The sequence below is a fragment of the Streptomyces sp. NPDC056738 genome, from assembly GCF_042790435.1.
In the GTDB taxonomy this organism is placed as follows: Bacteria; Actinomycetota; Actinomycetes; order Streptomycetales; family Streptomycetaceae; genus Streptomyces.
On sequence record NZ_JBHTZF010000005.1, the window covers coordinates 174,626 to 231,925 of the forward strand.

47 protein-coding genes (1 of these 47 running past the window's edge) are annotated in these 57,300 nt (G+C 71.8%); 25 read left to right on the forward strand and 22 right to left on the reverse strand.

All coding sequences use genetic code 11. The annotated features are described in order from the left end of the window. Nucleotides 1-117: 117 nt before the first annotated feature. Nucleotides 118-822 carry a response regulator gene (locus tag ACFRIC_RS14875; RefSeq protein ID WP_382784723.1) on the reverse strand — a complete coding sequence of 235 codons (705 nt, stop codon included), beginning with the start codon at nt 820-822 and terminating at the stop codon, nt 118-120. After that, nucleotides 819-2,084 (reverse strand): sensor histidine kinase, encoded by a 1,266-nt coding sequence (locus tag ACFRIC_RS14880; RefSeq protein WP_382785902.1) that lies wholly within the window; start codon nt 2,082-2,084, stop codon nt 819-821. Before ACFRIC_RS14880 ends, ACFRIC_RS14875 begins: the two co-directional genes overlap by 4 nt. A gap of 359 nt (nt 2,085-2,443) precedes the next feature. Between ACFRIC_RS14880 and ACFRIC_RS14885 the strand changes: the two genes are divergently transcribed. From ACFRIC_RS14885 to ACFRIC_RS14895, 3 genes are all read left to right on the forward strand, one after another. Further along, entirely contained in the window at nt 2,444-3,136 is a 693-nt protein-coding gene (locus tag ACFRIC_RS14885) for an ABC transporter ATP-binding protein (RefSeq protein WP_382784726.1), read from the forward strand. Beyond that, a complete protein-coding gene (locus ACFRIC_RS14890; RefSeq protein WP_382784730.1) occupies nt 3,133-5,547 on the forward strand; it encodes an ABC transporter permease in 2,415 nt (804 codons plus the stop codon). The genes ACFRIC_RS14885 and ACFRIC_RS14890 overlap by 4 nt, the downstream gene beginning before the upstream one ends. A gap of 283 nt (nt 5,548-5,830) precedes the next feature. After that, nucleotides 5,831-6,472, forward strand: coding sequence for a hypothetical protein (locus ACFRIC_RS14895; protein ID WP_382784732.1), 642 nt, complete (start codon nt 5,831-5,833; stop codon nt 6,470-6,472). 30 nt (nt 6,473-6,502) lie between these two features. Here the strand turns inward: ACFRIC_RS14895 and ACFRIC_RS14900 are convergent, their stop codons facing one another. The 3 genes from ACFRIC_RS14900 to ACFRIC_RS14910 form a co-directional block, all read right to left on the reverse strand. After that, nucleotides 6,503-6,886, reverse strand: a complete 384-nt coding sequence (locus ACFRIC_RS14900; protein ID WP_382784735.1) for a VOC family protein — start codon at nt 6,884-6,886, stop codon at nt 6,503-6,505. Between the two features lie 58 nt (nt 6,887-6,944). Continuing rightward, complete coding sequence (locus ACFRIC_RS14905; protein WP_382784738.1) at nt 6,945-8,159, reverse strand: glycoside hydrolase family 3 N-terminal domain-containing protein; 1,215 nt, start codon at nt 8,157-8,159, stop codon at nt 6,945-6,947. Between the two features lie 280 nt (nt 8,160-8,439). Next, on the reverse strand, nt 8,440-8,967 hold the full coding sequence (locus ACFRIC_RS14910) for a DinB family protein (RefSeq protein ID WP_382784741.1): 528 nt from the start codon (nt 8,965-8,967) through the stop codon (nt 8,440-8,442). 157 nt (nt 8,968-9,124) lie between these two features. On the opposite strand from ACFRIC_RS14910, the gene ACFRIC_RS14915 reads away from it, so the two are divergent. After that, complete coding sequence (locus ACFRIC_RS14915) at nt 9,125-9,913, forward strand: MBL fold metallo-hydrolase (RefSeq protein ID WP_382784744.1); 789 nt, start codon at nt 9,125-9,127, stop codon at nt 9,911-9,913. 327 nt (nt 9,914-10,240) lie between these two features. Continuing rightward, nucleotides 10,241-10,447 carry a hypothetical protein gene (locus tag ACFRIC_RS14920; protein ID WP_382784747.1) on the forward strand — a complete coding sequence of 69 codons (207 nt, stop codon included), beginning with the start codon at nt 10,241-10,243 and terminating at the stop codon, nt 10,445-10,447. Between the two features lie 253 nt (nt 10,448-10,700). Here ACFRIC_RS14920 and ACFRIC_RS14925 read toward each other — a convergent pair whose 3' ends face one another. After that, nucleotides 10,701-11,471, reverse strand: a complete 771-nt coding sequence (locus tag ACFRIC_RS14925; protein ID WP_382785905.1) for a polysaccharide deacetylase family protein — start codon at nt 11,469-11,471, stop codon at nt 10,701-10,703. 208 nt (nt 11,472-11,679) lie between these two features. On the opposite strand from ACFRIC_RS14925, the gene ACFRIC_RS14930 reads away from it, so the two are divergent. Together ACFRIC_RS14930 and ACFRIC_RS14935 are read left to right on the forward strand one after the other, a co-directional pair. Then, nucleotides 11,680-12,114 (forward strand): VOC family protein, encoded by a 435-nt coding sequence (locus ACFRIC_RS14930; protein ID WP_382784749.1) that lies wholly within the window; start codon nt 11,680-11,682, stop codon nt 12,112-12,114. A 293-nt stretch (nt 12,115-12,407) separates the two neighbouring features. Continuing rightward, nucleotides 12,408-15,131, forward strand: a complete 2,724-nt coding sequence (locus tag ACFRIC_RS14935) for a glycoside hydrolase family 5 protein (protein ID WP_382784752.1) — start codon at nt 12,408-12,410, stop codon at nt 15,129-15,131. Between the two features lie 34 nt (nt 15,132-15,165). Here the strand turns inward: ACFRIC_RS14935 and sigJ are convergent, their stop codons facing one another. Further along, nucleotides 15,166-16,113 (reverse strand): RNA polymerase sigma factor SigJ, encoded by a 948-nt coding sequence (gene sigJ, locus ACFRIC_RS14940; protein WP_382784755.1) that lies wholly within the window; start codon nt 16,111-16,113, stop codon nt 15,166-15,168. Between the two features lie 164 nt (nt 16,114-16,277). On the opposite strand from sigJ, the gene ACFRIC_RS14945 reads away from it, so the two are divergent. After that, entirely contained in the window at nt 16,278-16,997 is a 720-nt protein-coding gene (locus ACFRIC_RS14945; RefSeq protein ID WP_382784758.1) for an LUD domain-containing protein, read from the forward strand. 26 nt (nt 16,998-17,023) lie between these two features. Here ACFRIC_RS14945 and ACFRIC_RS14950 read toward each other — a convergent pair whose 3' ends face one another. Then, nucleotides 17,024-24,013 carry a glycoside hydrolase domain-containing protein gene (locus tag ACFRIC_RS14950; protein WP_382785908.1) on the reverse strand — a complete coding sequence of 2,330 codons (6,990 nt, stop codon included), beginning with the start codon at nt 24,011-24,013 and terminating at the stop codon, nt 17,024-17,026. A 588-nt stretch (nt 24,014-24,601) separates the two neighbouring features. Here ACFRIC_RS14950 and ltaE point away from each other — a divergent pair. After that, complete coding sequence (gene ltaE, locus ACFRIC_RS14955) at nt 24,602-25,729, forward strand: low-specificity L-threonine aldolase (RefSeq protein WP_382784760.1); 1,128 nt, start codon at nt 24,602-24,604, stop codon at nt 25,727-25,729. A 60-nt stretch (nt 25,730-25,789) separates the two neighbouring features. On the opposite strand, the gene ACFRIC_RS14960 is transcribed toward ltaE, so the two are convergent. The 3 genes from ACFRIC_RS14960 to ACFRIC_RS14970 all read right to left on the reverse strand — a co-directional run bounded on the left by ACFRIC_RS14960 (nt 25,790) and on the right by ACFRIC_RS14970 (nt 29,332). Continuing rightward, nucleotides 25,790-27,268, reverse strand: a complete 1,479-nt coding sequence (locus ACFRIC_RS14960) for a glutamate--cysteine ligase (protein WP_382784763.1) — start codon at nt 27,266-27,268, stop codon at nt 25,790-25,792. Nucleotides 27,269-27,527: 259 nt separating this feature from the next. Beyond that, complete coding sequence (locus ACFRIC_RS14965; RefSeq protein ID WP_382784766.1) at nt 27,528-28,502, reverse strand: NAD(P)-dependent alcohol dehydrogenase; 975 nt, start codon at nt 28,500-28,502, stop codon at nt 27,528-27,530. A gap of 137 nt (nt 28,503-28,639) precedes the next feature. Beyond that, nucleotides 28,640-29,332 (reverse strand): DUF4232 domain-containing protein, encoded by a 693-nt coding sequence (locus tag ACFRIC_RS14970; protein ID WP_382784768.1) that lies wholly within the window; start codon nt 29,330-29,332, stop codon nt 28,640-28,642. 373 nt (nt 29,333-29,705) lie between these two features. Between ACFRIC_RS14970 and ACFRIC_RS14975 the strand changes: the two genes are divergently transcribed. The 5 genes from ACFRIC_RS14975 (at nt 29,706) to ACFRIC_RS14995 (ending at nt 33,807) form a co-directional block, all read left to right on the forward strand. Then, a complete protein-coding gene (locus ACFRIC_RS14975) occupies nt 29,706-30,191 on the forward strand; it encodes a DUF6896 domain-containing protein (protein ID WP_382784771.1) in 486 nt (161 codons plus the stop codon). Then, nucleotides 30,175-30,645 carry a hypothetical protein gene (locus ACFRIC_RS14980; RefSeq protein ID WP_382784774.1) on the forward strand — a complete coding sequence of 157 codons (471 nt, stop codon included), beginning with the start codon at nt 30,175-30,177 and terminating at the stop codon, nt 30,643-30,645. The genes ACFRIC_RS14975 and ACFRIC_RS14980 overlap by 17 nt, the downstream gene beginning before the upstream one ends. Nucleotides 30,646-30,832: 187 nt before the next feature. Further along, on the forward strand, nt 30,833-31,267 hold the full coding sequence (locus ACFRIC_RS14985; RefSeq protein ID WP_382784777.1) for a DUF5958 family protein: 435 nt from the start codon (nt 30,833-30,835) through the stop codon (nt 31,265-31,267). Nucleotides 31,268-31,485: 218 nt separating this feature from the next. Then, nucleotides 31,486-32,016 carry a hypothetical protein gene (locus ACFRIC_RS14990; RefSeq protein ID WP_382784780.1) on the forward strand — a complete coding sequence of 177 codons (531 nt, stop codon included), beginning with the start codon at nt 31,486-31,488 and terminating at the stop codon, nt 32,014-32,016. A 216-nt stretch (nt 32,017-32,232) separates the two neighbouring features. Continuing rightward, nucleotides 32,233-33,807, forward strand: coding sequence for a serine hydrolase domain-containing protein (locus ACFRIC_RS14995; protein WP_382784782.1), 1,575 nt, complete (start codon nt 32,233-32,235; stop codon nt 33,805-33,807). Between the two features lie 22 nt (nt 33,808-33,829). Here the strand turns inward: ACFRIC_RS14995 and ACFRIC_RS15000 are convergent, their stop codons facing one another. From ACFRIC_RS15000 to ACFRIC_RS15020, 5 genes are all read right to left on the reverse strand, one after another. Then, nucleotides 33,830-34,198 carry a VOC family protein gene (locus ACFRIC_RS15000; RefSeq protein WP_382784785.1) on the reverse strand — a complete coding sequence of 123 codons (369 nt, stop codon included), beginning with the start codon at nt 34,196-34,198 and terminating at the stop codon, nt 33,830-33,832. An 86-nt stretch (nt 34,199-34,284) separates the two neighbouring features. Next, complete coding sequence (locus ACFRIC_RS15005) at nt 34,285-35,289, reverse strand: HEAT repeat domain-containing protein (RefSeq protein ID WP_382784788.1); 1,005 nt, start codon at nt 35,287-35,289, stop codon at nt 34,285-34,287. A 3-nt stretch (nt 35,290-35,292) separates the two neighbouring features. Beyond that, nucleotides 35,293-35,928 (reverse strand): HEAT repeat domain-containing protein, encoded by a 636-nt coding sequence (locus ACFRIC_RS15010; protein ID WP_382784790.1) that lies wholly within the window; start codon nt 35,926-35,928, stop codon nt 35,293-35,295. Between the two features lie 280 nt (nt 35,929-36,208). After that, entirely contained in the window at nt 36,209-36,817 is a 609-nt protein-coding gene (locus tag ACFRIC_RS15015) for a TIGR03086 family metal-binding protein (protein WP_382784793.1), read from the reverse strand. A 123-nt stretch (nt 36,818-36,940) separates the two neighbouring features. Next, a complete protein-coding gene (locus ACFRIC_RS15020; protein WP_382784795.1) occupies nt 36,941-37,579 on the reverse strand; it encodes a TetR/AcrR family transcriptional regulator in 639 nt (212 codons plus the stop codon). A 171-nt stretch (nt 37,580-37,750) separates the two neighbouring features. Between ACFRIC_RS15020 and ACFRIC_RS15025 the strand changes: the two genes are divergently transcribed. Both ACFRIC_RS15025 and ACFRIC_RS15030 read left to right on the forward strand, forming a co-directional pair. Next, on the forward strand, nt 37,751-38,323 hold the full coding sequence (locus ACFRIC_RS15025; RefSeq protein ID WP_382784797.1) for a chloramphenicol phosphotransferase CPT family protein: 573 nt from the start codon (nt 37,751-37,753) through the stop codon (nt 38,321-38,323). 8 nt (nt 38,324-38,331) lie between these two features. Next, nucleotides 38,332-39,837 carry a hypothetical protein gene (locus tag ACFRIC_RS15030; protein ID WP_382784800.1) on the forward strand — a complete coding sequence of 502 codons (1,506 nt, stop codon included), beginning with the start codon at nt 38,332-38,334 and terminating at the stop codon, nt 39,835-39,837. Here ACFRIC_RS15030 and ACFRIC_RS15035 read toward each other — a convergent pair. Further along, entirely contained in the window at nt 39,826-42,036 is a 2,211-nt protein-coding gene (locus tag ACFRIC_RS15035) for an FG-GAP repeat domain-containing protein (RefSeq protein WP_382784803.1), read from the reverse strand. The two genes, ACFRIC_RS15030 and ACFRIC_RS15035, sit on opposite strands and share 12 nt — an antisense overlap. 199 nt (nt 42,037-42,235) lie before the next feature. Between ACFRIC_RS15035 and ACFRIC_RS15040 the strand changes: the two genes are divergently transcribed. After that, complete coding sequence (locus ACFRIC_RS15040) at nt 42,236-42,736, forward strand: GNAT family N-acetyltransferase (protein ID WP_382784806.1); 501 nt, start codon at nt 42,236-42,238, stop codon at nt 42,734-42,736. A 27-nt stretch (nt 42,737-42,763) separates the two neighbouring features. Further along, complete coding sequence (locus ACFRIC_RS15045; protein ID WP_382784809.1) at nt 42,764-43,639, forward strand: PhzF family phenazine biosynthesis protein; 876 nt, start codon at nt 42,764-42,766, stop codon at nt 43,637-43,639. Nucleotides 43,640-43,837: 198 nt separating this feature from the next. Here ACFRIC_RS15045 and pntB read toward each other — a convergent pair whose 3' ends face one another. The 4 genes from pntB to ACFRIC_RS15065 all read right to left on the reverse strand — a co-directional run bounded on the left by pntB (nt 43,838) and on the right by ACFRIC_RS15065 (nt 49,442). Then, nucleotides 43,838-45,292: a Re/Si-specific NAD(P)(+) transhydrogenase subunit beta gene (pntB, locus tag ACFRIC_RS15050; protein ID WP_382784811.1), complete on the reverse strand. Its 1,455-nt coding sequence runs from the start codon at nt 45,290-45,292 to the stop codon at nt 43,838-43,840. 6 nt (nt 45,293-45,298) lie between these two features. Continuing rightward, nucleotides 45,299-46,855, reverse strand: coding sequence for a Re/Si-specific NAD(P)(+) transhydrogenase subunit alpha (locus ACFRIC_RS15055; RefSeq protein WP_382784813.1), 1,557 nt, complete (start codon nt 46,853-46,855; stop codon nt 45,299-45,301). Nucleotides 46,856-47,067: 212 nt separating this feature from the next. After that, nucleotides 47,068-48,747: a sensor histidine kinase gene (locus tag ACFRIC_RS15060; RefSeq protein ID WP_382785911.1), complete on the reverse strand. Its 1,680-nt coding sequence runs from the start codon at nt 48,745-48,747 to the stop codon at nt 47,068-47,070. A 32-nt stretch (nt 48,748-48,779) separates the two neighbouring features. Continuing rightward, nucleotides 48,780-49,442 (reverse strand): response regulator transcription factor, encoded by a 663-nt coding sequence (locus tag ACFRIC_RS15065; protein WP_382784815.1) that lies wholly within the window; start codon nt 49,440-49,442, stop codon nt 48,780-48,782. Nucleotides 49,443-49,588: 146 nt separating this feature from the next. Here ACFRIC_RS15065 and ACFRIC_RS15070 point away from each other — a divergent pair, with 146 nt between their 5' ends. From ACFRIC_RS15070 to lepB, 5 genes are all read left to right on the forward strand, one after another. Beyond that, nucleotides 49,589-50,290, forward strand: coding sequence for a PepSY domain-containing protein (locus ACFRIC_RS15070; protein ID WP_382784817.1), 702 nt, complete (start codon nt 49,589-49,591; stop codon nt 50,288-50,290). A gap of 245 nt (nt 50,291-50,535) precedes the next feature. Further along, nucleotides 50,536-52,521, forward strand: a complete 1,986-nt coding sequence (locus ACFRIC_RS15075) for a fibronectin type III domain-containing protein (protein WP_382784821.1) — start codon at nt 50,536-50,538, stop codon at nt 52,519-52,521. A gap of 204 nt (nt 52,522-52,725) precedes the next feature. After that, nucleotides 52,726-54,333, forward strand: a complete 1,608-nt coding sequence (locus ACFRIC_RS15080) for a multicopper oxidase family protein (protein WP_382784824.1) — start codon at nt 52,726-52,728, stop codon at nt 54,331-54,333. Continuing rightward, a complete protein-coding gene (locus tag ACFRIC_RS15085; RefSeq protein WP_382784826.1) occupies nt 54,317-54,820 on the forward strand; it encodes a hypothetical protein in 504 nt (167 codons plus the stop codon). The genes ACFRIC_RS15080 and ACFRIC_RS15085 overlap by 17 nt, the downstream gene beginning before the upstream one ends. 56 nt (nt 54,821-54,876) lie before the next feature. Next, entirely contained in the window at nt 54,877-55,332 is a 456-nt protein-coding gene (lepB, locus tag ACFRIC_RS15090; protein ID WP_382784829.1) for a signal peptidase I, read from the forward strand. A 143-nt stretch (nt 55,333-55,475) separates the two neighbouring features. On the opposite strand, the gene ACFRIC_RS15095 is transcribed toward lepB, so the two are convergent. Then, a complete protein-coding gene (locus ACFRIC_RS15095; RefSeq protein WP_382784831.1) occupies nt 55,476-55,856 on the reverse strand; it encodes a response regulator transcription factor in 381 nt (126 codons plus the stop codon). A 191-nt stretch (nt 55,857-56,047) separates the two neighbouring features. Between ACFRIC_RS15095 and ACFRIC_RS15100 the strand changes: the two genes are divergently transcribed. Together ACFRIC_RS15100 and ACFRIC_RS15105 are read left to right on the forward strand one after the other, a co-directional pair. Continuing rightward, complete coding sequence (locus tag ACFRIC_RS15100; RefSeq protein WP_382784833.1) at nt 56,048-56,713, forward strand: response regulator; 666 nt, start codon at nt 56,048-56,050, stop codon at nt 56,711-56,713. Next, nucleotides 56,706-57,300: the beginning of a sensor histidine kinase gene (locus ACFRIC_RS15105; RefSeq protein ID WP_382784835.1), read on the forward strand. 860 nt of this gene lie beyond the right edge of the window; the window shows 595 of its 1,455 coding nt (coding positions 1-595); the start codon lies at nt 56,706-56,708; its stop codon lies off the right edge, out of view. The genes ACFRIC_RS15100 and ACFRIC_RS15105 overlap by 8 nt, the downstream gene beginning before the upstream one ends.

The following is a 57,300-nucleotide window of genomic DNA, read 5'->3' on the forward strand; positions in this document are numbered from 1 at the left end:
CGACCCGCGACCCGCGACCCGCGACCCGCGACCCGCGACCCGCGACCCGCGACCCGCGACCCGCGACCCGCGACCCGCGACCCGCGACCCGCGACCCGCGACCGGCGACCGGCGGCCTCAGCCGGGGCCGGCCGGCCCCTGGGGTGAGATCAGCCCGCTCTCGTAGGCGAGGACGACGGCCTGCACCCGGTCCCGCAGATCGAGCTTCGACAGGATGCGGCCCACGTGCGTCTTCACCGTGGTCGGGCTCAGGAACAGACGGTCCGCGAGTTCGGCGTTGCTGAGGCCCGTCGCCAGCAGGCGCAGCACCTCCAGTTCGCGCGGGGTCAGCCCGGACAGGTCACGGTGGAGGCCGGTCCGCGGGGACTCCTCGCGCTGAGCGAAGCGCTCGATCAGCCGGCGGGTGATCGTGGGCGCGAGCAGCGCGTCGCCGGAGCGCACGAGGCGTACGGCTGCCACGAGGTGCTCGGGGGTGACGTCCTTGAGCAGGAACCCGCTCGCCCCGGCGGTGAGCGCCGCGTACACGTAGTGGTCGAGGTCGTACGTCGTGAGGATGACGACCCGGGTGCCGGGGGAGCCGTCGGCGGCTTCCAGGCCGCTGCCGAGGATGCGCCGGGTGGCCTCGATGCCGTCCATCCGCGGCATGCGGATGTCCATGAGGACGACGTCGGGACGGGTGCGTCTCACGGCGTCGACCGCCTCGGCGCCGTCCGCCGCCTCGGCCACCACCTCGATCCCGTCGGCGGCGAGGATCATCCCGAAACCGGTACGCACCAGGGCCTGGTCGTCCGCGATGACGGCGCGCAGGGCGGGCCCGTTCACACCGCCTCCCACGGGACGCGGGCCGTGACCCGGTATCCGCCGGTGGGCGTGGGCCCGGCGGTGAGCCTGCCGCCGTAGACCGCGAGCCGCTCGCGCAGCCCGATCAGCCCGCGGCCGTTGCCGTCGACCGGCGGCGAGTCCCGTACCGCCCCCGTGTCGGTGACCTCTATCTCCAGCCAGGAGCCGGCGAAGCCGATCGACACCGCGGCGCCCGCGCCCGCCGCGTGCTTGATCGTGTTGGTGAGCGCCTCCTGGACGACGCGATACGCCGTGAGCTCCACCCCGGGAGGCAGCGGTCCGGGTGGCAGCGACACGGTCAGGCCCACCGGAGTTCCGGCGGCCCGCACCCGCTCGGCGAGGGCGTCGAGCTGCCCGAGGCCGGGCTGCGGCTCCAGGCCGTCGGCGGGAGTGTCGGCGCCCGCCTCGGTGCCCGCGAGCAGGCCCATCACATGGCGGAGTTCGGCCATCGCGGCGCGGCCCCCGGCCTCCACCGCCAGCAGCGCTTCCTTGGACCGCTCCGGCGCCGCGTCCATCACCTTGCGTGCCGCGCCCGCCTGTATGACCATCACGCTGACATTGTGGGTGACGACGTCGTGGAGCTCGGCGGCGATCCGGGCGCGTTCCTCCTCCACGGCCCGGCGCATGGCCTGATCCTGGGCCTGCTGGAGGTCCGTGAAACGCTTTCGGCTGGCTTCCAGCCGCAGGCGTCCGAGCCGGACGAGGCTCGCCAGCACCCCGACGACCAGGAGCACCACGGCGGGACTCGACCAGCCGGGAAGCATGGGATCCGCGTTCCGGAAGGCGAGACCGGCCAGTACGGCCGCGACGATCAGCCCGGCCAGCGCCCGGGTCCGGTAGCGGCTGTGCGCCACCGCTCCGTACGCGGCGATGCTGCAGGTCAGCACGTTGATCCAGGAGACGCCGTCCGCCAGGGCCAGTACGGCGACCGCGATGACTCCGAACGCGAGCAGCGGGTACTTGCGCCGGGCCGCCAGCGGCAGCGCGGACAGCACGACCAGGACCCAGGGCGCGGACCTGGGCTCGGTCGCCGGTTCGAACATCGGCCCGGGTTCGGGAACGGTCGGGGGGTACGGGATCGAGTCCCGGCCCTCGGTCACGGCCCGGGAGCTGATCCGTACCGGCCCGTCCCCGGGGTAGCGCGCCGCCACGATCAGCGCGACGACGGTCAGGACGACCGCCAGCACCACGTCCAGACGCACCGCGCGCCGGGACAGCGGGGCGGGCTCGCCCTCCGGCCGCATCGCGTCGCGGAGACGCGCCCACCACGTTCCCGGCCTCAGCACGTCGCCGGCCCGCTCACGCCAGTGGCCGGCCCGCTCTCGCCACGGGCCCGCCCACGACGTGTCGTACCGCCGCCCGTACGGTTCCTCCTTCTCCATCCGCACATTGTGCGGCCCGGGAGCACGGGTCCACGTCCACCTGTGTGACCGGCACACCTGACCGCCAGGCGTACTCCTCGAGGATGACCCCGCCGCCGGGTCCTCCGCGGGGAGGGCCGTATGTCGGTGCCGCGGCCGACGCGCCGCCGTCGCGTCCGCCCGTACGTTCACCGAGCCCGCTCAGGGCACCGGCTTCCCGACCACGAAGGACGGACACACCCATGAATCACGTGATCGAACTGGAGGGCGTGGCCAAGCGGTACGGCGGCGCCGACGCCGCGGCGCTCGGACCGGTCGATCTCGGCGTGGCCGAGGGCGAGGCCCTGGCCGTGACGGGGCCGTCCGGCAGCGGCAAGTCCACCCTGCTCAACCTCGTCGCCGGTCTGGACCGGCCGAGCGAGGGGACCGTGACCGTGGCCGGGCAGCGCATCGACCGGTTGAGCGAGCACGCGCTGGCCCGGTTCCGCCGCGAACGGATCGGCATGGTCTTCCAGTTCTTCAATCTGCTCGACGACCTCACCGTCGCCGACAACATCCAGCTCCCGGCCCAGTTGACCGGCACCGCCCGCCGGGCGGCGGCGACCCGCGCCGGAGAGCTGATGGAGGTGCTCGGAATCCAGAAGCACGCCCGCGCCTACCCGGGACGGCTGTCCGGAGGAGAGCGCCAACGCGTCGCGGTGGCACGGGCCTTGGTGAACAAGCCCGCGCTGTTGCTCGCCGACGAGCCGACCGGCGCGCTGGACAGCGCGTCGGGGCAGGAGGTCCGTGAGCTGCTCGTGGACCTGCACCGCGGCGGACAGACCGTCGTCCTGGTCACGCACGACCTGGAGCTGGCCCGGGCGTGCGCGCAGCGCACGATCCATCTGGTCGACGGCAAGGTCGCGGTCGACACGCGCGCGGAGGCCGTCCGATGACCGGGTTCGGCAACGGCGCCCTCGGGCGGGTCGTGCGCTCCGGGGTCGGCAGGCGACGCGTCCAGACCCTGGTGATCGCGGTGGCCACCATGATGGCGGTGGCCTCGGCCGTGGTCGCCGGTTCGCTGATGGTCGCCACGAACGCGCCCTTCGACCACGCCTTCGCTCGGCAGCACGGGGCGCACCTCGTCGCCCAGCTCGACCCGAAACGGGCCGACGAGGCCCAACTGGCGAGCACCCGCCACCTGGAGGGGGTCACGGCGAGCGCGGGACCCTTCCCGTCCACGACGATCAACCCGATCGGCCAGGGCGGCGGACACCTGCCCGCGCTGACCCTGGTCGGACGGCCCGGTCCCGGGAGGGACGTGGACGCGCTCGACCTCAAGTCGGGCCGGTGGCCCCGCACTTCGGGTGAGATCGTGCTGTCCGCCTCGTTCCAGGGGCCGGATCTCGTACTCGGTGCGACCTTGAAGAGTTCCGACGATTCGGACGCGCGCACGCTGACCGTCGTCGGCTTCGCGCTGTCCGCGAGCGGGAGCGCCGACGTCTGGGCGACGCCCGCCCAGGTCAGGTCCCTCGCCACGGGGGAGAGCGTCCTGGCGAGCCAGATGCTCTACCGCTTCGACTCCGCGGCCACGAAGGCGCAGATCACCGCCGACCGCAAGAAGCTCGCCGCCGCTCTGCCCTCCGGCGCGCTGGTCGGCACGCAGTCGTGGCTGGACACCAAGCGTGCCGCCGATCAGGGTGCGGCGGCGACGATCCCGTTCCTGTTCGCGTTCGGTGTCCTCGGCATCGTCATGTCGGTGATCATCGTCGGCAGCGTCATCAGCGGCGCCGTCGGCACCAGTCTGCGTCGCATCGGCATCCTCAAGGCCATCGGATTCACCCCGCGCGAGGTCGTACGGGCCTATGTGGCCCAGGCGTTGATCCCCGCCGCGGCCGGCATCGCCCTCGGCGTCGTCCTCGGCAATCTGCTCGCCGTGCCGCTGCTGAACGACACCGAGTCCGTGTACGGCACCGTGTCGCTGTCGGTGGCCTGGTGGGTGGATGTCGTGGTGCCGGCCGGCGCTCTGCTCGTGGTGGCGGTCGCGGCGCTGGTGCCCGCGCTGCGGGCCGGGCGGCTGCGGACGGTGGAGGCCATCGCCGTCGGCAGGGCGCCGCGCACCACGCGCGGTCAGTGGGCGCACCGCGCGGCCGGGCGGCTCCCGCTGCCCCGGCCGGTCACGTACGGCCTCGCGAGTCCCTTCGCGCATCCTGTCCGGGCGATCGCCATGGTGCTGGCGGTGACCTTCGGGACCGTGGCGGCGACTTTCGCGGTGGGGCTGACGCAGTCCCTCAACGCGGTGGCGAGCGCGCAGGATCCCGAGAACAGCGCCGATGTCACCGCCATCAGCGGGGCAGGCGGCTCGGGTCCCGGTGGCGGTCGGGTGCAGCAGGCGCCCGCGGCCGGTTCCGGGCGTGCCCAGGCCCCCTCGGGGTCGAACCAGCGGCAGCCGTCGGCCGATCCGGAAGCGGTGCGTGCCGCGATCGCGAAGCAGTCCGGCACCGCCTCGTACTACGGCACGGCGTCGGGCGACGCCACGGTGGCCGGGATCTCCGGCACCGTCCGGGCCACCCTCTACCAGGGTGACTCCCGCGCCGGTGCCTACGAGATGATCGCGGGGCACTGGATCACCGGGCGGGGCCAGGTCGTGGTGCCCACCCACTTCCTGGAGCGGACGGGCACCAGGATCGGCGAGTCCGTGCGGGTCACCTTCCAGAAGGAGACGGTGAGCCTGCGGATCGTCGGCGAGGCCTTCGACACGTCGGACGACGGCATGCAGGTGCACGCGGACCTGGCGAGCTTCTCGAAGGCGGAGCCCGGGGTCTTCCACATCGAGGTCGAGCCGGGGGTGTCACCCGCCGAGTACGCGGGGAAGCTCGCCGCCGTGGTCGAGCCCCTGGGCGGTGCCGCCTTCGCCGAGTCCGCCCCCGAGGGGGAGAACATGATCGTCCTGCTGGAGGCGATGGCCGCGCTGCTCACCCTGATGCTGGTCTCCGTGGCGGGCCTCGGCGTTCTCAACTCCGTCGTCCTCGACACCCGCGAGCGCGTCCACGACCTCGGAGTCTGCAAGGCACTCGGCATGTCCCCCCGGCAGACCGTGAGTCTCGTGCTCGCCTCGGTGGCCGGCATCGGCGTGGTCGGCGGACTGATCGGCGTCCCGGCCGGGTTCGCGCTGCACGACTACGTCCTGCCGGTCATGGGAGAGGCCGCCGGCACCCGCCTGCCGCCGTCGGTCCTCGACGTGTACGACGGCACGCAACTGGTGCTGCTGGGCCTGGCCGGGGTGCTCGTCGCCCTCATCGGCGCCATGGCCCCCGCGGGATGGGCTGCCAAGGTCCGTACGGCCACGGCCCTGCGCACCGAGTGACCCCTCCCTCGACGCCGTACGGCCGCCCAACGAACCACGGAGGTGGGGCCGTACGGCGTCGGGGCACGAACCGCCCACGCGGGGGCCGGGTTCGGCGAGGTTGGGCCGGGTGGCGGTCGCCGGGCGGTGGACAGCGCTCCACGTTCGGCGACGGTCCCCTGGCGATGGTCGACCGAATGGCTCGGGCCCTGCCTGGGTAGACCAGTTCGGCGATGGAGGGCACGTCGACTCGGCGGGCCCGGAGTTGGTTTTTCGGCTTCCCTGAACGGGAGGACTGGCGTACGTGGAATCCCAAACCGTCGTGAGTCTGGCGTCCACGGGAATCGCGGGGCTGGCCGTCGCCGCGAGTCTGGTGACGACGCTGCTCTCCCTGCGCGCGCAGCGGGAGAACACGCGTGACGCCCTCGAAGCGCAGGAGCGACTGTCCAGCGCACAGGAGGAGGCGCTTCAGCAGCGTTCGCACGCACAGGACTTGCGCGACAGGCGAGCCGAGGCATACCTCGCCCTGATGAAGTGGGCCGACCAACTGCTCGCAGCACTGGACGAGATGGACGAGGCGACCAAGCCGTACCTGGCCGTCGAGGAGTGGAACACTGCCCCCGGTGTCGACAACCTGCTCGACCTGTACGCCTCCGATGCCGTCCACGTGCGGTACGCGGCTCTCCGCGGCAGGCTCATCGGACTCGTCGTGGGAGTCGTCGCCACGGACGGTCCGCGGCTGCCGAAGCTGGTGACCTGGACCGAGTCCGAAGGTGTGGTCGGCGACGTCGCCACCGAAACGGGGTCGGCGTGGAGCACCTGGTCCGAGCGGGACGAGGCCCGCGTCCGGTTGATGGATGAGGCGATCGCCTTGGTCGCGCGGGTCCGGGCAGAGGTGCAAGGCCGGGCCGGCAGTGGGTACTTCGTCATCTGGCGGTTGGTCTGACGGGCCCCGGGCGAACTCGGGTTGGCGGGGTTATTCTCCGTCGAGGCACAGGCAGAACGGGTGGCCGGCCGGGTCCAGGAGGACGCGGACGTTGTCCTGCGGCTGGGAATCCGACACCGTGGCGCCCAGGGCGACCGCCTCGGCTACCGCTTCGTCCAGGTCGCCGACCTGGAAGTCCAAGTGCATCATCGGGCGTTGCCGCCCGTCGACCGGGGGCCACACCGGAGCCCGGTAGCCCTCGGCCCGCTGGAACACGAGGAACGGTCCCTGCGGGGAGGCGGCGACCACGGCCGTCCCCGGTTCCTCGTGGCCGACGGGCCAGCCCAGAAGTTCGGAGTAGAACGACGCCAAGGCGCTCGGGTCCGGCGCCTCGATCGTCGTACCCCACCACATGCCACCCGTTCGCGACTTCATGACGGCAGCTTGCCCGATGACTCGGATCTTGTCGCGCACGTTCCGGAGCCGACACGGGTCAACTGCAGGTGAGCAGGCCCGCCTTCTGCTTGGCGTTCAGGATGCGATGGACGCTCTGGTTCACCTGCGTGCTGAAGGCCGAGCTCTGCGTCATGCGGCTCTGCACCGCCTTCGTCATGGCCGGGATCAGGTTCGGCTCGACCGTCAGGACCACGTCACCGCCGGCGGAGAGGAACTTGACCGCGCGGTCGCCCGGGGCCACGGCCTTCACCGCCACCGCGTTCCCGAGGTCGTCCGAGATGACCACGCCCTTGAACCCCAGGTTCTTGCGCAGCAGCGTCTGGATCACCGTCGAGGAGAACGCGGCCCGGTTCTTCGCGTCGATCTTGCTGTACGTCGCGGACGAGATCATGACGAACGGGGCCCCGGCCTGGATGCCCGACTTGAACGGCGTGATGCTCGAACTCGTGCTGGTCGTCACCGAGTCCACGACGCCCGCCGTGGTGTCCGTGTTGCCGCGCACATAGCCGAGCCCGGGGAAGTGCTTGAGCGTGGCCAGAACCCCGGACTGCAAGGAGCCCTCGAGGAACGCGTCGCTGTGCGGGGCCACGACCGCGGCGGTGTGTCCGAACTCGCGGTTGAACTTGCCGATCGGCGGATTGCCGGTGCCCAGGCTCGCGGGCACGACATCCGCGACGGGCGCGAGGTTCAGGTTCACGCCGGCCGACTTGAGTTCCTTGGCCCACCCGGCCGACGCGCTGCGCAGTTGCGTCGTCGTCCACGTGCCCTGCGTCAGCGCACTCGGGATGGTCGAGAAACCGGGGCCGGACAGCACCTGCACCTGACCGCCCTCCTGGTCGGTCGAGACCAGGAGGCCCACACGATGCCCGGCCACGGTGTCCGCCTTCGCCTGCAGGCCGTCGACGACACTCTTGGTCGCCGCCGTCCCGGCCTTGCTGCGCCCGGCGAGGAACACCGAGCCGACGTGGTACTGCTGCATGAGAGCGATCCGCTTGCTGTCCGGAGCGGACGGCGTCACGCCTCCCATGAAGAGCTGACCGACGCGCTGGGCGGTCGTCATCGCCGAGTACGTCCTGTCGGCACAAGTGGACGCGGCGAGCTTCGAGAGCGGTGTGGACGGATCGATGGTGGCGGCCCGCGAGACCTGCACACCCGCCACTCCCGCCGCGGCGAGCGACACCGCCAGCGCGGATGCGAGCCAGACACGTCGGCTGACGCCGGGGCGACGGGTGGGCGACTGGTGGGATGCCATGAAGATACTCCGAAGGTGCCTGCTGGGGACCGCTTGCATCGTGAGCGGGAAGTCAGTTGCCTGATCCAGGGTACCTCCGCGTACATCGGCTGAGTCCGGGCGTGCGGCCCCGCCTTTCGGCGGGTTCGACGCGTGCTCGCGAGTCTGCGCGGAGCCCGGTCGGCACACCTTCCCAGGACAGGCAGGCGGCGCGGTGGACAGCGCGGCGGCACATTTGTCCCTATAAGCGTAGTGGGGGTGGTGGGGGACTTCCACCGCTGCCCCGACAGGCCGGGTGGCCCTAGGCGTCGAGCACGAGATAGCCGTCGACGCGACTGAGCCGGTCCGATTCGGGGTCGGGCGGAAGGGCGTGGCCCAGACTGTCGGCCCGGACCTCGCCGATCCACTGGTCGTGCTGGTACTCGTGGTTGATGAGCGTGGTCATCAGATGGCCGGCGACGACGGTCAGTTGGGCGGGCGCGCCGACGTTCCCGGCCGCGATGTCGCCGATACGGGCATGCACGCGTTCGGCGACCGCGCCACGGAACGCGGAGAGCCGCTCGACCGTGGGCAGCGCCCCACGGAACTTCTCCGGGTTCGCCGAATCCATGATCCCGTCGAGCTCCGGATCGGGGCTGGGTTCCGCCGCGGTCAGATTGCGGATCATGAAGTGGGCGACGTGGGCCTGATGCCCGAGATGCCACCCGATGGCACTGGAATCCTCATGAGGCCGCCAGACCACCTCGTCCGGCGTGAGATCCCGCCACAGCTCGTCGGTGTAGACGCGGGCCCGGTCGTACTCGCGCAGCAGCGCGGTGAGGTCGTACATGGCACCACCTGTCGGTGTTGAGGGAGAAAGTCGGTGTTGAGCAGGAAATGGGTGCGGCAGGTACTACGGTCTCGGTGCGGGGTGCAAACCGCTAGCGGAAGGGGTTGCCGTGCTTCAGCGGGTCGCGGAGGGTGTGCTGGTTCACGAGAGTGAGTTCATGCGGACCAACGCCGTCGTCGTGCAGGGCCGCGCCGGTGTGCTGCTCATCGACGCCGGGGTGCAGGAGCACGAAATGGTCTGCCTCGCGAACGACCTGGCCGAGGCGGGACAGACCGTCGTGGCGGGGTTTTCCACGCATCCCCACTGGGACCACCTCCTCTGGCACACCGGCCTCGGCTCGGCGCCCCGCTACGGCACGGCACGCTGCGCGGCCACGGTCCGGGAGCGGCTGTCGGCCGAGGGCGCGATGGCCCGCGTGGCCACGATGATTCCGCCGGACATCGTCGAGCAGGTACCCCTGGACCTGCTCGGCCATATTTCCGGGCTGCCCGAAGGGACCGCGCGGATTCCCTGGGACGGCCCTCCCGTCCGGATCGTCGAACACGACGCGCACGCCCCCGGCCATGCGGCACTGCTGATCGAGGAACGCGGCGTTCTCGTCGCCGGCGACATGCTCTCCGACGTGCTCATCCCGATGCTCGACCTGACCGACACGGCGGACCCGATCGGGAGCTACCTCGCCGCGCTGACTCTGCTCGAGGACGTGGCGGACGACGTCGATGCGGTCGTCCCCGGCCACGGGTCCGTCGGCCGCGCCGACGAGGTCCGGGCGCGGATCGCCCAGGACCGCGCCTACGTACACGCCGTGCGCGACGCCCGGGCCCCCGACGACCCCCGGCTCGGCCCGTCCACCTACGGCAAGGACTGGCTGCCCGACGTGCACGAACGACAGTTCCTGCACCTCACGCGGAGAAGCGAGCCCGACGGGACGCCTGGCCGGCCGTGAGGCCGCTGCTTGAGCCCCCTGTGCGAACGCGTCGCCGCCACGGTGGCGATTCGGGGCCTTCGTCGGGTCCTGCCGCGTCGGTGTGGCCAGCCGCACATTCGGCGCGGTATGGGGAGGGCGGCGGAGGCTGAAAGGCCGCCTTTTCGCGGGCTGTTGGGTTCCCTGGGGGACCGCAGCAGCAGCCCCGTTCCGGGTCCGTCGAGGGCCGGGAGGCGTGCGGTGGGGGCGCCGGGGTCCGGCGCTGGAACGGAGGTGGCCGTGAGGCCCGTACACTCGGCAACCGCCTCCGTGTCCGGCGCGAGGCCCGACAGGAAGGACGCGTTGTCCGTGTTCCAGGAAGCCCCGATCTACCGCCAGCTCGTCGCCGAGCGCGGTGATGTTCCCGCGCAGGTCCGAGGTGAGGCCGAGCAGATTCGCAGGGACCTGCAGCGGGTGATGCCGCCTCTCGAGACTTCCGCTCCCGTCGCGGCCGAGGGCTCCTGGCCCGCCGCTCCCGTCGGCCTGGCCCTTCCGCCCGGGACACAGCAGCGCTGATCCGCCTACAGGGCGGGCCTGCCCTGACGCGTCGTGACCGCCCGGAAGCCGTCGGCTTCCGGGCGGCGCTGGTGACAGGGGCCCGGCCGTAGCACCTTCCGGGGGACGGTCCGCAGCACCTTCGGCGTGACGATCCGCCGCGTTCCGCGCGACGGTCTGCCGTCCGTCACCGGGCCGTCCGCGCTTCCGTGGCCGGCCCTGCCGGGAACTCACGCCTCGGACGCGCGCCGGAAGGGCCATGCCGAGCCGGCGCTCAGCGCACCGGGAAGCCGAACGTGTGCCCCTGCTCCTTCAGCCGGGGCAGGATCCGGCGCAGCGCCTCGACCGTCTGGGAGCGGTCGCCGCCCGCGTCGTGGAAGAGGAGCGTCGGCCCGTTGGGCAGCTCCCGCTCGACCGTGGCGACGACCGCGTCCGTGCCCGGCCGCTCGAAGTCCTTCGAGTCCACGTTCCAGCCCAGCGGTCGCATGCCCCGCGAAGCCGCCAGCTTGCGGCTGTAGGGGGTGAAGGCCCCGCCCGGCGCGCGGTAGTACATCGGCCGCACGCCCCCGGACGCCTTGGTGATCATGCGTTCGGCGTCGAGTATCTGCTCAGACTGGTACGCCTGCGACTTGGTGTCCATGGTGGTGTCGTGCGACACCGAGTGGTCGCACAGCCGGTGGCCGGCGGCGACCACCTTCTTCACGAGGTCGGGGTGCGCCTGCGCCTGGGTCCCCACCATGCAGAAGGTGGCCTTCACCCCGTACTCGCGCAGGACGTCGAGCACTTGAGGAGTCCATACGGGGTCGGGGCCGTCGTCGATCGTGATGTTGACGCCGCTCGCCCCCTTGTCCGAGGCGTGCGCGATCGTCACCGCCACCGGCTTGACGGCGGACTGCTGTGCCGACGCGGCCGGGCGGGGCGACGCGTCGTTCACGGCACCGGCCTGCGCGGTCCACACCGACGCACCGGCGGCCAGCACCGTCACCCCAAGTGCCGCCGCGGCCACCTTGCCGTACCAGCCCCGCTTGCTGACGTGCCGTGCCATGTCCGCCCCGCTCTCCCGCAGTTCCTCGGTCGCCCACCGACCACCTGGCAGGACGAGCGCCGGCCGCCGGGGGATGCGTCTGTTACCGATCACGGACAATTCCGGGAGGAAATGCGGACACGGCGTCGCGAGAACGGCCCGACGCCATGCCAACAGGGCCGTTCCTGCGGACAGTTCGGCCGTCGTACCGCCCTGTTACGGTGGGCCGATGTCATCCGTGAAGCAGTTCCAGGTCACTTTCGACTGTGAGCGCCCCGAGCGCGTCGCCCGCTTCTGGTGCGAGGTGCTGGGGTACGTCGTGCCGTCACCGCCGGAGGGGTTCGCCACGTGGGAGGACTACGAGGCCTCGCGGCCCCCTGAGGACCGGGGCTCGTGGTTCGCGTGCGTCGACCCCTCGGGTGTCGGCCCGAGGCTCTACTTCCAGCGCGTTCCCGAAGGCAGGGTCGTCAAGAACCGGGTGCACCTCGACGTGCGGGCCGGCACCGGCCTCGTGGGCGACGAGCGTCTGGCCGTCCTGAAGGCCGAATGCGAGCGACTGATCGCGCTCGGCGCGACCCATGTGCAGACGCTGATCGCCGACGACGAGAACGAGTCCTGCATCGCGATGCAGGACATCGAAGGCAACGAGTTCTGTCTCGACTGAACAACGGTATGGGATCGAAGCCCGCGTCGATGGCGCGGGCTTCGTGCCGTTCGTACGGGGGGCGCGCCCTCGCGGCGGGACCTCGGCTCCCAGGGAGGTGCCGGCGCCGGATCCGGTGACTCCCAGGCCGGGCGCGGGAGTTCGGATCCGAGCACGTGTGCCGTCGGAACGCACGCGTCGAGCGGTTCTGCTCCGGCGCCCGGTCCACAGCCGGTCCGAGCCTCGTGGACCCGGAGAAATTCCTGATCACAGGCCTTCCGCGCGACCTCGGGGCTGCCTTATCTTCTCCATCCATGCCCCTTGCCGATGATCAGCGCGGCGGCCGTCTGCTCGCCGGCGTCGCATCCCTCACCACCGTGGTGGTTCTCGCGGTTCTCTGTGCCGTCCTCGGCCATGCCGACGGGACCGGACTGTTCGCTCCGGAGAACTGGCCGGACGCGGGTTTCGTACCCGGCGGTGCCACGAGCCCTGCCTGGGCCACCGTGGTGTTCCTGCCCCTGCTGATCGTCGGCAGTGCGGTGGCCGTTCACCGTCTGGTGCGTGCCGCGGCTCCCGAGGCGAGGGCACGATGGGTCTTCGGCGGGGTGTGGTCGAGTCTGGTCCTGGTCGCGTTCCTGGCGAAGCTGGCCTACAGCGTGCTGCTGCTGGCGATCGCCGGACCGGGCGGGCTGCACATCTTCCCGACGGCCGGGGCGCTGCTCGCGGAGTGCGGTCTGACCGGCGCGAAGTACGCCGTGTTCGGGCCGCTGGTCGCGGGCCTGACGGCGGCGTCGTACCGGATCGGTGTGTGGCGCCTCCACCGCGAGGCCGCCCAACTCGCCAAGGCCTCCAAGGCCGACGACGTCTCCAAGGCCGTCTCCCGGACCGGCGATGCCTCCCCGGCGGGCGAGGGCGCCGAGGGTGACACAGCCGGTGAGGGCGGCGAAGGCCCCGGGAGTGGCAAGGCCGTTGAGGCCGGCGCCGGGGCCGGTGAGCGCGGCAAGCGCACCGAGCGTTCCGCAGGGGCGTCGCGTGCCGGTCTCGACCCGGTCGCCGGGTTCGCCTGGCTGCCCGCCGGTGCCGCCGTGGCGCTCCAGTCGGGGACCGGGGTGTTCGCCTGGGCCGCCGGACCGATACCCGGCGGCTTCGTGACGGCCACGCTTCTCAGCGGCGTCGCGGCGGTCTTGGCCAGCATCGGACTCTGGCGCCGAGTGGTGTCGCCCGGCCTGACCCGGGCCCGTACCGGCGTGACGCTGTGGTCGCTCGCCACCACCCTCGTCACGGCGGGTGTGCTCGGCAGCGTCCCGCTGTGGGTTCTCGACGGATGCCTGAACGGATTCGGCGGGGCACTCTTCCCGGTCGCGTCCGGCCTCGTACGCGTCGCGGGGGGCGTGACCGCGGGCGTGTGCGCCGGCGTCGTGTGCGTGCCCTGGGTCGCGGAACTGGCCTGGCGGCGCAGGACGGAGCCCTCGGCCGGCGGCGCCCTCGCCCTGGTCGTCCGATGGGCGCCACCCGTCGCCGTTGCCGCCGTGTTCGCGCTCGCCGCCGGAACCCTCGTACCGGGACCGGCCGTGGCCGCCGTCGGCACGCAGACGCAGGCCGCCGGCCGCGACCGGGACGGGCTGCTGCCGCTGACCGTGCTGCGCGAGGACGGGCAGTCCCCGGTGATCGGCGACAGCGAGGGGCGGCAGGTGCTGCTCCGCGGTGTGAACGTCAATCAGCTCATCGACTACGGACAGCCCGACCCGGCCAAGCCCACGGTGTGGCCGCTGAAGGACTCCGACTACGCCCAGATGGAACGGTACGGATTCGACGTCCAGCGCCTCGCCCTGTCCTGGTCGGCCCTGGAGCCGAAGCGGGGCGTCTTCGACGAGGCGTATCTGGCGCGGATCCGCACCGCGGTCGACCAGGCCGCCGCCCACGGCATCCACACCGTCCTCGACATGCACCAGGACACCTTCTCGAAGTACGTCAGCGCGGCTCCCGGAACGCGGTGCCGCGCCAACGCCTCACCGGAGTTCGGCAACGACGGCGCCCCGAAATGGGCGACCCGCACCGACGGCGCCAAGGCCTGCGGTTTCCTCGGACGCGACCTCTCGCCCAATGTGCAGCAGGCGTTCACCAACCTCTACGACGACACCGACGGCATCGGCACCGAGTTCGCCCGCATGTGGGGCCACCTCGCCAAGACCTTCGCGGACGATCCCGCGGTCGCCGGCTACGACCTCCTGAACGAGCCCGGCCCCGGCAACGCGCCCGGCGTGACCTCCTCGATCCTGCTCGGCCGTCTCTACCAGCAGGCGATCACCTCGATCCGGGCCGCGGAGTCGAAGGTGGCCGGTGGCTTCCACCACCTGGTGTTCTTCGAGCCCTCGATCCTGTGGTCGGGACTCGGCTTCGACACCACCCCGCCGGCCGGGTTCGCCGACGACCCGCTGCTCGTCTTCTCGCCCCACCTGTACAGCGAGTCGATCACCATGGACCAGGGCCTGGGCGTCACCCTGACCTCGATCGAGCAGGGCTACACCGCCGCCGAGCGCACCGCGCGGGCGTACGGGACACCGCTGTGGTCGGGAGAGTGGGGCTGGTTCGGTGAACCCGACGCCTTCCGCTCCCGGTTCGACCGTTTCCTGGACCGGCAGAACGCCGACGCGCTGGGCTCGGCGATCTGGGTGTGGAAGAAGGCCTGCGGCGATCCGCAGAACGACCCCGAGGCCAGCACCTCCGGCGGCGGTGTCGTGCTGTACACCTGCCCCGACGGCAAGCCGCTGGCGAGCCCGGCCTTCGAGACCACGGCGCTCTCCCAGGCCTACCCGCGCAGCGCTCCCGGCCGCCTGGGCTCCCTGCGGTCCTCGCGCACCGAGCGGGACCTGAGGCTGTCCGGCTCCGGGACGGGCACGCTGGACGTGTGGGTTCCCGGACCGGGCCGCCCCGAGGCCAAGGGCAGCGGCCTCTCCGGCATGCGGACCACGGAACGGCCCGGCGGCTGGCGCCTCACCGCGCACACCTCCGGCCGCTACACGCTCCAGGTGTCGTAGGAGCGGCCGCGGGCCGACGCGGGACCGGACGCGCTCAACCGGTGGTCCAGGGACGCAGCTTCTCGGGGTTGCGCATGACCCAGATGTGCGTGATCCGGTCGCCGACGACCTCGAACGCGAGCACCGTCACGATGACGCCGTCCTGCTGGGCCACCAGGCCCGGCTGACCGTTGACCGTACGCTCCAGGAGCGTCATGCCGTCCGGCCTCCGCTCGGCGAGCCCGGCCCAGGCGTGGGCGATCCGCTCGCCGCCCTCGATCGGGCGCAGGAAGCTCTGGGCGAGACCGCCGCCGTCGGCGATCGCCGTGGCGTCCGGGTCGAGCAGTCCGATGAGGGCGTCGATGTCCTTGGCCTCCCAGGCCTCCTTGAAGGCACTGACGACACCGGTGCTCCGGTTCGCCGGGGTGGCCGGGGCCGCGGCCGGGCGCGCGGCCCGGACACGGCGGCGGGCCGAGGAGGCGAGCTGACGGCAGGCCGCCGGCGTACGGCCGACGATCTCGGCCACCTCGGCGAACGAGTGGCAGAAGACGTCGTGCAGGACGAACGCGACCCGCTCGGCCGGGGTCATCGATTCGAGCACGACCAGGAACGCCAGACCGACCGACTCGTCCAAGGTGACCCGGTCGGCCGGGTCGACGACGGCACCGCCCGGCCGCCCGCTGATCCACTCCGTGCGCCCGGGCAGCGGTTCGGGGATCCATTCACCCACGTACGTCTCCCGCCGCGCCCGTGCCGAGCCGAGCACGTTGAGACAGACCCGACTGGCGACGGTCGTCAGCCACGCTCCGGGGGACTCGATGGCGTCCTGCTCCTGCCGGGACATGGCGTACCAGCGCGTGTACGTCTCCTGGACGGCGTCCTCGGCCTCGGTCAGGGAGCCCAGCAGCCGGTAGGCGAGATTGATCAGGTGCCGCCGCTCGCTCACGATCGCGTCCAGGCCCGGATCGGGCCGGCCCTGCCCGGGCTCGGATCGGGTGGTCATGGTGTCGACAACTCCCTCGGTCGCATCCGCTGTCACCCCTTCGACAAGACAGCGCACCGGAATGTGAGGCCGGAGCCGCACCTCACATTTCGCGGGCCTGTCCTGTCGAAGGGATGAGACCGACACACGACCCATCATTCAGCGACTGGAAGGCCGGAGACATCATGACCGCCTCGACATCAGGTTCCACGCAGACCCCGGACACCCCGGCGACCGCGCAGACCCCGGAGACACCTGCGGGCCAGGAGACCGCGGAGACGCGTGCGACCGCCGCGCCTTCGTTCACCGACCCCGTCGACGACCAGCGACTGGAGCGGGTGGCCGCCGCTCTGAAGGAGAAGAACTTCGACGTCGAGATCCTCGACGACGCCACCGCGGCGCGGGCCCGCGTCAAGGACCTGATCCCCGAGGGCGCCGCGGTGTTCACCGTGGCCAGCGAGACCCTCCGTCTGTCCGGCATCGACGAGGACATCAACGACAGCGGTCGGTACGACTCCGTCAAGGCGCGCGGAACGGCCATGGACCGCGCGACCCAGATGGCCGAGATCTGGCGGATGCTCGCCTGCCCCGACGTCGTGGTGGGCAGTGTCGCCGCGGTCACCGAGACCGGCTCCCTGGTGGCCGCGTCGGCCAGCGGAAGCCAACTGCCCGCCTACGCGGGCTCCGCGCCCCGCGTGATCCTGGTGGTCGGAGCGCAGAAGGTGGTGCCCGACCTGGAGACCGCGCTGCGCCGCGTCGACGAGTACTGCGTCCCGCTGGAGGACGAGCGCGCCCGGAAGGTCTACGGCGTGCCGAGCGCGCTCAATCGCCTGCTCGTCCTCAACGCGGAACCCCACCCGGGGCGCGCCACCGTCCTGCTGCTCCGCGAGGCCATCGGATTCTGAACCGCCGTGAGCCGACCGCCCGATGGTCAGTCGGCACGTCGTCCCGTCCTTCCCGCCGGCCTCGCGACGCCGAGGCGCTCGGCCCACTCTCTCCCCGGCGACCAGAGGCGCGTGCCGCCGGAGGGCTCTGTTCCGCTGCCACCGGGGAGCCACGGGCCGGCTCCTCCGTCGTCCCGGTCGCCGCCGTTCCCGCCGGCGACGACCGGCCGGTCGTCGCGGTCGGTGAGCCGGAACCCGACCGTGTAGGTGCGGCTGACCGAACCGTTGGCCGAGGTCACCTTGATGGTGCGGTTGACGAACCGGGAGCCGGCCGACGAGAGGACCGGCCCGCCGTCGGTGACCCGCACCCGTGCGCCGGACCGGGCCGGTACGGCGGAGACGGCCGGGATCCTCTTGTTCTTAGGCCAGTCGACGACGTACGTGGACCCGCCCGGATCGAAGCCGTCGATGGGGACGCCGCCCACCCTGATCGAGTCCGCGTCGGCGACACTCGCCTTGGTGGCGTCGGCGAAGTCGGTCACCGTGACCGAACCGTCCGCGCCCACGACGACGTGTGCCGCCATGGCGGCCGCCAGGTTGATCCGCTGCCAGCTCGCTCCGCCGTCGGCGGTGAGGTCGAGCGGGTACCCGGAGTCCGTCGCGGTCTGCTCCAGGACCTGGACGCGCTGCTCGGTGGTCAGGTCCGGGAAGGCAGTGGTCAGCAGGGCCGCCGCGTCGGCGGGTGTCCTGAGCGTCTGTCCGGGCTTCGCCACCTGGGAGAAGCCGTAGGTGAGGCGCCGGGTGTACAGGGCGACGTCCTGCGTCGTGTTCAGACCGGCGTACGGGTCGCCCGCGCAGGCCGCGAGCGTGTCGCCGTACCCCTCCTGCTCACACCGTGCGAGCAGCACGTTCTCGATCTCGGTGTGGGCCTCCAGCAGCAGCTTGCGGAAGTCGGGGTCGGCCCAGCGGTGTGCCACGGTGGCCTGTCCGGTGATGCGGCCGCCCATGACGTCCAGGGGGTAGTGGAACCCGAGGACGACGCGGTTGTCCCCGTACTCCGAGGTGCGGGCGAGGATCGACGGCGCAAGTTCCGGCAGGAGCGTGGCGAGCACGGTCCCGGCCTCGTAGCCGCCGTAGGTGTGGCCGCTCGGGTACGAGCCGCTGGTGGCGAGGCTGTTGTACGAGCCGTCCTGCGACTCGTAGACAGCACCCCCGGCACCGACGAACCCGAGCCGAACGTAAGGGCGTTGGTAGCCGTAGCGGTTCTTCGCCGCGTCGACCCCGTCGAGGCCCTTCGTGACGCGGGAGAACAGCGCGCTGGTCTTGGGCAGCCGTCCGCCGCTCAGGGCGTCGCCGTAGATCCGGCCGAGCCGGGAGCCGAGGCCGTCGGCCATCGTGACGGTGGCGCTGTGGGTCGCGTCCACCTCGGCGCGGTCCACCTCCGCCTGGGTGGCCGCGTTGTTGACGGCCACGGCGATCCTGTCGTTCTCCGCGGTCGGTGAAGTGCCGTTCGGGACCTTGGTGTTGACGGCGCGGACGCCGGTGTCCAGGTCGTCGAACCCGTTGAGCAGGTTGTCGAAGTAGTCGCTTCCGTCGCCAGTGGTCGGCCAACTGTCGGATGTGTAGGTCGCGTTCAGTGTGTCGTCCGGGAAGGGGGACGGCTCGTACACCGGGTCGGAGGCGTCCGCCGTGTCCGCCGCCGTCTTCGAGGCGGGCGCGACGGTGTCGGCGGAGGTTCCGGCCAGGGTGACCGCGGTGACGGTCGCCGTGTGTGTCTTCGCCTTGCCCGCGGCCGTGAGAAGGGTGGTCTCCGTCGTGGTGGGGACGTGCGCGGTGGTTCCGTCGTCGAGGACCACGGTGTACCCGATGACCGGGAATCCGCCGTCGCCGGCCGGCCGCCAGCTCACGCGGACCCGCTTGCCGTCGGTGACCACGCTGCTCACGGTCGGCCTCTGCGGCTTGCCGCCCCCGGTCACCACGGGGGCGGTGGCCGGGCTCGGGCGCGAGGTGCCGACGGCGTTCACCGCCCGGACCCGGGCCGTGTACGACCTGCCGACCCGCAGCCAGGTGAACGTGGTGCGCCGGCCGGCCGGGTCGTGGATCTCGACCTGGTGACCGTCGTCGAGGGTGACCTTGTAACCGGTGACCGGTGAGCCTCCGGTGTCCCCGGGGGCGGACCAGGCCACGGTCACGCTCGTGCCGGACGAGGTCGCCGACACGGCCGCGGGCACGGCGGGCACCGCCTTCGGCCTGGTGGTGAGCGCGTCCCGGGCGTGGTCGAGCCCGGCGTACCGTGCCGTGAGGGTCTCGTCGGAGGCCGCCGCGTCCGCGACCGTGGTCCGGGCCGCGGCGAGCGCCTCGGAGAACGCCGTCCACGACGCGTCCGTGTAGCGCGCGTCGTCGAGGGCCGACGCGGTCGCGACCAGTTCCTCCAGCCTCAGCCTCGGGAGCGGGATGAGTTGCCTGGCCGCGAGGGTGAGACCACGGGTCCGGGTGTCGACCTCCAGCTGGGTCACGGCGTCGGCGTCGACGAGGGTGCGCGCCGCGGCGAGTTCGCGCCGGTACACCCCGAAGTCGATCGTGTCGTAGCGCTCCGACTCGGTGGAGAGCCCGGCGTACTGGTCGATGGCCTTCCGCAGCGCGGACTTGTCCGTGACGGCGGGCGTCCCGACATGGGTGAAGGTGATCCGACCCAGGTTCGCGACGTACGGGTGCGAGGCGTCCGGGGTGGTCACCAGACGCAGATGGACGGCGTGCGGGCCGGTGACCGCCTTCGGCAGGGTCAGGCTCGTCGTCCCTCCCGATGACCAGGCGGCACCCGTGACCGGCAGGGGGACGGTCGCGTACGGCGTCCCGGGGGCGGCCGCGTCGAAGGAGTCCAGGTAGAGCTGGACGGCCGAACCGGTGCCGCAGCGGGCGGAGTTGTTGACGTAGGTGATCGTGACGGTGTTCTTCGGGGAACCGCCGAAGTCGAGGTCGCCGTAGTCGAGCCAGGCTCCGGCGTAGGTGCCGCCGAGGTCGGTGGTGGATCCCGCGCCGGTCCAGCCGACCGGCTCGCTCTTGAGCCCGCCGCCGCTGTTGGAACGGAACGCGGTGGCGTCGAACACCAAGGACGCGTCGGCCTCCTGAGTGAGCGTCAGTGAGTAGACGTTGGCGACGTAGGGCTGTGAGGCATTCTGAGTGCTGGAGACGAAGTCGGCGTACACGTCCTGGACGCCCCTGAAGAGGCCAGGATCGAGCCGTACGGTCGTGGTGGCGACGGTTCCCCAGCCCGATCCGCTGTAGTCGAGCGGGATGTCGACGCTCTTCGGGCCGTCCTTCGAACCGAGGTGCAACTCGATGCGCGAGTCCGACGCCGCGCGCGACTGCGGCTTGTCGTAGCGGACGGTGACGGTGTCGGCGCCGTCGCGGAGGTCGGTGTCCTTCCACTCGGCCCACGCGCCGTTCGTCGTGTTCTCGAAGACGCCGTTCGCGAGGTTGAGCGGGAGCGAACCGCCGCCGTTCGTGGTGCTGTTGGGCGCCGTCAGCGTGGCGAGCGTGGTCGCGGAGGACGAGGAGGCCTCGTACGGGGAGAACTGGTACCAGCCGAAGTTCGACACCCACTGCTGTCCGGACGGCGCGTGGAAGACGAACGTGACGCTCGACGCGCCCAGCAGGGCGTCCGGGTCGGTGACGGCCGCCCGCACCGTGCTGTAGTACTGCCAGCCGCCGGTACCGGGGAGCGGGACGCTCGCGACGAGGGGGCCGTCGGCGGCACCGGCGTGGACGTCGACGCTGCTCGGTTTCGCCGTCGTGGCCTGCGCGTTGGCGTAGCGGACCGAGACGCTGCGCGGCGCGACCCCGCCGAAGTCCAGCGCGGTGAACCGCTCCCAGGCGCCCTCGGTGACGCCGCCGAGGTCGCCGTCCGAGTAGTACGCCTCGCTCACGAGGCTGGGGCCCTCCTTCTGGTCGGGGGCCTCGGCCTGCAGGACGGCGTAGCCGCCCTCGTCGATGGTGAGCGCGTCGGCGGCGGACCGCAGCGCGTCGTCCGCGGCCATGAGCGTGCCCGTCGCGGAGGCGCTGTCCCCGAGGACGGTCCGCGCCCGTTCCAGCGCGGCCCGGAACACGGTCCACGAGCCGTCGGAGTAGTTGCCGGCGCGCACGAGCGAGGCCTGGTCCACGAGCGTGCCGAGCGCCTTGCGATGCACCGCGGCGGCGGAGAGGCGGAGCGGGTCGGTGGGCGATGTGCCGGTGCCGCGCACCGTCGAGGCCGGCACGCCGTGGGCGAAGGCCGCGTCCTGGAACGTGATGCCGATGCGGGCGTCGGCCCGCGTGCCGCCGCTCAGTGACAGCGTCGCCGTACGCGAGCCGTCGACGCGGAGATCCGCCGTGACCCCGCCCGGCAGGCCCGTCACGGTCGCCGCGCCCGTCCTGGTCAGGCTGGTGCCCTTGCGGGCCGCGAACTCGGCGGGGCCGGACAGGGTGAGCCTCACGCCGCCTGCGACGGTGCCGTCGGCCCGTGTCTCCACGGTGCCGGGGGCGGCGGAGACGACGGTGTCGCCCCGGCCCGCTCCCGTGCCGCCGCCACCCGTGTCACCCGCGTCGGTGTCCAGGGAGTAGGCGGGCCTCGTCTTCGCGCCCCATGGGGAGGGCTTGGAGCCCATGGTGAAGTCCAGGGTTCCGCCCGAGACGATCTGCGAGTAGTCGAGCCAAGTGTTCCCGAAACGGGCGCCGTTGAGGGTCGCGCTCTGCACGTAGTAGGCGTCGGGCGACACCCCGTCGGCCTTCACCGTGAACCGGGCGCCGTTCGCGTAGTGGATCGTCGTGGAGTCGAAGAACGGACTGCCGATCTGGAACTGGCTGGAACCGGCGGTCACTGGGAAGAGGCCCAGGGCGGCGCCGACGAACATGGTCGACATGGTGCCGGCGTCGTTGTCCATGGTCGGCAGGAAGCCCTTGGGGGAGAGCTTGTAGACCTGGGTCCTGACCGGCGGTCGGAACTCGCCGCCGGAGCTGGGGGCTTCGTTCGAGGTACCCGTCGCGATGTAGCGGTTCCAGGTCGTGCCGGTGTAGATCGCGCGCACCCATTTCTGCGTCAGGCTGGGCTCGCCGACGTAGTTGAAGAGGTACGGGGCCTGCAGGTCGATCTCGTTCGCGTTGGAGTGCAGCATGGCCGAGCCGTCGTCGGCGCCGGAGTCCTCGCCGAACATGTGCTCCACGGCGGCCCTGCCCGCCTTCGTGCCGCCCATGGCCTTGATGAGACCGCCCATGTCGTAGGCGTCGTACCAGTGGTACTGCCAGAGCGTTCCCTGGTAGAGCCCGGCCGCCTCGAACTTCTCGTGGTCGGCGCTCTGCCAGTCGCCGTTCGCGGCGCGCGGGGTGAGCAGACCGACTCCGGTGCCGTCGGCCGCGGTCCAGGCGCCGGGCCGCACGAGGTTGTCGATCGCCATGGTGGCCTGCGTGCGCAGTTTCGCCGCGTCGGTCTTCCTGCCGAGCGCGTCGGCGATGACGGAGAGCGCCCACTGGTCGTAGCCGCGCTGGACGGTCGTGCCCGGATCCCCGGTGACGTAACCCTGGCGCAGTTGCGCCCCCGTGTAGTACCCGGCGTACGACATCAGCGCGGGATAGGCCTCGTCCAGCCGGTCGAAGTCCTTGTACCCCTTGGACAGCGCGTCGGCGACGAGCACGGCCGAGCGCTCCCAGCGCACGGTGGGGACGGAGTGGGTGAGGCTGCCGAGGCTCTTGCCGGCGGTGTGCGCGTCCGCGAAGAGTTCGACGAGCGACTGCACCATGTCCCGGTAGGTGGACGGGTCGATGTACGCCTCGACCGAGTACTTGCGGAAGTCGTCCCAGGTGGACCAACCGTCGTAGTACGTGAAGCCGTTCGTCTTGTGCACGGCTCCGTCCACTCCGCGATACGTCCCGCTGGTGCTCGTCGCGTTCACCGGCAGCGCGTACATGCGGTACAGGTGCGTGTAGAACTCCTTGGTCAGTGTCGACCCGGGATCGGCCTGCGCGGAGGCCTGTACGTCGACGGCGCCGAGCGCACGGTTCCAGTCGGCCCGCGTCCGCTCGCGCGCCTGGTCGAAGGTGAGGCCGCCCACCTCGTCGAGCTGGTCGGTCGCGGCCTGTTCGGCGCTGATCGGCGACAGGGTGACGCGCAGTTCGATGTCCTTCCCCGCGGCGGGGTCGAACGCGAGGACGGCGCCGGTGTCCTTGCCGTCCCGCGCGGTGGCGTCACTCAGCCCGCCGTCGTCGCCCCAGCTCTTGAGCGAGGTCACGGGCACGTTCGTCGTGGCGTTGTAATAGAGCTGGTACGACGCGCCGTTGAACGACCCCGCGATGAGTCCGCCGATCGACGTGGTCCCGTCCGGGAGCGTCGTCGCCTTCAGGGTCGAGCGGGTGCGGCTGGTGAAGTTGTTCGCCAGGTCGAGGACGAGTTCCGGGGCCGATCCGGCGGGGAAGTCGAACCGCTCCAGCGCCGTGCGCGTCGTCGCGGTCACCTCGGCCTTGACCGTGCCGGAGTCCTGCGTCACCGACGAGGCGGTCCCGGAAACGGCTCCGAGCCCCACCCGGTACGAGCCGGGTGTCGCGCTCTCGTCGTCGTGGCTGTAGGTGTGCGCGTACGTGCCGGGGGAGGGGCGCTTGTCGTACCGGACGGACGTCGGGACGACGAGCAGGTCACCCCCGCCTCCCGAGCCGCCGACGCCGTCGAGGTCCGTGGCCGTGAACCCGGCTATGTGGTCCTCGTCGTAGTCGTATCCGGAGTGGTTCCGGCCCGGCGTGGTCATCGGGTTGACCTTGGCCAGACCGTGTGGGGCCTGGGCTCCCGGCAGATCGTTGCCGTCGTCGCCCGCGGTCGACACGAAGGGGTCGACGAGCCGCGTGTAGTCGGTGCCGCCGGACGTCCCGCCGGAGGCCGTGGACGTGACGGCGAGGGGCACCGCGACGGCCGTACCACCGACGGATGCGGCGAGGACGAGCGCCCCGGTGAGTAGGGCGGCCACTGTCGCGCGCAGTCGTCGACGGCCGCTGCGGGCGGTCCCCGGAAGGAGCACGCGGGGCACGGGGGGACGGGATCTGTTGGGCACGTGACCTCTCCAGCGTCGCTCATACGCACGCACGGTCGGGCGCGCACACGGGCCGCGCCTCGTCGAAAGACAACGTTGTCGCTTCGTGGCGCCGGGCGTGCGACCCGGAGTGAGACGGAAGTGGACCAACAGAATGGCACCCCTGCACCGGATTGCGCCCTGTCGTGTTCACGACCGCCCGCAATGAGACACGGACCAGACGTACGGAGGGCGAACGGCACGCGTACGGCGGGCACTTGGCGGGAGCCGCGAAGGCGACGACCGGGGGAGCGGCGTGAGCGGGGGAGCGGCGTGAGCGGGGGAGCGGCGTGAGCGGGGGAGCGGTGTGGGTGGCAGCGTGCGTGGCCTGGGTCGGGGGAGTGGCGTGATCGGGGGAGCGGCGTGGGTGGGAGAGCGGCCTGGCCGGGGGAGCCGCGTGATGGCCCGCCGGTCTCAGCCTTGACGGGAGGTGCGGAGGGCCGGACATCCGCCCCTCCCGGAGGGTGCTGCGGCCGGACCTCCGGGGCCTCGTCCCCCAGACACTCGAGGCGGCTCCTGGCGTGGCAGAGTATGCGTGTGCCCACCACTGATGCCGCCCGTGCCGCCGACGCCGTCGATGCCTCCCGCGCCGTGAACGCGCCCGAGGCCGCCCATGACGAGCCCGGTCACCTCATCGACCTGCGCAGCGACACCGTCACCCGGCCCACCGAGGCGATGCGCCGCGCGATGGCCGAGGCCGAGGTCGGAGACGACGTCTTCGGTGACGATCCCACGGTCAACGCGTTGCAGGAGCGGATCGCCGGGCTGCTCGGATTTGAGTCCGCGCTGTTCGTCTCCTCGGGCACGCAGAGCAACCTGTGCTCCCTGCTGACCCACTGTGGCCGCGGGGACGAGTACATCGCCGGCCAGATGTCCCACATGTACCGGTGGGAGGGCGGTGGCGCCGCCGTACTCGGAGGCATTCAGCCCCAGCCGCTGCCGCACCGGGCGGACGGGACGCTGGACCCGCTGGACATCGCGGCGGCCGTGAAGCCGGACGACGCGCACTTCGCCCGGACGCGCCTGCTCTGCCTGGAGAACACCATCGGCGGGCGGGCCGTGTCGACGGACTACCTGAAGACCACGACGCACCTGGCCCGCGAGCACGGACTCGCCACCCATCTCGACGGGGCGCGGCTGTTCAACGCCGCTGTGGCCGGCGGCGGCGATCCGTACGAGCAGGCACGGCTGATCGCCGGCCACTTCGACAGCGTGTCGGTCTGCTTCAGCAAGGGCCTGGGCGCACCGGTGGGCTCCGCGCTCCTCGGATCGCGGGAGTTCGTGGCCGAGGCCCGGCGCTGGCGCAAGGTCCTGGGCGGCGGGATGCGGCAGGCCGGTGTCCTGGCGGCCGCGGCGCTCCACGCGCTCGACCACCATGTGACGCGGCTCGCCGACGACCACGCGCACGCCGCGCTGTTCGCCGAGGGGCTGAAGGACGTGGCGGGCCTCACCATGGAGCCCAGCGGGACGAACATGGTCTTCGCGGCTTCCGCCCCTGGCGTCGAGACGGACGAGGTACGCGACCGACTGGCCCGTCGGGGTCTGCTGTGCGCGGGGTACCCGGGCCAACTGCGGTTCGTGTTCCACCTGGACGTGACACGGGCCGACACGGAACACGCGGTGCGGATCGTGCGCGAGACCATGACGGAGATGGCGAAGGGCTGATGCGCACGGGCCGAGAGGCGTGCGTCAGTCCGACGGCCCTGTGGGACCGGGGAGTTCGGGTCAGTCCACCGGCCATGTGTGCACCGGCGCGTTCAGGTGCATGTAGTCGATGTACTGCCGTGTCATGCGCCGCAGGGCCTCGTGACGGCCGCAGTGGTCCGCCGCCTCGAAGCGGTGCAGCATCTCCTTCTGCCAGACCGCCCCGTTCCGCGCGGTGACACACCGCTGCTCGATGATGCCGAGCAGCGGCTCCCGCCACGCCTCGTCCATGCCCGACTGCTCCAGGCCCTTGTGGGCGAGCGGCAGCAGCCGCCGCAGGACGAGTTCGGGCGCCGGCACCTCACCCACTCCGGGCCAGTACAGGCGGGCGTCGATCCCGTGCCGCGCCGCGGTGTGCAGGTTGTCCTCGGCGGCGGAGAAGGACATCCGCGACCACACCGGCCGGTCCTCCTCCACCAGCGCGCGGGTCAGGCCGTAGTAGAAGGCGCCGTTGGCGAGGGTGTCGGCGACCGTCGGGCCCGCGGGCAGCACGCGGTTCTCCACCCTGAGGTGCGGCCTGCCCTGGGAGACGGCGTAGACCGGACGGTTCCACCGGTAGATCGTGCCGTTGTGCAGGGTGAGTTCGGCCAGCTCCGGCGTGTCCCCGCGCTCCAGCGTCTGGGTCGGATCCTGCTCCTCGCACAGGGGCAGCAGCGCCGGGAAGTAGCGCACGTTCTCCTCGAAGAGATCGAAGACGCTGTTGATCCACCGCTCACCGAACCAGACCCGGGGCCGTACGCCCTGTGCCTTGATCTCCTGCGGCCGGGTGTCCGTCGCCTGCTCGAAGAGCGGGATACGGGTCTCGTGCGCCAGCTCCTTGCCGAACAGGAAGGGCGAGTTGGCCGCCAGCGCGACCTGGACCCCGGCGATCGCCTGCGCCGCGTTCCAGTAGTCGGCGAACTGCTCGGGAGACACCTGGAGATGGAACTGCGTACTCGTGCAGGCGGCCTCCGGCGTGATGGTCTCCGCGTACGTCCGCAGCCGGTCGACCCCGTCCACCTCGATGAGCAGATCCTCGCCGCGCGCCGCGAAGACCTGCTCGTTGATCAGCCGGTAGCGGGCGTTCTCCGACAGCGCCTCCGGTCCGACGTCCGACTCCCGCAGGGTGGGCAGGATGCCGATCATGATCAGATGGACGCCGATCGTCCTGGCGCGTTCGTCCGCGTGGTTCAGGGCGGCGCGGATCTCCTCCTCCCAGGCGTCGGGGCCACCCGCGATCAGCCGCCTGGGCGGAATGTTGATCTCCAGGTTGAACCGGCCCAGCTCCGTGTCCCAGGCGGGGTCCGCGATGGCGTCGAGCACGTCGGCGTTCCGCATCGTCGGCTCGGCCTCGGTGTCCGTCAGGTTCAGCTCGATCTCCAGGCCCACCCGGGGCCGCTCCACGTCGAACCGGGCTTCCCGGAGCATCTGTGCGAAGGCGTCGAGACATTCCTGCATCTTGATCCGGTACTGGCGCCGGTCCTCGCGGGTGAAGACCAGTGCCGGAACGTCGCGTCCCATCGGTCCTCCCGGTGGCCCCACGGATACCTGCTCCCTCCAGCGTCGCACCATGGGACGGGTCTGACCATGCGGAGCACCCTCCGGGCCATGATGGGGGTCTCCGCCGGATCTCACATAGGGTGACGAGTGTGTTCCTTGAGGTGACGGGCATCGTGATCGTCCGTCCCGCCCGAGCGGTGCCGCGGGCACGCCCCGCCGTCCGCGGCTGCGCATGGCCGCCGCCTGGAAGATCAGCGCGCGACAGGACTCCAACGCCCGGTCAGACGGTGATGACGACCTTCGAGCGTGCGTGCTCCTTTTCGAGGTACCGGATGGCCTCGGGCGCTTCGCTCAGCGGGTAGGTGCGGTCGACGGCAGGGGTGAGTTTCCCGGAGTCGGCGAGTTCTCTCAGGGTTGCCAGGTTCTCCTTGCTCGGCGCCGCCGTGAGGACGAGCAGGCGGTGGCGGGCGAAGCGGGACATCACCTGGCCCTTGATGAGGAGCCCCATCGGTCCGACGACACTCCCGCCTTCGAAGACGCCCCCGCCGGACAGGACGAGTGTCCCCTGGGGTTTCAGCGCACGGCGGAACCCGGCCAACGAGTGGTTCCCCACCAGGTCGAACACGACGTCGTACCGCCGTCCGTTCCTTGTGAAGTCCTCCTGGGTGTAGTCGATGAGGTGATCCGCGCCCAGCGACCGGACCAGGTCCGTGTTCCTCGTGCTGCATACGCCGGTCACTTCCGCGCCGAACGCCTTGGCGATCTGCACCGCGAAGGTCCCCACCCCGCCCGAGGCGCCGTTGATCAGCACCTCCTGCCCCGGCCCGATCCGACCGAGGTCGCGCAGGCCCATCAGCGCGGTGTTCCCCGCGAGCGGGAGGGCGGCCGCCTGCTCGAACGACAGCGCGGCCGGTTTCGGCTCCAGCAGGTCGTCCCGGGCACTGACGTACTCGGCGAACGCGCCGTCCACCTCGCCGAACACCTCGTCGCCGGGACGGAACCGCCGTACGGACTTGCCCACCGCTTCGACCCGGCCCGCGAAGTCCGTACCCCGGATCCTCGTCCTCGGGCGGCTCACCCCGAGCGCCAGGCGTGCCAGGTACGGATCACCCCGCATGAGGTGCCAGTCCCGGGCGTTGACCGAGGCCGCGTGGACGCGGACCAGGACGTCGTGATCGGCGACGGCCGGGGTGTCGACCTCTCTGAGTTCCAGGACGTCGGGGGAGCCGTACCGGTCCTGGGCGATCGCCTTCATCGGGCCTCCGTGGCGCACGGTGGGTTCGGTGCGTAATGGATCGGCTGACCGGACGTTCAGCCCCACCCACGATGGTAGGGAAGCGACCGCTTCGCGGGTATCGGGGCGAATCCCTAGGTGACGCCCCGGGGTACGGCTCAGCCGCCCTGGCCGGCGCTGCCGATCGGGCCGACCCTCACCGGCTCGCCGGAGCCGTCCGTGACGGGCAGGGTGGCGGCGCCTGGCCAGGCGAGGGTGACCGTCTTGGTCTCGTTCGGCGGGGTCACCAGCAGGCCCGTGATGCGGACGCCGGAGCCGCCCGTCTTGTTGAGCGGGTAGGTGACGGCGAAGGCGATCGACTGTCCGTTCTTGAGGATGCTCCGGCCGGCCGACGCACCGGTGCGCTTCGCGGACACCGTCCCCGAGTTCGTCTTCAGGTCGACGCCCGCGTAGCCGGAGATCGAGCAGTCGTGACCGCCGCCGTTCTTGAATTCCACCGCGACGTTGCCGGAGGGGTCGCCGTCGATGGTGTCGTCCTTCGCGGTGACCTCCAGCTCGTCGGTGTGGCACCTCTCGGCCTTGCCGCTCGCGTCGGTGCCGGTCCCGGCGGTCGAGCCCTTTCCGGTCGAGCCCTTTCCGGTGCCCGTCCCGCCGGTCTGATCCGAGCCGCCCGAGTCCGAACCGCTTCCCTGGTCCGAACCGTTCGAACTCGAACCGCCGGCCTGGGCCGACGCGTGGGATCCGGCGGACGGTGCGCTCTTCCCCGTACCGTCGTCCCCGTTCTGGCAGGCCGTGAGCGAGAGGCCTGCGGCGACGGCCAGGGCGGTGAAGGTGAGCTTGTGAACGCGCATCGATTCTTCCTCGGTCCGGGTCGGTGGTACCGGCTGCCCGCCGGCGGCGAGCGTTTCCGAGCACCAAGAGCGCCCCGGCCCGGCAGCCGTTCCGCCCAATCGCCGTGCAGTACATCCCTGTTACACGCCCACCCGAACCCGAAGCCCACCTCCCCGGACACACCCCGGCGCCCACCCCGCCGACGGGCCCCACGACCCCTGCCCGCGACCGTCACCCGCTGGGACGGACCTGTGACGCGACGGCACTTGACGCATGCGGAAGCGGTGGCCCGACACGGAGTCCCCGGTCGTCGTGGAACAATCGCATCCCTGATGTCGGTGCGATGGGTGACGCGATGTGTGGCTCCGGGCTGATGACCGCGGGCGGTCGCGAGTGAACCCGTCACGCGCACTGGTGGTCGGCTACGTCGACGCTCTCGGCGTCGTAGGGGAGGCCGTCCGGGCGGCGATGCCCTCGCTCGTACGACTCGCGGACATCCTCGGGCTGGTCCGGTCGCGCCAGATCGCCCGGCGCGGCGAAGCGGGCGGCTACCAGTACGCGGTGCACGGGGCAGGGTGTCGGTTCACGGCCCAGGACGGCACCGAGGTCGATGTCGACTTCGCCGCCGACGGCACGGAGATCTTCGACCTCTGGCGACTGCGCCTGTACGGGCAGAGCCTGCCCGCGCCTGTGACGTCGACCGAGCACGACCTGCGAGCGGCGGTGGAGTCGCTGAGTCCCTTGCTGACCGAAGTACGGCCGGGCTGGTTCACGGTGACCCGGCGCCCGGTTCGTCCGCTCGCGCGTCATCTCGACGACGGCCCACCGAACGGATCGATGTCCGCGCTGCGAGAGCGGGGCGATGAGCGGCATGGGTGACCTGAGGCTCGTCTGGACTTTGACGGGACATGGCTGGGCCGCGTGCACGGTGGCCGATGCGCGCGGCGAGGTCGAAACCACCGTCTCCTACATCACGACGGCACCGGAAGACCTGTTGACGGCCGTGACCCGCATGTTCGCCGGCGAGGGGGAGACCCGTGCGCAGTTCGAGGCGGAGCCGACCGCCTACCGCTGGATCTTCTTCCGCGAAGGACAGGACGTCTGGATCCGCGTGCTGGAGCTGCCGGACGGCGGCAAGCATGACAACGCGGGTACTGAGATCTGGTCGAGCCTGCAATCCCTCGAAGCCGTTGCCCGGGCGGTGATTCGCTGCTTCGACGAGGTGAAGCGAGAATACGGCGTCAGCGGATACCGAGGGAAATGGGGCGAACACTTTCCCTCCCTCGAACTCGAAGCCCTCAGGCGGGCATGGCGCGACAATCAACTGGCGTGATCAGCCCGAGGCCGCCAGGATCGAGCGCAATCCGCAATCCGCAATCCGCAGTCTGCAGTCCGCAGTCCACCGCTGGCCGCAGGCCACTGGGCGGGACGGCGTCGTCGTTGGCGTGGCGATCCGGCGGTGCGGCGCGCAAACACTGATCGGCAGCGACGTAGCGCCGCCTTCTCGACCGGAGCCCGTTGTGAGCGAACGCGACGTCATACTCAACGAACTCGCCCAAGGGCTGCGCCCGATGGCGCAAGGTGTCGAGTGGTTCGACGGTCTCGGCTCGGAGGAGCAGAGCGAGGTGCTGCGCTTCCTGTGCCACCACTGTGGCCAGGCTCGCGCCGTCGAGGAAGACGGACCTGAGGCCGTCCGGCGTTCCGGGCTGCGCCCGACGTACACCCCTGCCGTGCTGATCACCCGGGGACGGATCGACGAGCAACTGGGGAAGGTCGCAGGTCTCACCCCGGTCGACGAACGCCGAAAAGCCTTCCGTCTGTTGGTCGCGGTGCTCGCCATCGCGGACGAGCGACGTCGCCGGCGCTTCTGTTCCGGTGGGTGCGGTCACTGGTGGCATCAGTTGGCCGGCGCCGATGCGGCTGCCCGTTCCGTCGGCTCGGACGGGGCTTCGTGAACCACCGACCCTCACGGCGTGGTACCGGTCGCGGGGCGAAGGCGGCGCCGGCCCGGTATCTCCGTGCTGCCTTGATCGGTGGCGAGGGGGTCGGGCGGTCCGGGGTGTGGCGATCGGCGCAGCGACACCACCCGGGTGAGCTACGGTGCGGCACGAGCGGTTGCGCGGTTCCTACGGTCGTGTTCGAAGCCAACGGAACACATGCGAAGGAACGATCCTTGAACCGCACAGTCGCCAGGGCCGCCGCACTGCTCGCCTCCGCCCTCGTCGCCCTTCCCGTCACCGCCGCGACCGCCGCCGCGGCCGACAAGGGCGACGGTCCCCTGATCGTCATCAACAACGTGTACCAGCGCGCGGACGGCGACATCTTCAACGTCGGCCACGACAACGTCGTCGGCTCCGGCAACGGGAACGGCACCCAGCCGACGGGGGTCGGAGCGCCGGGCGTGAGCCAGGCGACGGTCCGCATCAAGACGGGCACCCGTCTGCCGTTCAACGGCGTACAGCTCGCCTCGCACGAGGGCAGCGGGGAGTACCCCCGCGCCCTCTACCCGAACTACGCCGCCATCGTCCCGATCGACGGCCCCTCCACGGCCGTGTACCAGTCGGAGGGCGGGGCCGGGCAGGTCCGCATCACGGCGACCGTCGAGGACGGCAGGGTCCTGCCGAACTGCGCCTCCGAGGGCAACCTGGACTGCCGTATCGACTACGACGCGCAGGGTCAGTACGTCGTCATCGACGGCCGCTGACAGAGCGAGGACAGCGGCGGGGCCGAGCCGTCAGGCCCCGCCGCACCACCCTGGCCGGGACCGGCGTCCCCCACCGGTCTGCCGGGATGGGCCGTGCCGCACCGGCGGTGCCGGGACCGGCCTCCCCACACCGGTCCGCCGGGAAGAGCGCCGCCCCATCACCGCCTCGATCGACAGTCATTCATCTCCCCCCCCGTTGCCCTGAGGAGAACGCCCATGGAGTCCGACGCCGCGAGTGCGGTCTCGTCGACCGGTACGACGCGCAGGACCGCGATCCGGGGAGCGGTGGCCGCGGGCCTGGCCGCCGGGCTGGGCGTCCGGCCGTCCCCGGCACGCGCAGCCGGACCGGCGGCGGCCGCGGCGGGCGCATGGCAGGGGTTCGCCGCCCGGGTACGGGACGAGTTCACCGCCATGGGCCTGGCCGGCGCGGCCGTCGCCGTGGTCAGCAGGGACCGCGTACTGCTGACCCTGCCGCTCGGCGTCCGCGACATCGAGAGCCGCGCCCCGGTCACCCCGTCGACCCGCTTCCTCGTCGCCTCGACGACCAAGTCGATGACCTCGCTGCTCGCCGCGACCTACGTCGACCGGCGGCAACTGGCCTGGGACCAGCGGGCCGTCGACGCCTGGCCGGGCTTCAGAGCCCCGACCGACCGGCTCACGCGCTCCCTGAGGGTCCGCGACCTGTTCGGCATGGCCACCGGCATCGACGAACCGCCCGCCCTGTCCGGCCTCCACGAGGGCGACCCCACGGCCCCCGAGCTGCTCCGATCCCTGGTCACCCTCCCCGTGGTGGCGCCACCCGGCACCAGCTACCACTACAACAACACGGTGTACTGCGTGGGCGGTTACCTCCCGCTGCTCGCCTCCGGCGTGACCGGCGACGCCCTGACCGGCACGTTCGCCGACGAGATGCGGGAGCGCGTGTACGGGCCGACCGGTATGACCGGCGCCCGGATCGCGGACGACCCCCGGGGACTGGTCACCGACTTCATGCGCGGGTACGTCCCCGACCTCACCGGCGCCAACAGGCCGCTCGCCTACGGGCCGGTCGGCAGCTACGCCCCCGCCGGCGGCACGCTCGCCTCGCTCGACGACATGGCCGCGTACGTCCGCATGCAACTGCGGCGCGGTGTCTCCGTCGACGGCCGGCGTGTGGTGTCGGCCAGGAATCTCGCCGAGTGCTGGGAGCCCCACATCCCGGTCCCCGTGTCACCCGAGTTCGACCCGGACGTCACCGAGTCCGGCTACGGGATGGGCTGGATCCAGAACCGTTTCCGCGACGGCACCTCGCTGATCTGGCACAACGGCGGGATCGACGGCTTCACCTCGTACATCGGCTTCCTGCCCGAGCACGACCTCGGACTGGTCGTGCTCAACGGGATGAACCCGACCCCGACCGGACCGTACTTCTACCTCTACGTCCTCAACCTGCTGCTCAGCGAACGGTTCGGCCTCAACAAGGGCGTCCCGGCCAAGGCCCATGCCGCGTACGTCGCCGCCCTCGAAGACCTGCGCGCCCTCGGCCGCCGGACCGCGCCGACCGACCCGGGAGCCACCGCACCGTACCTGGGCTACTACGAGGGCGGCTACCGCCTCACACGCGAAGGACGCGACCTGAATCTCCACCTCGGCCCGCGCACCCTGCCGCTCGGCGTCCTGCCCGACGGCAGCTACGTGGTGACCAGCGGCCTGCTCGTCGAGAACAAGGTCCTCCTCACCCGGGACGTCGACGACACCCCCCGCATCGAACTGGTCGGCCTGGAGACGGTCCGCCGCACGGTCGGGCTGTAGCCCTCCCGCGCGGGAGCGGCGGTCAGTGGTGGCCCGTGTCGATGACGCAGAAGCGGTTGCCGTCGGGATCGGCGAGAACGACGAAATCGGCGTCGTCGGGATACCGGTCCCATGCGACGCGCCGCGCGCCCAGGGACACCAGCCGCTCGACCTCCGCGGCCTGGTCGGCGGCGTCCCCGGCGTACAGATCGAGGTGGATCCGCGGACGCTCCTGTACGGGCGTCTCGCTGAGGCCGAGAGACAGCCGTACCCCGGCCCCGTCCGCAGGCATCAGAACCACCCAGTCGTCCTCCGGCGCGTCGCGCGGGACGTATCCGAGAGCCTCCGTCCAGAACGCGGCCGCGCGCGGCACATCCGACACACCCAGGACGACGGAACCGACGGTCAGCATGCGCTGATTCTGGCGGACGGAGCGTCTTGCCGGGGGACGAGTGTCGGCGCGCGTCGCACAGGTGGAGGAGTAGCAGGTGGAGGAGTTCAGTGCGTGTCACGCAGATGGAGGAGATAGGCCGCGGTCAGGGCGACGGCTCGGTCCGGGTCCTTGGACAGGTCCACGAGCGCGTCCGACGTCCTCGTCCCCGGGATGCCCGCCAGGGCCTGCGTCAGCCGCCCGCGCGCGGGTGCCTCCGTGGCCGGGTGGGCGAGACGGCCGAGGAGCCCGTCCGCGAGCCGGTCCGCCGTGACGGGGTCGCTCGCCAGCACGCTCAGCGCGTCCGCGGCATCGGTGTCGTTGCGTCCCTCCACGATCATGTCGAGGAGCGTCGGGACCGCGTCGGCCACGCCGCGCGCCCCGAGTGCCAGAGCCGCGTGCCCGCGGACCACGGAGTCGGGGTGCGCGAGAGCACCTCGCAGATACGTGGTGGCCTCGGCGTCCGGCATCTCGGCGAGCGACTGGACGGCACGTTCCCTCACCGCGGCCGACTCGGAGGCCAGACCCTCCGCGAGCAGCGCCGGGCCGCGGTCGCCGGAGCGCGCCAGGGCCCAGCGAAGGGCCCCGGCGACGTTCGGCTCCGTCTCGCTCAGCACCGCTTCCACCAGGGCCTCCACGGGCACCGGGACCTCACCGGCCGAGGACAGCGCGGCGCGCTGCCGCGCGTCGGCGCTCTTCGAGGCCAACGCCTGGAGCAGCGCAATGACTTGGAGGACGTCCTCCCAGCCGGCCGGCTCCGCGGCATGAATCCTGCGCAGCCGCGTGAGCAACTCGGTCTCCGCCGCGATGCGTTCGCGGGTCTGAGCGATGAGACCCTCGACGAGCGAGGACGGCGCGAATCCGGGATCGTCCAGCGCGCGCCCGATCTCACGCAGCGACAGCCCCAGTGAACGCAGGCTCTCGATGTGGAAGATCCGCCGGATGTCGTCCCCGGAGTACTCCCGGTAGCCGGAGCCGGTACGCCCCGAAGGACGGACCAGACCGAGCGACTCGTAATGCCGCAGCATGCGGGCACTGACACCGGACCGTCGCGCCACCTCACCGATCAACACGCCCTATCGTCCCTCCTGTCCCGGCCCGTCGAGGACCGTGACGCGCTTGGCCTCCTCGATCGCCGACTCGAATCCGGCGTCCGGATCGCGCAGCAGCCGCTGGGTGGCCAGCGCGTGCGTCCGTACGCGCTCGCCGGGCGCCGTCGTCGCGGCGAGCAGCACCGGCACGATCGCGTCTCCGAGCGCGACCAGGGCCTGGCTGAGACTGAGCTGCGTGTCCCGTCTGCCGCGCCCGAGCTGGGTCGCCAACTCCGCGGCCAGCCCGGCCTCTTCGCCCGCCGGTACGAGAACGACCGCGGCGCGCCAGGCACTGCGCGCCACCTCGTCGTCGGCGTCGGACAGCAAGGCCGGTGTGATCGCCTGCCACCCTCGCGCGTCACCGATCTTGGACAGCGTGTGCAGTGCCTGGCTCCGTGCCTGCGCGCGGTCCGAACCGGCCTCGGTGAGCAGCGCGGGAAGCGTCATGGACACCGGGTGGCGGGTGAGCGCCCAGGTCAGCATGTCGCGGACGAAGAACTCGGGCTCGACCGCGCAGCGCCGGACGAGGCGGGGGACGAAGGCGGGGTCGGGCGCCGAACCGACCGCCAGCGCGGCCCGCAGCCGCACGGACGAGTCGCCGTGCTCCAGCCCCCGGAGCATGCGTGCCGTACCCGCATCCGCATCCCCAGCCGTACCGGCAGGTACATGAGCACCCGCATTCGTGCCGGCAGGCACACAGGCATCCGCATCAGCCCCGCCAGGTACCCGCGTATCCGCGCCCGCAAGTACAAAGGCATCCGTGTCCGTGTCCGCGTCCCGCTCCGTGATCGTCATCGAGACCACCTCCTGGACACGCAGTGAAGGCCTTGCCATCGTGTCAAGGTCAAACGGGACCGGTGCGGAGCGCCTCCTCACGCGTCGGCTCCGTGCCGCGAGGTGTTCAGGTCGCCACGGGCCACCGCTGCGGCTCCCGGCCCAGCAGCCGCAGCGTCGCGTCGAGCGGGTCCGACCCGTCGGGCACGTCCAGCGCCGGGGCGAAGGCGTTGCCGGGGCCGCGGACCGCCGGATCCGTCGGTACGCGCCGGGCTGTGGCCAGTGCCGCCGCGAGCACGTCGTCGGGGAGCTTCACACCCACTCCCAGCGCCGCGGCGACGTCCCAGGCGTGGACCACGTAGTCGACGAGGTGGAAGCGGACGGCCTGCCGTCCGGGAAAGCTGCCGCCCAGCTCCGGGAGCGCGAACTCCCGCTCCGTCGTGCCGGGTTCGGCGAAGGCCGCGAGGACGGCCGTCGCGGCCGCCCGGTGGACCCGGGCCGGCTCGTCCATGTCCTGCGGCTCCCGCCAGTGGGCCGCCTCCAGACCCGCTCCGCGTGCCGCCGCCGCGAATCCGAGGTGCTGTGCGGTCATGTGTGCCACGAGCCGGCGAAGATCCCAGCCCGCGCAGGGGGTGTCCCGGTCCCAGTCCGCGGGCTCCGCCAGGTCCACCACCCGCAGCGCCTCCTGCACGGCGATCCGGTCGAGCTCGACGATGTCCGCTCCGCTGACAGTCATGAACCGACCGTAAAACTGTGCGACCGGTCGTGCAATTATTTTTCCAGCCAGAGGGATCTCTCGGGCCGTGGCCAGGGACTGGCCGTGGTCAGGGACTGGCCGTGGCCAGGGACTGCCTCGGCATCAGCCCCCTCGGGGGACGGACACCCCTTCCGCCGAAGCGTTCCGCAAGCGGTTCGCGATGCCCGTCCGAGCCCGGTGATAGGCGGTCTCCTCGTCGTGCAGCACCGACACGGCGTTGGCCGCCTCCATCAACGCCACGAACTCGAAGGCGAGTTGGGGGACATCGGTGTCCGGGCGCAGTTCGCCGCCCGTGCGGGCCTCCTCGATCGTGCGCTCCATCAGAGCCGTCCACGCCCGATGGGCCGACACCACCGCGTCGTGCACCGGACCCGATCGGGCGTCGAACTCGGCGATGACCCCGTAGAAGAAGCAGCCGCCCGGGAAGACCCGTCCGCGCGAGTAGTCGAGCCACGCCTCGCAGAGCCGCCACACCCGTCCGACGCCGGCGGGGACCTGTTCCGAGGGGCGGATCACCCGCTCGGCGAAGATCCGTCCGGCTTCGCGCACGGTGGCGAGTTGCAGCTCCTCCTTGGACCCGAAGAGTGCGAACACCCCGCTCTTGCTGAGCCCCAGCTCGGTCGCGAGCCGTCCCGCCGACAGCGCCTCCAAGCCCTCGACCGAGGCGATGTCGACCGTTCGGCCGAGCACCAACTGCCGGGTTCGGTTGCCCCGTTCGAGCCGTCCGTCGGGCCGGGTCATCTCGGTGCTCCCTGGTCCGGCGTCAAGTGATCGCTCTCCTCCGTACGGGCCACCCGGGCCGCCCGGTCGCGGCTCACAACAGACCACTGTAGGAGGTCCCGGCCGAGGCCGTTGATGCCGTGGCCTCCGGGGTGTTCACGGTCGTCACGGCGGCCGTGTGATCATGACGGAATGACAGCCGGCCGCATCATCTTCCTCAACGGCACGTCGAGTTCGGGAAAGTCGAGTGTCGCCCGCGAGCTGCTCGACGTGCTGGACGACGGTGTGTTCTTCCATCTGGCGGTGGACAGCTTCAACGCGATGCGCACCAAGCGGACCCTCGGTGAGGCGGAGCTCGAGACCGCGCTGCGGCGGACGAGGATGGGCTTCCACCGCTCGATCGCCGCGATGGCCGAGGTCGGCAACGACGTCGTCGTGGACCATGTGCTCAGCGAGCGGTGGCGGTTGCTCGACTGTCTGTCGGTCCTTCCCGCGGAGAACGTGCTGTTCGTGGGTGTCCACTGTCCGTTGGAGGAACTCGAGCGCCGGGAGAGGGCGCGCGGAGACCGCCCGTCGGGTCTGGCCGCGTATCAGTACGACCTCGTACACCGTCACGGCGACTACGACCTGGAGTGCGACACCGGCACGTCGAGCCCGCGTGAATGCGCCGAGCAGATCAAGGAGTTCCTTCCCCTTCGCCCGACCCCGACAGCCTTCGCCCGGCTCCGTGACCGTCACGTGCGCGTCGAGCCCGAGGGGAGGTGAGGCGGTAGATGGGCCTGTTCGTCCGTTCGTGGAGGGCCGTCGTCGTCCTCCTGCTCGCGCTGACCGGCGTGACGTCCGTCCTCTCGGGGTGCTCCTCGAACGGGGGAGACGACGTGGAGCTGGTCGCTCCCCCGGTCGTCTACGTCTCCCGGGATCCGCACCGGACCGCTCACGACCTGCGAGTCCAGGAAAGGGCTCTCGACGGGAAGACGGTCGAACTGCGGGTCACCTTCGACGCCGCCGATCTGAAGGACGTCGTCACCGTCCGGCGCGCACTCGACGACTGCGTTGTCCATCTGCCCGTCTATCACTGCGACACGCAGGTGGGGGCAGGTCCAGGAGGCATCCAGGCCTTCCATCTGAGTCCCGCGAAGGGGGCGAAAGCGGGTGACTCCGGCGTCCTGCGCTACCGCGTCACCGCTCCCGGCATGAGGCCCCTCACCGGTAAGACCCGCATCGTGGTCGGCCGACCGGAACTCCGGGTCGCGACCCGTCTCCGTCAGGGCCCTGTGCAACCCGGTGAGAGCCTCGCGGTCCGTCTGACCGTACGCAATGTCGGTGACGTGCCCGCCCGCGGAGTGGCGTTGAGCATGGAAGCGCATGACGGAGTCACCATCGGCAGTCGGCACACCAACTGCTATTACCGGGGCAGCACTTCGGTGTGGTGCCGGCTCGCCGCCGACGACGTCGTCATTCCGCCCGGCCGGTCGTACAGCCTGGCCGTCCCCGAACACCTTCGGGCGGCGCGTGACGCCGGCTATCCGACCGTCGACGTGAGTGCCGCCGCCGTCGGAACCGAGTACGTTCCACCGGTCGCATCGTGGCACCGGCCGGACGACGGGACACGCCTGCGGCTCGTGCCGGCGACCGTGACCGACCCCGCCGTGCCGGACAAGGCCGGCGACGGGCCACAGGTGCTCCACGTGCCGGTGCGCAACCGGAGCGAGCTCGCGGCGATCGCCGACACGGCCCGCGGCCCCGTCGGCAGTCTGGCCACCGTGCGGATCGGCGTGCGCAACGACGGCCCCGGCTCGCTGCCGACCACGGTGAGGGTCGTCTTCACCGTGCCGGAGGGCACCACGGTCGTGGAGTCGCCGTACAGCTTCGCCGGCGACGAGGAAGCGATCGACCAGGACTGCCGGGCAGTTGCCGCCGACGACACGCCTCTGGCCGAGGCGTTCGTGAAGCAGCCCAGCGCCCGACGGTACGTGTGCACGGCTCGCGTCGAGGCTGTGGGAGCCACGACGACCTTCCCGTTCACCCTCCGCATCGACACCGGCACCGACACCGTCGACCGGCGCGGCCGCGTCACGGTCTCGGACGGCGACTCCGCGCGCCCCAGCCGGGACACCACGCCGACCGACGACGCGGCGGACGTCGTCGTGTCCGTGTGGCCGGGCCCGGCCTGGGCCACCCCCGGCTTCTACGTCGGCGCCGCCGTCGTCATCGCCCTGCTCGCCGCCGCCCTGGCCCTGTACACGCGGCGCCGAAGGCCGGCCTCCTCAGCCGAGTGAGGCCCAGGACTTCCAGTACGTCGAATCCCCCGCCTGGACACGGCTCTTGAAGGAGCCCGTGCCCGTTCCCGCGTTGAGCCAGAGGGTGTTGGAGGTGTCCCGGGAGATCAGGTCGTTCCTGCCGTCGCCGTTGATGTCGCCGGCGCCGATGACGTCCTTGTAGGTGCGGCCCCAGTCCTTGAACACCTGCACGCGGTCCTTGAGTTTGCCGGTGCGGGTGCCGTCGTAGCGCCAGAGCTTCCCCGTACCGTCCAGGGCGAGGACGTCCCCGAGGCCGTCGCCGTTGAGGTCGCCCGCGCCGATGACACGCTTGTAACCCGTCCAGGCGGTGCGGATCCTCACCCGGGGCAGGAATCCGTCGCTCCCGTTGTGGGCGTACAGGTACAGATCACCGGAGGCCTTGTTCCGGGCCAGCAGGTCGGGGCGGCCGTCGCCGGTCTGGTCGCCGCTGGAGAGCAGGACGTCGTACGCGCTCCAGTCCCGCGACAGGCGCCGGTAGGCGGAGTCGGGTGTGGGCAGGCCGCCGCAGACCGGGGTGTAGAGCCGCGCCTCGCCGCCGGGCAGCCGGACCACGAGGTCGTTGCAGCGGTTCCCGTCGAAGTCGCCGAACGGCACGATCCGGGTCTCGGCCGCCCAGGGGCGCGCCTGGAACGTACGGAGCGGATTGGCGCCGTCCTGCGTGAGCAGGTTCATCGTGCCGGAGAGGCCGGTGCCCAGGATGTCCGAGCGGGTGTCGTCGGCGTAGTCGTGCCACTTGGGCAGGGCTCGGGTGCCCGTCGTCGCGGTGAACGCGGTGGGCGCGGAGCCGTCGGCCGCGGACTGCGTCCAGACGGCGACCGGGCGCCCCTTGTCGTCGGTCGCCACGCGGCCCGCGCTGGTGGTCCCGTCCGTCAGGGAGTTGAGGGTGCGCGGCTTGCCCACACTGCCGACCGCGACGGTCTGGGCGACGAAGTCGCGGCGGACCGTGTGCCCCGAGAGGAAGCGCTTCTGGGTGTACGTGAGCACGAGCGAACCGTCCGCGGTGCGGGTGCTGCCGAGCGAGTCGGCCTCGGTGTCACCGGCCAGGTCCTGCGGGGCCTTCCAGCCGCTCCCGGTCGCCTGGCGCGTGGCGACGGCCGGTCCTCTGGCGCCCGAACCGACCGCCGTGACATCGCCGTTCGGCGCGGTCAGCAGGTCGGCGGGCCGGGTGTCGTTCGCGTAGATCCCGGTGCTCTCGGTCGGACCCCAGTTCGCCGCCCCCGCGGGCTTGCGGGCGTAGTTGTTGAAGGAGAGCAACTGGAAACCGCCCTGCGGGTGGGCCGCCAGCGTGACCAGCCGGGGTTTCTCGCCGAGCTGCGGCAGATCCCGCGGCGCGGTCCAGGAGGCCGAACCGGCGGGCTTCTCCAGGTACTTGTAGTACCACTGGTAGGCGGTGGGGTCCGGGTCGACGCCGTCGCCCGTGTAGTAGCTGTCGCCGCCCCAGATCAGCCCGAGGGCGCCGTCCTTGGCGACGGCGAGGCGCAGGTCCCGCAGGTGGTAGTCGTAGACGTTGTCGGGCCGGACGATCGGCTCCGGGAGCCGGTCGAGGACCGTGGGCGCGGACCACGCGCCGGTCGGTCCGGGGCGCTCGGACACGGTGAGCCGGTGGTCCTTGTCCATCCAGGCGACGGCCTGGCGGCCCGTGGGTCCCGCCGCGACCGTGGTGACGGCGGTTCCCCGGAAGTAGCCGTCCGTGGCCGAGGTGCCGGCCGCGACGACCTCGGCGGGCCCGAAGGCGGTCGCGTCGGGTGCCAGCCGGGACAAGCGCAGGGTGCCGGTCGTCGCGTCCGCGGCCTTCTCCCACCACACGAGGACGAGCGCGCCGTCGTCCGTGCGATGGAGCGTCGCGCCGGGGGCGGGCTCGGCGGACCGCCAGGTCGAACTGCCCGCGGGCCTGACCGACAGCACGGTCTTGCCGCCCTGTTCGAAGAGACCCGCCAGGGTGCCGCCGCGCGAGGACTGGAGGTCGATCACCCGGGTGACGCCGGGAAGCTGCTTCGGCGTGGCCCAGGGGCCGATGCCCACGGCGGTCGCGGCGGCCGTCGCGGCGGTGCCGCTCGCCGTGGCGGTGGCGGCGGCCGTGGTGGTGGACGGGACGGCGTGCGCGCACGGCACCGTCACCGTCAGCGCGAACACGGGAACCAGCGCGCTGCCCAGAAGCGCGCGCGAAGACGTGATCATGTGGAAGGCCCCCCCGGGCTTGAACTCATGAAGTAGCCGCAGCGTATCTCAGCCATGATCATGGAGCCGTCTCGCCCCGGCAGTGGTCACGCGAGGCCGACGTCTCGGCCTGCGGGGCCCCTCACCGCCGGCTGCCTCGCCCCGCGCTCGGAGCGAAATCCCGGGGCCGCGACCGGCCCCGCCTGCATAGAGTTCGGTCATGCCCGTTTCGCCGCACCTGCAAGAGATCACCCCCGACAACTTCGAGGCCGCCATCGCGCTGAGGGTCCGGCCCGACCAGGAACACGCGGTGGCGCCCGTGGTGAAGTCGCTCGCCGAGGCGTACGTGCACCCCGGCATCGCCTGGCCCCGGCTCATCCGCGACGGCGACGAGGCCGTCGGATTCCTCATGGCCTTCTTCGACATCGACTGGACCGGCGACGGCACCGACCTCCGCTCCGGGCTCTGGCGCCTCAACATCGCCGCCGGCCGGCAGGGCCGGGGCTACGGGCGCTTCGCCGTGCGGTCGGTGGCCGACGAGATCCGGCGCCGCGGAGGCACGCGCCTGACCACCACGTGGCATCCAGGAGCGGACGGACCCGGGGAGTTCTACCGGACGTTGGGATTCACGCCGACCGGAGAGACCAGCGGCGACCAGACGGTGGGCGTGCTGGAACTCGACCGGGCGCCGCTTCCCGCCGCACCCGGGCGGACGGAATAGCCACTTGACGCCCCACGTTCCACGATCATGACGATCAACGCGCCGCATGCCGAGGTCCTGCGCTACACCGCCTTCTCCGGCACCCCCGACGGCGGGAATCCAGCGGGCGTCGTCCTGGACGCCTCCGCCCTGGACGACAGCGAGATGCTGGCCATCGCGGCCGACCTCGGATACTCGGAGTCCGCGTTCCTGACCGCACCCCCGGAGGACCTCGGTGGCCCGGAGGGACGGTCGTACACCATCCGCTACTTCAGCCCGAAGGCGGAGGTGCCGTTCTGCGGGCACGCCACCGTGGCCACCGCCGTCGCGCTGGCCGAGCGGATCGGGCCCGGTGAGCTGGTGTTCGCGACGCGCGCCGGTGTCGTACCGGTGGAGGTGACCCAGGAGAACGGGACGGTCCGGGCGACGCTCACGAGCGTCGAGCCGCACGTCGAGGGGATCGCCGACACCGACCTGGACGAGGCGCTCGCCGCGCTCGGCTGGCCCGCCGGCGATCTCGACCCGGCCTTCCCGCCCCGCATCGCGTTCGCGGGTGCCCGCCACCTCGTCCTCGCGGCCGCGACGCGCGCTCGCCTCGCGGACCTCTCGTACGACTTCGCGCGCCTCGAAGCCCTGATGCACCGCCTGGACCTGACCACGGTCCAGCTCGTCTGGCGGGAGTCGGCCACGGTCTTCCACGTCCGTGACCCCTTCCCCGTCGGCGGCGTCGTCGAGGACCCGGCGACCGGCGCCGCGGCCGCCGCGTTCGGCGCCTACCTCCGTGAGCTCGGTCTGGCCCCCGAGGAAGCCGTCCTCACCCTGCATCAGGGCGAGGACCTGGGCCGCCCCGGCGAACTCACGGTGACCCTGCGCCAGGGCGACCCCCGCGTCCACGTCAGCGGCGCGGGAACACGCATCGACTGACCGGTCGGCTCCGGCTCTCCTCGCACACGAACCCACGCCGCCGCGCCCGGGCGGTCCCACCCGGCCGGGAAAGCGCACGGCCCGCCGCCGCCCCGCGCACACGAGCGCGCGGGGCGGACGACGGGCCTTCCCCGGAAAGGGGGACGGACGACGGTGCGGCTGTACCGGAAGCGGAGGCCGTGTGCCCGGGTGCCGGGCTCAGCGGGCGAGGGCGGCCTCGTTCGACGCCTGGGACCGGGGGTCGGAGGGAAGCGCGCGCAGGATGTCCTCGACGCTCTGCTTGGCGTCGCCGAACAGCATGCCGCTGTTCTCACGGAAGAACAGCGGGTTCTGCACACCCGCGTAACCCGAGGCCATCGAGCGCTTGAAGACGACCACCTGCTCCGCCTCCCACACCCGCAGCACCGGCATGCCCGCGATCGGGCTCGCCGGATCCTCCTCCGCGGCCGGGTTGACGGTGTCGTTGGCACCGATGACCAGGACGACCGAGGTGTCGGAGAGGTCGTCGTTGATCTCGTCCATCTCCAGCACGATGTCGTACGGCACCTTGGCCTCGGCCAGCAGCACGTTCATGTGCCCGGGCAGACGGCCCGCCACGGGATGGACACCGAAGCGCACCTCGACGCCCCGCTCCCGCAGTTGACGCGTCAGCTCGGCGACCGGGTGCTGCGCCTGCGCCACCGCCATGCCGTAGCCGGGGGTGATGACGACGGACCGGGCCTGGACCAGAAGGTCGGCCACCTCCTGGGCGTGGACCTCGCGGTGCTCGCCCTGCTCCTCGTCCCCGCCGGAGGGAGCCTCGATACCGAACCCGCCCGCGATGACCGAGATGAAGGAACGGTTCATCGCCTTGCACATGATGTACGACAGGTAGGCACCCGAGGAACCGACCAGCGCGCCCGTGACGATCAGCAGGTTGTTGTCGAGCAGGAACCCCGCGGCCGCGGCGGCCCAGCCCGAGTAGCTGTTCAGCATGGAGACGACGACCGGCATGTCGCCGCCGCCGATCGACGCGACCAGGTGCCAGCCCAGGACCAGCGCGAGGACCGTCACGGCGATCATCAGGCCGAGGGAAGGGGTGACGGTGAACCAGACCGTCAGGGCCACGAACGCCACCAGCGCCGCGACGTTGAGCGCGTTCTTGCCCGGCAGGACCAGCGGACGGGACTTCATGCGCGCCGACAGCTTGAGGAACGCGACGATCGAGCCGGTGAAGGTGACCGCGCCGATGAAGATGCCGATGAACACCTCGGCGTGGTGGATCCCCAGCAGGTCGGACGTGACGTGCCGCTGCGCGGCTCCGTGCGCCTCGACCTCCAGGTAGCTGTTCCAGCCGACCAGCACCGCGGCGAGGCCGACGAAGCTGTGCAGCACGGCGATGAGTTCGGGCATCTGGGTCATCTCGACCTGCCGCGCCCGCCAGATGCCGATCGCGGCGCCGAGCACCATCGCGACGACGATCAGGGTGACCGCGCCCGCGGTGATGCTCTGTGCCGCCAGCACGACGGTGGCGACCAGGGCGAGGGCCATGCCGGCGATGCCGTACACGACACCGGCACGGGAGGTGCGGTGCTGGGACAGTCCGGCCAGGCTGAGGATGAACAGCAGGGCGGCGACCAGGTCCGCCGCATGGGAGGCTGTGATGGACGTCATGGCGGCTCAGCCCTTCGAGAACATGGACAGCATGCGGCGGGTGACGGCGAAGCCGCCGAAGATGTTCACACTCGTCAGCAGGATCGCGATGAACGAGAGGGTGGTGACGACCGCGCTCTCGTGCCCGATCTGCAGCAGCGCCCCGATCACCACGATCCCGGAGATCGCGTTGGTGACCGACATCAGCGGTGTGTGCAGCGCGTGGTGCACCTTTCCGATCACGTAGTAGCCGATCACCACCGCCAGCGCGAAGACCGTGAAGTTCGCCGCGAGTTGCGCGGGGGCGAAGGCGACCAGGGCGAACATCGCCAGCATGCCCGCGCCGATCAGGGCGAACCGGGCCGCCGGGGTGAGCCGAGGCTCCTTCGCCGGGGCGGCCGCCGGCGCGGGAGCGGGCTGGGGCGCGGTCTGGGCCGACACGGCCACGGGCGGCGGGGGCCAGGTGATCTCACCCTCGCGTACGACGGTCACGGCGCGCTGGACCACGTCGTCGAAGTCGATGACCAGCCGGCCGTCCTTGCCGGGCGTCAGCAGCTTGATCAGGTTCACCAGGTTGGTGCCGAAGAGCTGGGAGGCCTGGGTGGGCAACCGCGACGCGAGATCGGTGTAACCGATGATGGTGACGTCGTTGTCCGTGACCACGGTGCGGCCGGCCACGGTCCCCGCGACGTTGCCGCCCTGCGCGGCGGCCATGTCGACGACGACGCTGCCGGGCTTCATCGCCGCGACGTCCTCCGCCGTGAGCAGGCGGGGGGCCGGGCGGCCCGGGATCAGCGCGGTCGTGATGACGATGTCCACGTCCTCGGCCTGCCCGTGGTACAGGGCGGCGGCGGCTCGGTCGTAGTCGGCGGAGGTCGCCTTGGCGTACCCGTCGGTGCTCTCCTCCTGCGCGACGTCCACCGCGAGGTATTCGCCGCCCAACGACCGCACCTGGTCGGCCACTTCCGGCCGCGGGTCGGTCGCCCGGACGATCGCGCCGAGACTGGAGGCGGCACCGATGGCGGCCAGGCCGGCCACACCGGCCCCGGCCACCAGGACCTTCGCCGGCGGGACCTTGCCCGCGGCCGTCACCTGACCGGTGAAGAAGCGCCCGAACACGTGCGCCGCCTCGATCACGGCCCGGTACCCGGCGATGTTGGCCATGGAGCTGAGCACGTCCATGGACTGCGCCCGCGAGATCCGCGGTACCGCGTCCAGGGCCAGCACGGTGATGGGCCGGTCCGCGAGCTCCGCGAGGAGGTCCGCGCGCTGGGCCGGACCGATCAGACCGATCAGCGTCGAACCGTCGGACAGGCGCGCGATCTCGCCCGTCGACGGAGCGTTGACCTTGAGGACGACGTCCGCCTGCCAGGCGTCGCCGATCCGCGCTCCGGCGTCACCGTACGCGTCGTCCGTGAAACCCGACGCCGTACCGGCGTCCGACTCGACGACGACCTCGTAGCCCAGCCCCACCAACTGGCGCACGGTGGCGGGCGTCGCCGCGACACGGGTCTCCCCGGGAGTGGACTCGGCCACCACTCCGACGACCTGGGGCGGGTGATGGGCCGATTCTTCTGCGGGCATGGTGATGTCTCCCTCAGGGGGCGCAGATGTGCAGGCACGAATGGGTGATTCAGGGGGAGTCCACGCCCCTTGGACGCAGGAACTTACATGGTGCGGCCCGCTGTTCGGCACAGCGCGCAGCCGTGACTTGTTTCACGCGAGGTCTGTTGCCGACAACACGGTGAGGTGCGGTGTTCCGGCGTTCCGGACATGTTTCCCGGCGCTCCGGCGCCTCAGGAACGCGACGCGTGAGGGAGTACGGGCGCCACGGGCAGGCACAGTTCGAAGAGCGCGCCGCCGGACGGCGCCTCTCCCGCGGTGAGCGTGCCACCGTGGCGGCGGGCCACGTCGCGGGCGATGGCCAGGCCGAGCCCGGCGCCGCCGTCGTCGCGGGCCCGCGCGTCGTCCAGCCGTACGAACCGCTCGAAGATGCGCTCACGTTCGCCCGCCGGCACTCCGTCGCCGTCGTCCGCGACGGTGAGGACGATCCGGTCCTTCTGCCTCGCCACCCGCACGACGACCTCGTCGCGCGCGTGCCGCTGCGCGTTGTCCAGCAGATTGCCGATGACGCGCCCCAACTGCCCACGGGAGCCCGTCACCTGCAGGTGACCGTCGGTGTGGCAGGACACCGGCGTGCGGCCGGCCGGACGGTGTTCCGCCTCCTCGCGGACCAGCTCGCCGAGGTCGACGAGCCCCTGACCCGGCCGCTCCCCGGCGTCGAGCCGGGCGAGCAGCAGCAGGTCGGCGGCGAGGTGCTGCAACCGCTCGGTGTCCTTGACCGCGCCGGGCACGTCCAGCAACTGCGGATGGGCGGAGCCGACCTCCAACTGGGTGCGCAGCGAGGCGATGGGGCTGCGCAGTTCGTGGGAGGCGTCGGCGACGAAGCGGCGCTGCCGGTCGACGGCGGCCTCCAGCGCGGTGAGCGTCTCGTTGGTGGTACGGGCCAGCCGGGCCACCTCGTCGTGCGAGGCGGGTTCCGGGACGCGCCGGGACAGGTCCTCGGAGGCGGTGATCGCCGCCATCTCGCGCCGGATGCCCTCCACGGGGGCGAGCGCGCGCCGCGTCACCAGCCAGGTCACCCCTCCGACGACGAGCAGGATCAGCGGCAGCCCGGCCAGCATCGCCGCCGCGGCGCTGCGGACGGCGCTCTCGCGGGCCGCGAGCGAGGCCCCCGCGTGGACCAGCACCGTCCGGCCGCCGAGGTCCGTGGCCTTGATGGTCGCGAAGCGGTACGGGGCACTGTGGCCGTCGACCACCGCGCGCCCGGAGCCTTCCTGGACGGTGTCGCCGATGGTCCCGATGGCGGGGTCGTTCGCCTCGGGCGACGGGCTGCCGTCGGTGCCGTGGTCGTCCGTACCGTGATCGTCCCTGCCGCGGTCGTCCGAACCGTGGCCGCCGGACGTGCTGTCGTCCGAAGCGGATGTGCTGTCGTCCGACGCGTCGTCGGAGCCGCGGTTCTGGTCCCGCCCGCGGCCGTGGTCGTCGCCGGATCCGATGACGAGCTGTGCGGCGGGATCCGGGGCGGGCGTCGTGGTCGCGGACGGCGAGAGGGAGGACGCAGAGGATGGGGAGGGGGAAGGAGAGGGGGGAGACGTGGCGGGGGAGGGGGCGGAGCGCGGCACGCGGACGGTGGTCACACCGGTGCCGCTGATGCTCTCCAGCCCGTCGCCGACGGCCAGCAGCCGGCCGTCCTCGTCCGTCACCTGTACGGGGATTCCGTCCCGCGCGCCCTCCGGCAGCGTCAGCCGGGCGTCGCCCCCGCGCCAGGTGGCGACGCCGAGGGCGATCCTGCGGGCGGTGTCGTTGGCCTCGCTCTGCGCCTGCTCGGTGAGGTTCACGCGCAGGGACATCAGCACCGCGACCCCCGCGGCCATCAGCGCGACCGTCACCACGGCGGTGGCCCACAGAACCATCGTGGCCTTCACGGAGCCGAGCGGCCGCCCCTTCACGAGGCCACCATCCGGTAGCCGGCGCCGCGTACGGTCTGGATCGTGTCGGGGCCGAGTTTGCGGCGCAGCGTGCTGATGTACACCTCGACGATGTTCGGGTCGCCGTCGTAGGCGAAGTCCCAGACGTGCTCCAGGATCTCGGGCTTGCCGACCACCTGTCCGGCCCGTGTCGCGAGCTGTTCCAGCACGGCGAACTCCTTCGCGGTCAGTGTCACTTCCGTATCGTCCCGGCACACCCGGCGCGTCGACGTGTCGACGACGAGCCGTCCCACGCGCAGGACCGGCGACGCCCCGGCCGAACCGCTGCGGCGCAGCAGCGCCTTGACCCGCGCCACCAGCACGACGTACGAGAACGGTTTCGTGAGGTAGTCGTCGGCACCCGTGTCCAGGCCCTCCGCCTCGTCGTACTCGCCGTCCTTGGCCGTGAGCATCAGGATCGGCATGTTGTGGCCTGCCGCGCGCAGGGCGGCGCAGACGCGGTAGCCGTTGAGGCCCGGCAGCATGATGTCGAGCAGCACCAGGTCGTGGACGCCCTCGGCGGCCAGGTGCAGGCCCTCGTTCCCGTCGTGGACGACGTCCACGGCGAAGCCCTCGGCCCGCAGGCCCTTCGCCAACGAGAGCGCGAGCCGCTTCTCGTCCTCCACGATCAACAGGCGCATGTGCCGAGTCTCCCAAACGGAACCTGAAGGGATCTTCAGGTGGCTTCAGGTCCCCTTCAGCTTTCCCCGGGCACCTTGGCGTCACCGAACAGTCAGGACACGGATACGACACGGGCCGGGCGGACGTCCGGCCGGGGAGGCTCGACATGAAGCGCACCACCTCCATCGCCACCGTCCTCGTGACCGCCGTACTCATCGGCGGCGGGTACTCGGCGCTCGCGACGGCGGACACCGACCGGCACGGCGGCGGTCCCGAGGACCGGCCGTCCGCCACCGCGTCGCCGGCACCCGCACCGTCCCCGGCGGCGACGTCCCTGACGGCGGCTCAGGCGGCCGCCGCCGCGCGGAAGGCGTACCCGGGTACCGTCACCGCGGTCGAACTCGACGCCGACCACCCGGGCTACTGGGAGGTGCACATCGTCGGCGCCGACCAGGTCCGTCGCGAGGTACGCGTCGACGTACGCACGGGCGCCGTCACCCTGGACCGGCGCGGCGACGACGACCGCCGGGGTGACGACCACGGCGTGCGCTCGGGAACCGACGACCACGGCGCGGCCACCGCCGGAGACGACCGGGGCCGGGGAAGGGGCGGACGGGACGACGCTCCCGGTGACGACCACGGGGTGGCCCCGGGAACGGACGACCACGGCGCGGCCGGCGCCGGAGACGACCGGGGCCGCGGTACCGGCGGACTGGACGACGCGCCGGGGGACGACCACGGTGTCCACGTCGGCGGTGACGACCACCCGAGTGCGGGGGAGGACCACGGCGGGGACGATCACGCCGGTGACGACGGCGGGCGTGGCCGCGGCCGGCACCGGGGCGGCCACGGCGGCGACGACCGCTGACGGTTCCCCGGCCTCGCCGGTGGCGGGCCCGGACTCCCCAGTGACGGGGTCGGACTCCCCGGCGACGGGTCCGGCTCCCCGGCGACGGGGCCCGGCGCGAGGAAGACCCCTCCAGATTGGGGATGGGCGGGTGCCCAAGACAAGGCTGCCGCGGCGCGGCCGGGTCGGACAGGCTGGCACCCGCTCATCGCTGCCGACCGCCCGGCGCAGCCCGGTCCGGGTACGGCCAAGGAGGGGAAGTCGTCATGACCAAGTTCGCGCGGGGCGGAGGAAGGCGGAAGGCCACCGCCGCCGGCCTCGTCATCTCCGGCATGGTGATCAGCGCGTCGGTCGCGCCCGTCACCGCCCACGCCGCCGTTCCGGCCTTCCCGGACAACATCACCATCTTCCCGGACCGGGACTTCGTCTCGATCGACGGCTTCTCCGAGCACGCGGGGGAGCAGGTGACGATCGAGGTGCAGCGCCCGCACGTCGGGCTCATCGGTTCGGCCACCGGCACGATGGCGTCGGCGACCTCGATCGCGGCGGGCAACCCGGCCATCGAGGTGAACCACCCCGGCGGCCTGTGCTGGGGAGCCGGCGGCGGCCTCCAGGTGACGCCCGACATCCGCACCGGCGACGTCGTGTCGGTCAAGTTCGGGGGTGCCGTGGCCGCCGACGCCACGGCCCTCGACGTCGGTGTCACCGGCGGGGCCCTGACCACGCCGACCACCCTGGTGATCCAGGGGCGGCTCGGATCCGCGGTCGACCCGACGTTCCTGGAGCAGCGGATCATCGAACCGGCCCTGCGGGACACCGAGGTGGCCCGGCGCGACGTGCGGGCCGTTCCGGGTGCCGTGGCCAACGCCCCCAAGGGCGGCTACTCCTCCGGCATGGAGGTCGCCGACGGCACCTTCACCGCCACGTACAAGTTCCTGAACGCGGACACGGCCGCCGTCGCCGCCGACGGCCTGTACACCGTGACGAGTTGGCAGGACCAGGATCCCGACGGCAACACGCAGGGCGTGACGATCGCGGAGTTCGGCGAGGTGGGCGGCCCCGGGATGGGCGGCTGCCCGGCCGGAGCGGTTCAGCAGGGACCCGCCTCGCCCACCGGAGTCGTGGTCCACGACGAGGGCGACACGACCTCGGTGAGCTGGACTGCACCCCGGTCGGCTCCCGGCGCCGCACCGATCCTCGGCTACACCGTGCGGGCCGTCGACCGGCTCAGCAAGAAGGGCGTGCAGGGCGAGGTGGGCGTCCGCGTCAACGACCCGGACGCGACCTCGGTGACCCTGCCGGGTTCCGTGGCGGGCAAGCGCGTCGAGGTGAGGTCCTTCGGCGAGGCGGGCGAGTCCTGGCCGCCCGCGCTGCCGGGCGACACCGCCTCGGCCGACGCCACGCCGCCGACCGTCTCGGCCAAGCCCGCCGGAGGGTTCTACACCGCCGACACCACGGTGACCCTCACGGCCAACGAGCCGGGCTCGGAGATCTACTACACGCTCGACGGCTCCGACCCGCTGGAGGCGGGCACCACCGGACCCGCGGCGACGCTGTACACCGGGCCCTTCGACCTGAAGGCGTCCGACGGGTCCAGGACGCTGCGGTTCGTGGCCTTCGACCCGGCGGGCAACGCCTCGCAGGCGCGGATGGAGAGGTACACGTTCGGGTCCGCCACCGCGCCCGGCGCCCCGCAGTCGGTGACCGCGCAGGCCGCCAACGCGAGTGCCACCGTCCGCTGGACGGCGCCCGAGGACCCGGGCACCTCGCCGGTCACGGGCTACGAGATCACCGCGACGCCCGCCTCCGGCACGGCCGTCACGGCCACGGCCGGGGCCAGCGCCTCCAGCGTCGTGCTCACCGGGCTGAAGAACGACACGAAGTACGCCGTGACGGTCGTCGCCGTCAACGCGGTGGGCAAGGGCGCCTCGTCCACGCCGGTCGACGTCACCCCCAAGGTGCCCGCGGTCGACAAGCTCGCGATCACGCTCGCCAAGTGGAAGTCCGGCGACCTGCGGCTCGAAGGCACCGGGTCCGTTCCCGGCGCGTCGCTGACGCTGCGCTCCGGTTCGCCGACCGGCCCCGTCTTCGCCACCGACGTCATCGTGCAGCCGCCCGCGGCGGGCGCGGCCAACGGCACGTGGAGCCTGCGCCTGCGGTCGGGCAGCGCCGCGACCACGAACCCCTCCCCGGTCTACATCTCCTCCGACAAGGGCGGAACCCTGGGGCCGGTGACCGTGCCGAACGGCTAGACCGTGGCCGGTCCGAGCGACCGGCACCCCGGCGGGGGGCGTGCGCCGTGCCGCGCACGTCCACTGCCGGGGCCCGTCAGGACAGGGCGGTCGAAAGCAGCCCCTCCTCAGTTCCGAGAAGACCGGGGCATCCGCGACTCCATGGGGGAGAGCGCGGTGCCCGAGCCGCCGGTGCGGCGGCCCACCATGGGGGTGAACCCACACATGCAAGACAACGCCCTGTCCCGGCGTGACGTGATGAAGTACGGCGTCCTGGCGTCGGCGGCCCTGGCGCTGCCGTTCGAACGCGTCGTGCGCGCCAAGACTGCTTCGGACCGGATCGCGGTGAGCAAGTTCCCGAAGCCCTTCACCGTGCCGTTCGCGGTACCGCCCGAGGCCGTGCCGACGAAACGGTCGAGCACGACGGACTACTACACGGTCACCATGCGCAGCGCCATGACCGAGATCCTGCCCGGCCTGAAGACCGAGACCTGGTCGTACGACGGGTCGTTCGGCGGCCCGACGATCCGGGCCACCCGGGGCCGGCCGGCCGTCGTACGGCACATCAACGCGCTGCCCAGGGTGCATCCACGCCTGGGGTACGAGTCGTGGACCTCGGTGCACCTGCACGGTTCGGCGTCGCTGCCCGAGTACGACGGCTACGCGAGCGACGTGACGCGCACGGGCGAGTACAAGGACTACCACTACCCGAACTCCCAGGACGCGCGCACCCTTTGGTACCACGACCACGGCGTGCACCACACCGCGGAGAACGCGTACATGGGCCTCGCCGCGATGTACACGATGCACGATGCCCTGGAGCAGTCGCTGCCGATCCCGCACGGCCGCTACGACGTGCCCCTGATCGTCCGCGATGCCATGTTCGACCGCGACGGACAGCTCCTGTACGACGACGGCGGCCACTCCGGCATCTTCGGCGACGTGATCCTGGTCAACGGGCGGCCCTGGCCGGTGATGAAGGTCGAGCGGCGCAAGTACCGCTTCAGGATCCTGAACGGCTCGATCTCGCGCGGCTACAAGTTCGCGCTGAGCACCGGCGACCCGTTCGTCTTCATCGGCACGGACGCGGGCCTGATGCCGCAGCCCCGCTCGGTGACCAGCTACCGGCACGGCATCGCCGAGCGCTACGAGGTGATCATCGACTTCGCCAAGTACAAGGTCGGCCAGCGGGTGGTGCTGCAGAACCTCAGCGTCCCGAACGTCGAGGACTTCGACACCACCGGCAATGTCATGGCCTTCGACGTCGTGGGCGATGCCACCGACCTGTCCGGCAACGCCATCCCGGACGTGCTGAACCCGAACGCGCCGGCCATGGACCTGACCGCCGCGATGGCGAAGAAGACCCGCAAGTTCGAGTTCATCCGCAAGGACGGCATCTGGACCGTCAACGGCAAGACCTGGGCCGACGTCGTCGCCTCCGACTACGAGTACGTCTGGGCCGATCCGTCGCTCGGGGACGTCGAGATCTGGGAGTTCGAGAACAAGTCCGGCGGCTGGTGGCACCCCGTCCATGTGCACCTGGTCGACTTCAAGATCCTGGACCGCAACGGCAAGCCGCCGTCGCCGTGGGAACTCGGCGGCAAGGACACCGTGTTCGTCGGTGAGAACGAGACCGTGCGCATGGTGGTCAAGTTCGGTCCGAACACCGGGCGTTACATGATCCACTGCCACAACCTGGTGCACGAGGACCACGACATGATGGCGCAGTTCCGGGTCGGTCCGCCCGCCGACGGACACCACCCGGTGTACGCGGCCCCCGCCGAGTCCTGGCCCGCCCCGACGCTGGGATACGACGATGACTCCATCGACTGAGGCGCCCCTCGCCGAGGCGGGCGTCTCCCCGGCGGGCCCGCGATGGGGCCGGCCCGTGCCGGCCCGTCGCCTCGGGGCCCTGCTCTGCGCCGCCGCGACCGCCGGGGACCTGGTGGTCTTCCAGCAGAACCTGGCGTACGGGCTGTCCGTGTCGCTGCCCTTCCTGGCGGCGGCCGTCGTCCAACTCGACCTCGTCCGGCGGGTGTGGGCCTCGCCGCGTACGGCCGCGGCCCTGTCCGCGGTCCTCGTCCTGGGACTGCTGATCGGCCTGCAGACGGTCGCCGTACGGGGAGGCGCGACCTTCGGGCCGCGCGACGAACCGCTGCGGGCCGGGCCGGTCGCGACGGCGGCGCTGCTCCTGCGGCTCGCCGCCCTGCCCTGCCTGCTGCGCGCCCTCTCCGGCCGCGGGCGGGCCTGGGCCGTCAACGGCCTCCTCGTCATCGGGACGGTGCTGTGGACGTTCGGGCTGACCGGCCTGGCGGGGTGACACGGCCGGGGCGGTGCGCGGTACGACGGTCTGTCGTACCGCGCACCGCCCTGCTCGTGTTGCCGGCCGTGGCGTTGCTGGTCGGCAGCTTCTTCGTCGCGCCGGTGCGGGTCGAGTCGACCAGCATGGAGCCGACCCTGCTGTCCGGGGACCATCTGCTCGTCGACGACCACGCGTACCGCGACGCCCCGCCCGGGCGCGGCGACCTCGTGGTGTTCGCGGGCTCCGGAGGGACGCTGGTCAAACGGGTCGTGGCGGTGGGCGGGGACACCGTCGCGATCGAGGACGGGGTCCTGGAGGTCAACGGGCGTGCCGTCCGGGAGCCGGCGGTGGATCCGAAGACGGTCGACGGGATGTACTACGGGCCCGCGCGGGTACCGTCCGGCACCGTCTTCGTGCTGGGCGACAACCGCCGGCACTCCGTGGACTCCCGGCAGTTCGGACCGGTCCCGCTCACCGAGGTGACCGGACGGGTGATCCTGCGCTGGTGGCCACGCCCCGGCCGACCGTGACCGGTGCGCGGGACCGGGCGGGACCTGGGTCGGGGGGACCGTGATCGGTGCGGGGACCCGGGGCCGCCCCGGGGACGGTGGCGGGTGTGCGGACCGGGGGACGTGACGGGTGCGCGAGTGCTCGGCACCGGACCGCGCACTCCTTACGGGTTCACCGCACCGGGGGCGCCCGCCACGACGGCGTCCAGCACCGCCTCGATCCCCGCGTCCTTGTGCAGGATCGTCGCCGCCCCGGCGTTCAGGGCCGCCCGCTCCAGCCGGCCGCCGACGGCGGAGGTCAGCACCACGACCCTGGTTCCCGGGCGGAGCGCCAGCAGCCTCCGGGTCGCCTCCGCCCCGTCCAGGACGGGCATGACCAGATCCATGAGGACCACGTCCGGCAGCAGCCGTTCCACGGCGTCGACGGCCTCGGCGCCGTCGCACGCCACACCCACCACGTCCACGAGCGCGCTGCGGCCGAGCGCACCGGCCAGGGTGTCCCGTACGAGCGGGTGGTCGTCGACGACGAGCAGGCGAATCGGCATGGTCCAACGGTGCCTCGTCCCGGGCTTCACAGCCACCCCCAAACCGGAGGGGTCCACACCCTGAACCCGAGGGGTCGCGGACCCGGGAGGACACATTTTCTCCACAGCATGTGTTCCCTTCATCCACACCGTGATTCCATGGCGTATGCGTTCCGGCCAGAGTGGCGGTCCGCTGAGTGGGTGGGGAGAACATGCCGGGACAAGGGGGTTCGCCGACGACGCGTGTGCTGATCGTCGACGACCATCGGACATTCGCGGAGCTTTTGGCCTTCGCGCTGGGTTCCCAGCCGGACTTCGACTGCGCGGGCTGGGCGGGCACCGGGGCGGCGGCCGTCGAGCTGGCGACCAGGGAACGGCCCGACATGGTCGTGATGGACATTTCGCTCGGCACGGAGAACGGCCTCGAGGTCACCCGGCGGATCCGGGAGGCGACGCCGGACGCGACCGTCGTGATCGTCTCCGCGCACCGTGATCCCGACTGGGTGGTCCGCGCCGCACAGGCCGGCGCGAGCGCGTTCGTGCCGAAGTCCGGTTCGCTGGAGGAGATGCTGGGCGTCCTGCGCGACGTACGGCAGGGATCGATGCTCGTGTCGGCGTCCATGTTCGGCGAACCGCCCCGGCCGCCGGCCACCGGCGACCCCGCCGTGGCCAGTCTGACCGCCCGCGAGTCCGAGGTGCTCACGCTGATGGGCAAGGGGCTGGCCCCGGCCGCGATCGCCCGGCTTCTGGGCATCAGCGTCAACACCTGCCGCGGCTATGTGAAGTCGATCCACCTCAAGCTCGGGGTGCGCTCCCAGCTCCAGGCCGTGGTGAAGGCGCAGCAACTCGGTCTCGTCGAGGCGCACAGCGATGGCTGACCGCGAGGGCGTGACGGCGGACGACCGCGAGGGCGCGACGGCGGACGACCGCGAGGGGATGACGGCGGACGGCCGTGAGCGTGAGACGACGGTGGGCCGCTACCGCGCCTCGAAGGCCCGCCGCCCCGGCACGGCGGCCCCGACGACGGAAGCCGGGGGCAGCAGAACGGTCCGGCACGCGGTGATCGCCATGGTGCTGATCGGACTCGGCGCCTTCACGGTCGTCGGCGCCGCCACCGTGTTCGCCGCCGAGTCGATCGCCAAGCGGACCGCCCTCGCCGAGGCGGCCCGGTCCGCGCAGCTCATGGGCAACGTGATCTTCAAGCCGGTCATGCCCCGGCTGATCCGCGGCGACCGCACCGCGTGGGCACAGCTCGACGAGGCGGTCCGGGCCCGCGTGAGCGAGGCCGGCGTCGTGCGCGTGAAGGTGTGGAACCGGCAGGGCGTCGTGCTCTACTCCAACGAGCACCACGCCATCGGGATGTCCTTCCCCCTCAACGACGACGTGCGCAAGACCATCGACCAGCACGCCAGTTGGGCGGACCTCTCCGACCTGTCCGACGAGGAGAACATCACCGAACCCCACG

Bases quoted from the DNA above. Each gene is read 5' to 3' on its own strand.
- ACFRIC_RS14880 (WP_382785902.1), bottom strand. From the start codon at position 2,084: ATGCGGCCGGAGGGCGAGCCCGCCCCGCTGTCCCGGCGCGCGGTGCGT.
- ACFRIC_RS14885 (WP_382784726.1), top strand. From the start codon at position 2,444: ATGAATCACGTGATCGAACTGGAGGGCGTGGCCAAGCGGTACGGCGGC.
- ACFRIC_RS14890 (WP_382784730.1), top strand. From the start codon at position 3,133: ATGACCGGGTTCGGCAACGGCGCCCTCGGGCGGGTCGTGCGCTCCGGG.
- ACFRIC_RS14900 (WP_382784735.1), bottom strand. From the start codon at position 6,886: ATGAAGTCGCGAACGGGTGGCATGTGGTGGGGTACGACGATCGAGGCG.
- ACFRIC_RS14905 (WP_382784738.1), bottom strand. From the start codon at position 8,159: ATGGCATCCCACCAGTCGCCCACCCGTCGCCCCGGCGTCAGCCGACGT.
- ACFRIC_RS14910 (WP_382784741.1), bottom strand. From the start codon at position 8,967: ATGTACGACCTCACCGCGCTGCTGCGCGAGTACGACCGGGCCCGCGTC.
- ACFRIC_RS14915 (WP_382784744.1), top strand. From the start codon at position 9,125: ATGCGGACCAACGCCGTCGTCGTGCAGGGCCGCGCCGGTGTGCTGCTC.
- ACFRIC_RS14925 (WP_382785905.1), bottom strand. From the start codon at position 11,471: ATGGCACGGCACGTCAGCAAGCGGGGCTGGTACGGCAAGGTGGCCGCG.
- ACFRIC_RS14930 (WP_382784749.1), top strand. From the start codon at position 11,680: ATGTCATCCGTGAAGCAGTTCCAGGTCACTTTCGACTGTGAGCGCCCC.
- ACFRIC_RS14935 (WP_382784752.1), top strand. From the start codon at position 12,408: ATGCCCCTTGCCGATGATCAGCGCGGCGGCCGTCTGCTCGCCGGCGTC.
- sigJ (WP_382784755.1), bottom strand. From the start codon at position 16,113: ATGACCACCCGATCCGAGCCCGGGCAGGGCCGGCCCGATCCGGGCCTG.
- ACFRIC_RS14945 (WP_382784758.1), top strand. From the start codon at position 16,278: ATGACCGCCTCGACATCAGGTTCCACGCAGACCCCGGACACCCCGGCG.
- ACFRIC_RS14960 (WP_382784763.1), bottom strand. From the start codon at position 27,268: ATGGGACGCGACGTTCCGGCACTGGTCTTCACCCGCGAGGACCGGCGC.
- ACFRIC_RS14965 (WP_382784766.1), bottom strand. From the start codon at position 28,502: ATGAAGGCGATCGCCCAGGACCGGTACGGCTCCCCCGACGTCCTGGAA.
- ACFRIC_RS14970 (WP_382784768.1), bottom strand. From the start codon at position 29,332: ATGCGCGTTCACAAGCTCACCTTCACCGCCCTGGCCGTCGCCGCAGGC.
- ACFRIC_RS14980 (WP_382784774.1), top strand. From the start codon at position 30,175: ATGAGCGGCATGGGTGACCTGAGGCTCGTCTGGACTTTGACGGGACAT.
- ACFRIC_RS14995 (WP_382784782.1), top strand. From the start codon at position 32,233: ATGGAGTCCGACGCCGCGAGTGCGGTCTCGTCGACCGGTACGACGCGC.
- ACFRIC_RS15000 (WP_382784785.1), bottom strand. From the start codon at position 34,198: ATGCTGACCGTCGGTTCCGTCGTCCTGGGTGTGTCGGATGTGCCGCGC.
- ACFRIC_RS15010 (WP_382784790.1), bottom strand. From the start codon at position 35,928: ATGCTCCGGGGGCTGGAGCACGGCGACTCGTCCGTGCGGCTGCGGGCC.
- ACFRIC_RS15015 (WP_382784793.1), bottom strand. From the start codon at position 36,817: ATGACTGTCAGCGGAGCGGACATCGTCGAGCTCGACCGGATCGCCGTG.
- ACFRIC_RS15020 (WP_382784795.1), bottom strand. From the start codon at position 37,579: ATGACCCGGCCCGACGGACGGCTCGAACGGGGCAACCGAACCCGGCAG.
- ACFRIC_RS15025 (WP_382784797.1), top strand. From the start codon at position 37,751: ATGACAGCCGGCCGCATCATCTTCCTCAACGGCACGTCGAGTTCGGGA.
- ACFRIC_RS15030 (WP_382784800.1), top strand. From the start codon at position 38,332: ATGGGCCTGTTCGTCCGTTCGTGGAGGGCCGTCGTCGTCCTCCTGCTC.
- ACFRIC_RS15035 (WP_382784803.1), bottom strand. From the start codon at position 42,036: ATGATCACGTCTTCGCGCGCGCTTCTGGGCAGCGCGCTGGTTCCCGTG.
- ACFRIC_RS15040 (WP_382784806.1), top strand. From the start codon at position 42,236: ATGCCCGTTTCGCCGCACCTGCAAGAGATCACCCCCGACAACTTCGAG.
- ACFRIC_RS15045 (WP_382784809.1), top strand. From the start codon at position 42,764: ATGACGATCAACGCGCCGCATGCCGAGGTCCTGCGCTACACCGCCTTC.
- pntB (WP_382784811.1), bottom strand. From the start codon at position 45,292: ATGACGTCCATCACAGCCTCCCATGCGGCGGACCTGGTCGCCGCCCTG.
- ACFRIC_RS15055 (WP_382784813.1), bottom strand. From the start codon at position 46,855: ATGCCCGCAGAAGAATCGGCCCATCACCCGCCCCAGGTCGTCGGAGTG.
- ACFRIC_RS15060 (WP_382785911.1), bottom strand. From the start codon at position 48,747: ATGGTTCTGTGGGCCACCGCCGTGGTGACGGTCGCGCTGATGGCCGCG.
- ACFRIC_RS15065 (WP_382784815.1), bottom strand. From the start codon at position 49,442: ATGCGCCTGTTGATCGTGGAGGACGAGAAGCGGCTCGCGCTCTCGTTG.
- ACFRIC_RS15070 (WP_382784817.1), top strand. From the start codon at position 49,589: ATGAAGCGCACCACCTCCATCGCCACCGTCCTCGTGACCGCCGTACTC.
- ACFRIC_RS15075 (WP_382784821.1), top strand. From the start codon at position 50,536: ATGACCAAGTTCGCGCGGGGCGGAGGAAGGCGGAAGGCCACCGCCGCC.
- ACFRIC_RS15080 (WP_382784824.1), top strand. From the start codon at position 52,726: ATGCAAGACAACGCCCTGTCCCGGCGTGACGTGATGAAGTACGGCGTC.
- ACFRIC_RS15085 (WP_382784826.1), top strand. From the start codon at position 54,317: ATGACTCCATCGACTGAGGCGCCCCTCGCCGAGGCGGGCGTCTCCCCG.
- ACFRIC_RS15095 (WP_382784831.1), bottom strand. From the start codon at position 55,856: ATGCCGATTCGCCTGCTCGTCGTCGACGACCACCCGCTCGTACGGGAC.
- ACFRIC_RS15100 (WP_382784833.1), top strand. From the start codon at position 56,048: ATGCCGGGACAAGGGGGTTCGCCGACGACGCGTGTGCTGATCGTCGAC.